The 44,055-nt window shown below is 58.7% G+C and carries 40 protein-coding genes (1 of these 40 only partly in view); 12 read left to right on the top strand and 28 right to left on the bottom strand.

Annotated elements, in window-relative coordinates:
* The 4 genes from M9827_RS27825 to M9827_RS11795 form a co-directional block, all read right to left on the bottom strand.
* Nucleotides 1–72, bottom strand: a 72-nt coding sequence (locus tag M9827_RS27825; RefSeq protein ID WP_502943455.1) for a hypothetical protein, incomplete at its 3' end; no start/stop codon positions are given.
* Nucleotides 66–1,220 (bottom strand): acyltransferase family protein, encoded by a 1,155-nt coding sequence (locus tag M9827_RS11805; protein ID WP_250605585.1) that lies wholly within the window; start codon nt 1,218–1,220, stop codon nt 66–68. The genes M9827_RS11805 and M9827_RS27825, both read right to left, overlap by 7 nt.
* Nucleotides 1,217–2,518, bottom strand: coding sequence for a glycosyltransferase (locus M9827_RS11800; protein ID WP_250605584.1), 1,302 nt, complete (start codon nt 2,516–2,518; stop codon nt 1,217–1,219). Before M9827_RS11800 ends, M9827_RS11805 begins: the two co-directional genes overlap by 4 nt.
* Nucleotides 2,512–4,089 (bottom strand): glycosyltransferase, encoded by a 1,578-nt coding sequence (locus tag M9827_RS11795; RefSeq protein WP_250605583.1) that lies wholly within the window; start codon nt 4,087–4,089, stop codon nt 2,512–2,514. Before M9827_RS11795 ends, M9827_RS11800 begins: the two co-directional genes overlap by 7 nt.
* A gap of 427 nt (nt 4,090–4,516) precedes the next feature.
* On the opposite strand from M9827_RS11795, the gene M9827_RS11790 reads away from it, so the two are divergent.
* From M9827_RS11790 to M9827_RS11755, 8 genes are read left to right on the top strand one after another with little or no spacing between them, the layout of a single operon-like run.
* The gene (locus M9827_RS11790; RefSeq protein WP_250605582.1) at nt 4,517–5,431 is read left to right on the top strand and encodes a GDP-mannose 4,6-dehydratase; all 915 of its coding nucleotides are present in this window, start codon (nt 4,517–4,519) and stop codon (nt 5,429–5,431) included.
* Nucleotides 5,428–6,399 (top strand): GDP-mannose 4,6-dehydratase, encoded by a 972-nt coding sequence (gmd, locus tag M9827_RS11785; protein WP_250605581.1) that lies wholly within the window; start codon nt 5,428–5,430, stop codon nt 6,397–6,399. Before M9827_RS11790 ends, gmd begins: the two co-directional genes overlap by 4 nt.
* A 3-nt stretch (nt 6,400–6,402) precedes the next feature.
* The gene (locus M9827_RS11780) at nt 6,403–7,845 is read left to right on the top strand and encodes a mannose-1-phosphate guanylyltransferase/mannose-6-phosphate isomerase (RefSeq protein WP_250605580.1); all 1,443 of its coding nucleotides are present in this window, start codon (nt 6,403–6,405) and stop codon (nt 7,843–7,845) included.
* Nucleotides 7,846–8,643 carry an ABC transporter permease gene (locus M9827_RS11775; protein WP_250605579.1) on the top strand — a complete coding sequence of 266 codons (798 nt, stop codon included), beginning with the start codon at nt 7,846–7,848 and terminating at the stop codon, nt 8,641–8,643. It abuts the gene before it with no gap.
* Nucleotides 8,643–9,896 (top strand): ABC transporter ATP-binding protein, encoded by a 1,254-nt coding sequence (locus tag M9827_RS11770; protein WP_250605578.1) that lies wholly within the window; start codon nt 8,643–8,645, stop codon nt 9,894–9,896. Before M9827_RS11775 ends, M9827_RS11770 begins: the two co-directional genes overlap by 1 nt.
* Nucleotides 9,893–11,260, top strand: coding sequence for a glycosyltransferase family 4 protein (locus M9827_RS11765; protein WP_250605577.1), 1,368 nt, complete (start codon nt 9,893–9,895; stop codon nt 11,258–11,260). Before M9827_RS11770 ends, M9827_RS11765 begins: the two co-directional genes overlap by 4 nt.
* Nucleotides 11,244–12,374: a glycosyltransferase family 4 protein gene (locus M9827_RS11760; RefSeq protein ID WP_250605576.1), complete on the top strand. Its 1,131-nt coding sequence runs from the start codon at nt 11,244–11,246 to the stop codon at nt 12,372–12,374. The genes M9827_RS11765 and M9827_RS11760 overlap by 17 nt, the downstream gene beginning before the upstream one ends.
* Nucleotides 12,375–13,505 (top strand): glycosyltransferase family 4 protein, encoded by a 1,131-nt coding sequence (locus M9827_RS11755; RefSeq protein WP_250605575.1) that lies wholly within the window; start codon nt 12,375–12,377, stop codon nt 13,503–13,505. It begins immediately after the preceding gene.
* Between the two features lie 62 nt (nt 13,506–13,567).
* Here M9827_RS11755 and M9827_RS11750 read toward each other — a convergent pair whose 3' ends face one another.
* The 24 genes from M9827_RS11750 to rpmH form a co-directional block, all read right to left on the bottom strand.
* Nucleotides 13,568–15,598: a pyridoxamine 5'-phosphate oxidase family protein gene (locus tag M9827_RS11750; protein ID WP_250605574.1), complete on the bottom strand. Its 2,031-nt coding sequence runs from the start codon at nt 15,596–15,598 to the stop codon at nt 13,568–13,570.
* Between the two features lie 45 nt (nt 15,599–15,643).
* The gene (locus tag M9827_RS11745) at nt 15,644–16,270 is read right to left on the bottom strand and encodes a glutathione S-transferase family protein (protein WP_250605573.1); all 627 of its coding nucleotides are present in this window, start codon (nt 16,268–16,270) and stop codon (nt 15,644–15,646) included.
* Between the two features lie 105 nt (nt 16,271–16,375).
* On the bottom strand, nt 16,376–17,302 hold the full coding sequence (locus M9827_RS11740; protein WP_250605572.1) for a LysR family transcriptional regulator: 927 nt from the start codon (nt 17,300–17,302) through the stop codon (nt 16,376–16,378).
* 75 nt (nt 17,303–17,377) lie between these two features.
* Nucleotides 17,378–19,210: a glutamine--fructose-6-phosphate transaminase (isomerizing) gene (gene glmS / locus M9827_RS11735; RefSeq protein ID WP_250605571.1), complete on the bottom strand. Its 1,833-nt coding sequence runs from the start codon at nt 19,208–19,210 to the stop codon at nt 17,378–17,380.
* A gap of 2 nt (nt 19,211–19,212) precedes the next feature.
* Entirely contained in the window at nt 19,213–19,989 is a 777-nt protein-coding gene (locus tag M9827_RS11730; RefSeq protein ID WP_064116539.1) for a DeoR/GlpR family DNA-binding transcription regulator, read from the bottom strand.
* A 163-nt stretch (nt 19,990–20,152) separates the two neighbouring features.
* A complete protein-coding gene (gene glmU, locus M9827_RS11725) occupies nt 20,153–21,520 on the bottom strand; it encodes a bifunctional UDP-N-acetylglucosamine diphosphorylase/glucosamine-1-phosphate N-acetyltransferase GlmU (RefSeq protein WP_116028604.1) in 1,368 nt (455 codons plus the stop codon).
* Between the two features lie 118 nt (nt 21,521–21,638).
* Nucleotides 21,639–22,064, bottom strand: a complete 426-nt coding sequence (locus tag M9827_RS11720) for a F0F1 ATP synthase subunit epsilon (protein ID WP_007954164.1) — start codon at nt 22,062–22,064, stop codon at nt 21,639–21,641.
* A 45-nt stretch (nt 22,065–22,109) separates the two neighbouring features.
* Entirely contained in the window at nt 22,110–23,489 is a 1,380-nt protein-coding gene (gene atpD / locus M9827_RS11715) for a F0F1 ATP synthase subunit beta (protein ID WP_016772406.1), read from the bottom strand.
* 27 nt (nt 23,490–23,516) lie between these two features.
* Entirely contained in the window at nt 23,517–24,377 is an 861-nt protein-coding gene (atpG, locus tag M9827_RS11710; protein WP_008084419.1) for a F0F1 ATP synthase subunit gamma, read from the bottom strand.
* Between the two features lie 50 nt (nt 24,378–24,427).
* The gene (gene atpA / locus M9827_RS11705; RefSeq protein WP_007911958.1) at nt 24,428–25,972 is read right to left on the bottom strand and encodes a F0F1 ATP synthase subunit alpha; all 1,545 of its coding nucleotides are present in this window, start codon (nt 25,970–25,972) and stop codon (nt 24,428–24,430) included.
* A 21-nt stretch (nt 25,973–25,993) separates the two neighbouring features.
* Entirely contained in the window at nt 25,994–26,530 is a 537-nt protein-coding gene (locus M9827_RS11700; protein ID WP_007911956.1) for a F0F1 ATP synthase subunit delta, read from the bottom strand.
* Nucleotides 26,531–26,542: 12 nt separating this feature from the next.
* Nucleotides 26,543–27,013, bottom strand: a complete 471-nt coding sequence (locus M9827_RS11695; RefSeq protein ID WP_003229781.1) for a F0F1 ATP synthase subunit B — start codon at nt 27,011–27,013, stop codon at nt 26,543–26,545.
* A 59-nt stretch (nt 27,014–27,072) separates the two neighbouring features.
* Nucleotides 27,073–27,330: a F0F1 ATP synthase subunit C gene (atpE, locus tag M9827_RS11690; protein WP_003097235.1), complete on the bottom strand. Its 258-nt coding sequence runs from the start codon at nt 27,328–27,330 to the stop codon at nt 27,073–27,075.
* A 133-nt stretch (nt 27,331–27,463) separates the two neighbouring features.
* Nucleotides 27,464–28,333 (bottom strand): F0F1 ATP synthase subunit A, encoded by an 870-nt coding sequence (atpB, locus tag M9827_RS11685; protein ID WP_007911917.1) that lies wholly within the window; start codon nt 28,331–28,333, stop codon nt 27,464–27,466.
* A 16-nt stretch (nt 28,334–28,349) separates the two neighbouring features.
* Entirely contained in the window at nt 28,350–28,757 is a 408-nt protein-coding gene (locus tag M9827_RS11680; RefSeq protein WP_003229783.1) for a F0F1 ATP synthase subunit I, read from the bottom strand.
* A gap of 148 nt (nt 28,758–28,905) precedes the next feature.
* Nucleotides 28,906–29,778 carry a ParB/RepB/Spo0J family partition protein gene (locus M9827_RS11675; RefSeq protein ID WP_250605570.1) on the bottom strand — a complete coding sequence of 291 codons (873 nt, stop codon included), beginning with the start codon at nt 29,776–29,778 and terminating at the stop codon, nt 28,906–28,908.
* Between the two features lie 9 nt (nt 29,779–29,787).
* Nucleotides 29,788–30,585, bottom strand: coding sequence for a ParA family protein (locus tag M9827_RS11670; RefSeq protein ID WP_007911909.1), 798 nt, complete (start codon nt 30,583–30,585; stop codon nt 29,788–29,790).
* 18 nt (nt 30,586–30,603) lie between these two features.
* Nucleotides 30,604–31,248, bottom strand: a complete 645-nt coding sequence (rsmG, locus tag M9827_RS11665) for a 16S rRNA (guanine(527)-N(7))-methyltransferase RsmG (RefSeq protein ID WP_250605569.1) — start codon at nt 31,246–31,248, stop codon at nt 30,604–30,606.
* Entirely contained in the window at nt 31,245–33,143 is a 1,899-nt protein-coding gene (mnmG, locus tag M9827_RS11660) for a tRNA uridine-5-carboxymethylaminomethyl(34) synthesis enzyme MnmG (RefSeq protein ID WP_250605568.1), read from the bottom strand. Before mnmG ends, rsmG begins: the two co-directional genes overlap by 4 nt.
* 551 nt (nt 33,144–33,694) lie before the next feature.
* Nucleotides 33,695–35,065, bottom strand: coding sequence for a tRNA uridine-5-carboxymethylaminomethyl(34) synthesis GTPase MnmE (gene mnmE / locus M9827_RS11655; RefSeq protein WP_250605567.1), 1,371 nt, complete (start codon nt 35,063–35,065; stop codon nt 33,695–33,697).
* A gap of 81 nt (nt 35,066–35,146) precedes the next feature.
* The gene (gene yidC / locus M9827_RS11650; protein ID WP_250605566.1) at nt 35,147–36,829 is read right to left on the bottom strand and encodes a membrane protein insertase YidC; all 1,683 of its coding nucleotides are present in this window, start codon (nt 36,827–36,829) and stop codon (nt 35,147–35,149) included.
* A gap of 2 nt (nt 36,830–36,831) precedes the next feature.
* Nucleotides 36,832–37,077, bottom strand: coding sequence for a membrane protein insertion efficiency factor YidD (gene yidD / locus M9827_RS11645; RefSeq protein WP_010465488.1), 246 nt, complete (start codon nt 37,075–37,077; stop codon nt 36,832–36,834).
* Nucleotides 37,070–37,471 (bottom strand): ribonuclease P protein component, encoded by a 402-nt coding sequence (gene rnpA / locus M9827_RS11640; RefSeq protein WP_042704971.1) that lies wholly within the window; start codon nt 37,469–37,471, stop codon nt 37,070–37,072. The genes yidD and rnpA overlap by 8 nt, the downstream gene beginning before the upstream one ends.
* Nucleotides 37,472–37,487: 16 nt before the next feature.
* Complete coding sequence (gene rpmH, locus M9827_RS11635; RefSeq protein ID WP_003213577.1) at nt 37,488–37,622, bottom strand: 50S ribosomal protein L34; 135 nt, start codon at nt 37,620–37,622, stop codon at nt 37,488–37,490.
* Between the two features lie 566 nt (nt 37,623–38,188).
* Here rpmH and dnaA point away from each other — a divergent pair.
* The 4 genes in view from dnaA to gyrB are tightly spaced (at most 39 nt apart) and all read left to right on the top strand, a layout consistent with a single transcriptional unit that may run on beyond the window.
* Nucleotides 38,189–39,715 carry a chromosomal replication initiator protein DnaA gene (gene dnaA, locus M9827_RS11630; protein WP_250605565.1) on the top strand — a complete coding sequence of 509 codons (1,527 nt, stop codon included), beginning with the start codon at nt 38,189–38,191 and terminating at the stop codon, nt 39,713–39,715.
* A gap of 39 nt (nt 39,716–39,754) precedes the next feature.
* Nucleotides 39,755–40,858, top strand: a complete 1,104-nt coding sequence (gene dnaN / locus M9827_RS11625; RefSeq protein ID WP_007911887.1) for a DNA polymerase III subunit beta — start codon at nt 39,755–39,757, stop codon at nt 40,856–40,858.
* A 14-nt stretch (nt 40,859–40,872) separates the two neighbouring features.
* A complete protein-coding gene (gene recF / locus M9827_RS11620) occupies nt 40,873–41,976 on the top strand; it encodes a DNA replication/repair protein RecF (RefSeq protein WP_038359568.1) in 1,104 nt (367 codons plus the stop codon).
* A gap of 5 nt (nt 41,977–41,981) precedes the next feature.
* Nucleotides 41,982–44,055 carry the 5' portion of a DNA topoisomerase (ATP-hydrolyzing) subunit B gene (gyrB, locus tag M9827_RS11615; RefSeq protein ID WP_007960764.1) on the top strand. It continues 344 nt past the right edge of the window, so 2,074 of the gene's 2,418 nt are visible here — the first part of the coding sequence; its start codon is at nt 41,982–41,984; the stop codon falls past the right edge of the window.

Here is a 44,055-nt window from a genome sequence, read left to right as displayed (position 1 = left end):
GACCGCCGCGACAGGCTGCGCGGCGGCCGGAGCAGGCGTGCCCGCCGTGAGTTTCTTCAAAAGGCTCAGCATGAGGTGGCTCCAGAGGATGGGATGGCGGTTCGGGACGTGCCGAGGCGTTTGACCAATGCTGCGCCACGGTTGCGCATCGGCATTTCGATAACGCGGTAATTCAGTTCGCTGAGCAGCACGATCAGGCCGAACGCGAGCAACAGGGTGACGATCGGATGCCCGGCGGGGCTGGGCAAACCGGCGTTCTGCAAACGGAAGATCAGTTCACGCACCAGTTGATAGGCCGGAATGTGGATCAGGTACATACCGTAGGAGCGACTGCCGACCCACGCCAGCACACGCTGCACAGCACCGGCAGGCATCAGGTAGTCGCGGTTGTACGAAGCGATCCACACCAGCAAGGCGCCGAGTACGGCAATCGATCCGATACGGTAAGGGGCAGAAGTGAAACGGTCGGTGGCCATGAAGCTCAACAGTGATCCGATGGCGATAAACGTCGCAATTGCGGCCCACGGTCGACGCAAGAAGGTCGGCTCCCAGCGTTGATAACCCGGCTGCGCGCTCCACATCGCCAACAACACGCCGAGTGCCAGCGCGTCTGTCCGCACGAACATCAGCAACGGCGTGCGCACGCTCAGAATCTGCACCGCCACCAGAGCCAGCAACGCCCAGACCAGACGCTGGCGAAACAGCACAATCAACAGCGGGAATAGCAGATAGAACTGCTCCTCCAGCGCCAGGCTCCAGTAGACAAAACTGCTGCCGTACTCGTAATGAAAGAAGCTGTCGGCAAAACGGAAGTTCGCGTACTGCAGCACCCCGGCCAGCGTCGCTTGCAGGTTCGCGGACAACGTCCCGAACGCGCCGGAACGGTTGAGAAAAACGCAGGCCAGCAGCATCAGCGCCAGCCACAACCAGGCCGACGGCAACAGGCGAAACGCCCGGCGCAGCCAGAAATTGCGCGTTTGCTGCCAATATTCCCGGCGAGTCGTACAGCCTTGCAGCGTCGGAATCAGGCTACGGGCGATGACAAAGCCGGAAATCGCGAAGAACAGATCGACGCCCCACCACGGCTGCGCCCAGCCATGAATCTTCTCCAGCAACGGCACCGGGTCGGTGAACAGGCTGCCCTGCAGATGGTGGAACAGCACGCCCAGCACGGCAATGGCGCGCAGGACTTCAATGTCCATGATCCGTTTGCTGCTCATGCTTGGGGAGTTTCCATGGCCATGCAGCGCTGTTCGAACAACTGTGCGAGGAATACCTGCAGACGCTGTTCAGCCACGGCCTGACTGCAGAAACCTTGCAGGCTGTTGACGGCTTGCACCGACATCTGTGCGTAACGCGCCGGGTGGTTTTTCGCCACCTCGTAACTGGCTTTATAGGCTGCACACAACGACGCCCAATTGGTCACATAACGCAACGTGCGAAAGGCCCGACGCGGGTCGTGCGGCCAGGCGGTCAGTTCGTCGGTGGACTCGATCAGAAAGGCATTGTCGGCGCTCAGGTAATCGATCATTGCCGTGGTGCGCGGCGCCACCGCCGGTTTGCCGCAGGACATGAACTCCATCAATGGCAAACACTGACCTTCGCCATACGACGTGTTGACCACGTAACGGGTGGCCTGCACCAACCGCTCATAATCCGGATCGGCAAGGTAGCCATAGATCAACACGATGCGGCAGCGGTAGGACTGGTTTTTGTACAGGTGGTGGAGGATGTCGCTGAGGGCTTCTTCGGCATCGTGGTGGGTCAGTTTCAGCACCAGCGTGGCATCTTCGACGTCGCGAAAACTCACACAGAAGGCGCTGAGCATGTCTTCCCAGTTCTTACGCCCGTCGCCAGGATTGAACACCGAGGTGTACACCACGCCGTCGAGCAACAGTTCCTGCGCGGTGACCGGCGCGGTGAAATCGATGCCGGCGCCACTGCGCAAATGGGCCGGGCCGAACGCATTCAGATCGAGCGTGCGACTGTCCGCCACCAGCCCTTTGATCGTCAGGCGCAACGGCTCCGTCGTGGTTTGCGCCTGCAACTGTGAACCGCGTGCGGCAAAGCGATCCCACACCGGCGCCGGCACCGCAATTATCGGGTAGTCATCCGTCATCGCTTCGCGCACAGCGTTCACTGTGTAACTGGAATGGGTGATCGCCGCGCCACAGGCAGCCAGCACCGTGCGCCAATCGTTGCGCGGCTCACCGGCAAACGGCTCGTTGGGGATGGTGCTGAATTCCCATGCAAACACCGGCAATGTCGGACACGCCAGGTGCACCGGGGTGCGATGTGGCGGCGAGAACGACAGAAACACACACGGCTCGCCGCGGCTCAGGCACTCCAGGTACAGCGCATCGACCTCAACCTGCGGATCGAGCACTTCCACCACCCGCCCGAGTCGTTCGAGTACCGGACGATATTCCTTGAGCACAAAGTAGTAGCTGTACTCCGAACGCCCGAGGTTCTGCGCGATGGTGTGCTGGTTGGTTTCCGAGTGAATGATGATCAGCATGAGGCGTTATCCGTCACGGTCGCGGCATCGGCAGCCCTGGGTACCAGCGCGAAAAAGTCCGCCATGCGTTTTTGCACAGGGGCGAACGCGCAGTAATCGTGCATGCGATCGATGGCGGCGATGGACATCCGCTGATAATCCTGAGGCTGGGTCCTGGCCATCCGATAGCTGTGTTCGTAGGCGTTTTTCAACGAGCCCCAGTCCGGGCGATAACGCAATGTGCGGTAGATGATGCGGGTGTCCTGCGGCCAGATCGTCAGCTCTTCGCTGGACTTGATCACGAAGGCCACCGAGTCATCGATGTAGTCTTCCATCGCCGTGTGATCGGGGGCAATCACCGGTTTGCCGCTGGACATGAACTCCATCAGTGGCAGGCACAGCCCTTCACAGCGTGAGGCGTTCACATAGAAACTCGCGGCCTGATAGAGCCTGGCATATTGCGCGTCGTCGAGGTAACCGTGCATCACCACCACCCGGCAGGCGAACGGCGTGAGTTGCGCAAGCAATGTCATCAACTCGCTGTAGTAGGAGGCCAGATCGTTCTGGGTAATCTTCAACACGAGCGTCGCGTCGGACGTTTCGCGAAACGCCCAACAGAATGCGGTAATCAGTTGATGCCAGTTCTTGCGCCCGTCCTTGGGGTTGAACACCGTGACGTACACCACACCGTCGACTGTGGTCTCGACCACCGATGTGGTGTCCGGCAAGTCCAGCGTCACCGGTTCGACTACAGGCACCGGCAGCGGCCCGCACACAGCCGGCAGACGCTGTTCGAGCCAGCCGTGCAGCGTGTCCGGCACCAGATCGCGAATGCCTTCCCAATACCAGTGATAGAGAAACTTGACCCGCGGCACCGGCTCTGCCTGCGCGTGTCCCAGATCCAGCGCCCATAGACGCAGATAATGCCGGGCAATGACGAAGCGGCGTTTGAGGGTCAGTGGCGGCGGACGTGCGGCTTCGATTTCGGCCGCCAGCGCGGCTTCCTCTTCAGGCGTGATCGGCGTCGGAATCAGCGCATCGGCGCAAAGACCGAGGGTACGGGTATCGAAAATGCAGCCTTTGATCGCCAGCGACGTGCCTGACTTGACCGGCAGACTGAGCGTCTGCTGACGAATCGCCGCGAAGTTTTCCCATAGCGGCGTGGGCAATACCAACACCGGGAAGTCTTCGCCCATGGCGCGGCGAATGGCCCGGGCGGTGTGGCTCGACAGGGTGATAACCCGCCCATGGCGAGCGAGCATCTGCGTCCAGTCCTGGCGCGGGTCGTTGTCCCATTGCTCGTCAGGAATCGAGTCGAACTCCCACGCCACCACACACACGGTCGGGCATTCGAGGTCGACCGGGGTTTTCTGCGGCGGAGTGAACGACAGGAAGAGGCTGTCTTCGCCGGCGGCAAGCCGTTGTCGATACAGCGGATCGACATCGGCGGTGGACGACACCACGTGCACATGCCCAAGACTTTCCAGCACCGGGCGATAGGCTTTGAGCACGAAGTAGTAACTGTATTCCGGACGCCCGAGACTCTGGCCGATGGAACTGTCATTGACGTCCGAGTAAAGAATGAAATTCATGGCATCCCACGATGAAGCAGCCGTCCTGGCAACCTCATGCTATGACGACCGGGCGTTGGATCAAGTCGGCAGTACCGCGACTTGTCCAGCAACCTCAGACCCGTCTTCGTTTTTGTTTTAGTGGTCAGTTTCACCCCGTTGCGCTACGCCCACGGCAGACCGGAGGAAATAGCGACGAGGGCCATTCTAAACACATCCATCCGGGATCCGGGAACCGCCCGACGGGAATAAATCGTACTAGGCTTACGAGAACTGACCGGTCACGGTATGGCCTGTTGAAATTGCCGAGCAATTGGCACAGATTGGCTACAAACAACTACAACAACTGACTTCGCCTGTCTTTTAGCCGGTTTTTCTTTCGGTCTGTCAGACCCTTCCCTGAAGCATGTGGGAAAGTGGCGCAAGTTCAAGACCAAGGGGTCGCTGTTTGAAAAAAAGTCTGTTCGTCACGGGCCTCAGTGGATTCGTGGGACAACATATTCAGTCGCGTCTAGCGTTGCCGGATTCGTCGTGGGAGCTGCTGCCTGCCGCTTCGCCCTACGACCTCTGCGATGCGCGTAGCCTCACCGATCTGTGGCCGCAACTGCCTGACGCGGTCATTCATCTGGCCGGGCAGACTTTCGTCCCCGAAGCCTTCCGCGATCCGTCACGCACACTCGAGATCAATCTGCTCGGCACGCTCAACCTGCTGCAAGCCCTCAAGGCGCGCGGCTTCGCCGGCACGTTCCTGTATGTCAGTTCCGGTGACGTCTACGGCCAGGTGAGCGAAAGCAACCTGCCGATCACCGAGCAACAACCGCCCTGCCCGCGCAATCCCTATGCAGTGAGCAAACTCTCGGCAGAGTTTCTCAGCCTGCAATGGGGCCTGAGCGAAGGCTGGCCGGTGCTGGTGGCGCGCCCGTTCAATCACATCGGCAGCGGTCAGAAAGACGGCTTTGTCATCGCCAGTGCCGCGCGCCAGATCAACCGCATCAAACAGGGCCTGCAAGCACCGCAACTGGAAGTCGGCGATATCGACGTGACGCGAGATTTTCTCGATGTCGGCGATGTTATTTCGGCCTATTTCGCGCTGCTGGAAAAAGGCACTCCCGGGCAGGTCTACAACATCTGCTCAGGCCGTGAGCAAAGCATTCGCAGCCTGATCGAGCAGCTCGGCGATCTGGCTGAAGTCGAGATGCGTCTGGTTCAAGATCCGGCACGCATGCGTCGCGCCGATCAACGGCGCGTTTGCGGCAGCCACGCAAAACTGGCCAAAGCCACCGGATGGTCGCCAGCCATCACCACACAACAATCCCTGCGGGCGATCCTGTCCGACTGGGAGACGCGAGTACGACAAGAATGACAAAAAGTGCACTCATCACAGGGATCACCGGCCAGGACGGCGCGTATCTGGCCAAGTTGTTGCTCGACAAGGGCTACAAGGTTCACGGCCTCGTCGCACGACGCAGCAGCGACTCACGCTGGCGTCTGCGCGAAATGGGTGTCGAAGCCGACATCGTCTATCTGGACGGTGACATGGCCGATGCCTGTTCGGTACAGCGTGCAGTCATCAAGTCGGCGCCCGACGAAGTCTATAACCTCGCCGCGCAAAGTTTCGTCGCCGCCTCGTGGGATCAACCGGTCACCACCGGCATCGTCGATGGCCTGGGCGTTACCCACTTGCTCGAAGCTATCCGCCAGTTCAGCCCGCACACCCGGTTTTATCAGGCCTCGACCAGCGAGATGTTCGGTCTGATCCAGGCCGAGCAGCAGGATGAAAACACGCCGTTCTACCCGCGCAGCCCTTACGGGGTGGCCAAACTTTACGGTCACTGGATCACCGTCAACTACCGCGAAAGTTTCAACCTGCACGCCAACAGCGGCATCCTCTTCAACCACGAATCGCCGCTGCGCGGCATCGAGTTCGTGACCCGCAAGGTCACCGACGCCGCCGCACGCATCAAGCAAGGCAAACAGCAGGAGCTGGCCTTGGGCAACATCGATGCGAAACGCGATTGGGGGTTTGCCGGCGATTACGTCGAAGCCATGTGGCTGATGCTGCAGCAAGACAAGCCTGACGATTTCGTGGTGGCCACGGGCGTCACCACCACCGTGCGGGAAATGTGCCGCATCGCCTTTGATCACGTCGGCCTCAACTACCGCGATTACGTGAAGATCGACCCGGCGTTCTTCCGCCCGGCCGAAGTCGAAGTGCTGCTCGGCAATCCGGCCAAGGCTCAGCGTGTGCTGGGCTGGAAGCCGAAAACCGACCTGGATACCTTGATCCGCATGATGATGGATGCGGACATGAAACGCGTCGCCAAGGAGTAGGTCATGCTGATCCCCGTGATTCTGTCCGGCGGCGCCGGCACCCGTTTGTGGCCAGTGTCCCGCGAGGGCCATCCCAAGCCATTCATGCATTTGCCCGACGGCCAGTCGCTGCTGGGCAAGACCTACCAGCGTGCGGCAGCGCTGCTGGACGGCTGGGGCGACATTGTCACGGTGACCAACCGCGAGTACTACTTCCAGAGCAAGGATCACTATTGCGCCGCTCATGTGTCGCGCCATCGCGGGCACTTTCTGCTGGAGCCGACCGGGCGCAACACGGCGCCGGCCATTGCTGCCGCCGCGTTGTCGCTGCAGGCGTTGCACGGTGACGACGCGATCATGGTGGTGATGCCCGCTGACCATTTGATCGTCAATCAGGACGCACTGAAAACCGCAGTCGAGCATGCGGTCAATCTGGCCAAAGACGGCTATCTGGTGACCTTCGGCGTGATCCCGACCGCGCCGGAAACCGGCTTCGGCTATATCGAAACCGGCGCGCCGCTGGATGCCAGAGGCGCGGCGAAGGTGCAGCGTTTCGTCGAGAAACCCGACCTGCAAACCGCTACGCACTATCTGGAAAGCGGCAACTTCCTGTGGAATTCAGGCATGTTCTGCTTCACCACCGCCACCGTCATTGCCGAACTGCAATTGCATGCGCCTGAGCTGCTGGAGCAGACCCGCACCTGCATGGCCGCCAGCGCGCCGATCGAAACCGTCGGCTGCCTGCAACAGGAACTGTCGCCGGCGCTGTTCGCTGAAATCACCGACATCTCCATCGACTACGCACTGATGGAGCGCTCGGAAAAAGTCGTGGTCGTGCCCGCCGGTTTCGACTGGAGCGACATCGGTTCGTGGGGCGCCGTGGCGGCGCTGGTGCCAGCCGACGCCGACAACAACCGCGCCAGCGGCGAGGCTATTTTCATCGACAGCCACAACAACTTCGTCCAAAGCGAAGGCCGGCTGGTGGCTACGGTGGGTGTGGATAACCTGATCGTGGTCGACACCGCCGACGCCGTACTGGTGGCCCACGCCGACCGTGCGCAGGACGTCCGCCGCGTGGCCAAGCAACTCAAGGACAAATCCCACGAAGCCTATCGGCTGCATCGTACCGTCAGCCGTCCATGGGGCACCTACACCGTGCTCGAGGAGGGCCCGCGCTTCAAGATCAAACGGATCGTGGTCAAGCCTGGGGGCAAGCTCTCGCTGCAAATGCACCATCACCGCAACGAACACTGGGTGGTGGTCGAAGGCATGGCCAAAGTCACCAACAACGGCAGCGGTACGACGCTGGTGGCCAAGAATGAATCGACCTTCATCGCCGCCGGCCACAAGCATCGCCTGGAAAACCCCGGGGTGATCGATCTGGTGATCATCGAAGTACAAAGCGGCGAATACCTGGGAGAGGACGACATCGTCCGCTTCGAAGACCAGTACGGCAGGACGGATTAAATGCTGCTTTCCCTGTTCCGCTCGCTGCTTGGCTACCGGGGTTTCATCCTCGGCAGCGTGCAGCGAGAGTTTCAAGCGCGGTACCGCAATTCTTTGTTTGGTGCCCTGTGGCCGATCTTCAATCCACTGTCGATGATCGTCGTTTACACCGTGATTTTTTCCCACATCATGCGCGCCCGTTTACCCGGGGTGGATGACAGCATGGCCTACAGCGTCTACCTCTGCGCCGGGCTGCTGGCATGGGGACTTTTCTCTGAAATCACCTTGCGCAGCCAGAACATGTTTCTGGAAAACGCCAACCTGCTGAAGAAAATCAGCTTCCCGCGCATCTGCCTGCCAGTGATTGTGCTGTGCAACGCCGGGATCAACTTCGCGATCATCATCAGCCTGTTCCTGGGCTTTCTGCTGATCACCGGACGCTGGCCAGGCATGGCGTTGCTGGCGCTGATTCCATTGATCGCCCTGCAAATGATGTTCTGCGCCGGACTGGGCATGGTGCTGGGCGTATTGAATGTGTTCTTCCGCGATGTCGGCCAGCTCTTCGGCATCTGCCTGCAATTCTGGTTCTGGCTGACGCCGATCGTTTACCCGATCACGATCCTGCCGGAATGGGTGCAGCGCCTGCTGCAACTCAACCCGCTGACCAACCTGTTCAGCAGCTATCAGAACCTGTTCCTCTACGGTCAGTGGCCGGTCTGGAGCTCGCTGCTGCCGATCTTCATCACGGGTGCGCTGTTTTGTCTGATCGGTCTGCGGCTGTTTCGCCAGCGCGTCGGCGAAATGGTGGATGAACTCTGATGGGACATATTCGCGTCACCGGCCTGAGCAAGGCCTATAAACAATACCCCAACCGCTGGAGCCGCCTGGCCGAGTGGCTGATCCCGTTTTCGCCGATCCGTCACCACCAGCACTGGGTACTGCGAGACGTCGAATTCGAAATCGCCCCCGGTGAAGCCGTGGGCATCGTCGGCGCCAACGGCGCTGGCAAAAGCACCTTGCTGAAGATGATTACCGGCACCACCCAACCCACCAGCGGCACGATCGAACTGCAAGGCCGCGTGGCCGCGCTGCTGGAACTGGGTATGGGCTTCCACCCGGATTTCACCGGGCGTCAGAACGCAATCATGGCCGGTCAACTGTTGGGGATGCAGCTCGAAGAAATCGAAGCACTGCTACCCGAGATCGAGCATTTCGCCGAAATCGGCGACGCCATCGACCACCCGGTGCGCACCTATTCCAGCGGCATGCAAATGCGTCTGGCGTTCAGCGTCGCCACGGCTCGACGCCCGGACATCCTCATCGTCGACGAGGCGCTGTCAGTGGGCGACGCCTACTTCCAGCACAAAAGCTTCGAACGCATCCGCAGCTTCCGCAAATCCGGGACCACGCTGCTGATCGTGTCCCACGACCGTTCAGCCATTCAATCGATCTGCGATTCGGCGATCCTGCTCAAGGATGGCCGCATGGCCATGTACGGCAAACCGGAACCGGTACTCGATTACTACAACGCGCTGATGGCTGAACGCGAAGGCCAGATCGTCCGCCAGGAAATGCTCGCCGGGGGCGAAGTGCAAACGGTATCAGGCACTGGCGAAGCCGCCATTCTCGGCGTGCGCCTGCTCGATGAAAACGATCGCAGCATCGATGCCGCCGAAGTCGGTCAGCCGGTGGTACTCGAAGTCAAAGTCGAAGTGCGCAAGGACATCGAACGACTGGTGCTGGGCTTTATCCTCAAGGATCGCTTGGGCCAGATGATGTACGGCATCAACACCCATCGTCTGGACAAGGCGCTGACCGACCTGCACGCCGGCGAGCGTTTCACCTATCGCTTTGCCTTCGTCATGGGGCTGGGCAAAGGTAATTATTCCGTATCGCTGAGCCTGTCGCGCCTGGACTCTCACCTCGATCGCAATTTCGAATGGCGTGACTACGGGCTGGTGTTCCACGTGATCAACAACCGTCAGGAAGATTTCGTCGGTTGTTCATGGCTTGGCGCCAAGACCACCATCACCCGCGACACGGAAGTCCGGCCTGTCGAGCGCTTGCCATGACCCGCTTGCTCGTCGAATGCACTCACGTGTTCCAGCACCCGACGGTCAACTCGGGGATTCAGCGTGTGGTGCGCAACGTCATCAAGCAACTGCCTGCAGATGCCGAAGGCGTCGAGTGCATGCCGGTGGTGGTGCTCAATGGCGAACTTTATCGTGTACTGCAACTGGCACCGTGCGATACGCCTTTTTTCAACGCGCTGGAAACCTTCGGTGGACGCCTGGAGCGCCTCGCCCACCGCTTCTGGCAATGGCATCAGCGGCGCGATGCACAATGCACCTCGAAACTGGCGCGACGGATTTTGTATGTCGGCTATCGGCTGACCCTCTTCGGCGCGTTCGGCCTGCCGACCCGCCTGATCCGACGAATCAACCGCAGGCAATTGCTCAAACGCTGTTCACCCCTGCAGCATCAGCCGGGCGATCAATTGGTGCTGCTGGACTCATCCTGGCACTCGGATTTTTTTGCCCACGTCGAGCGACTGAAACGCGACGGCGTCGGCATGATTGCGGTGATCTACGACCTGATCCCGCTGACTCACCCACAGTTTTACGACACGCGCCTGGTCGAGGTTTTCAACGAATGGTTCGACTGGATCACTCGCACGGCCGATGGCTACATGGCGATTTCTGCCACGGTGCGCGATCAGGTGCGGGAAGAATTGCAGCGCAGAATCGGTGCCGAGCAAACCAACAAGCGCTGGTTCGATTTCTTTCACTTGGGTTCCGAACTGGATCTGCACAACGACCAGGCCACGGTCGATACGCGCCTGAAGCAATTGTTCACGACCACAGACCCGATTTACCTGATGGTCAGCACCATCGAACCACGCAAGAATCACGCGTATCTGCTCGATGCCTTCGAACGCGCTTGGGCCACTGGCTCAACGGCACGGTTGTGCATCGCCGGGCGGGTCGGCTGGAAATGCGACGCCCTGCTCGCCCGAGTGCACAATCATCCTGAGCTGAACCAGCGTCTGTTCCTGTTCAACGACCTCAGTGACACCAGCCTTGAACACGCTTACGCCCACGCCAGTGCGCTGGTGTTTCCTTCATTCGTCGAAGGCTTTGGTTTGCCCTTGGTGGAAGCCATGCAGCGTGGCTTGCCGGCGATGGGCAGCGATATCGCGGTTTTCCGCGAAATCGGCGGCGAGTTCATGGCGTACTTTGATCTGCAGGATCCGCAAAGCCTTGCCGACCTGATCAATCAATTCCAGCGCAGCGGCCAGTTCCCCGCCGCTCGCGATGTCGCGGACTGGCAGTGGATCGGCTGGCGTGAAGCCAGTCTGCAACTGGCTGAACGCAGCGTGCTGAATATTGTGCAAGCGCCGGCGGCGCCAGCGAGGCAGCATGCGCATTGCTCTTAACGCACGCATTCTCCAGGCACCACGCACCGGCATCGGCCACTACGTTGCCGAACTGGTCAACGCCTTGCGCAGCGAGCCGGACGTTGACGTGACGCTGTTCCACGGCTGGGGCTGGAGCTCGGCGCTGCCGGAAGCGGCCATGCCGGGTTACTCACGCCTGACGCCACTTTTGCGGCAGATTCCCGGGGCCTATCAGGCGCGTCGCTGGCTGGAGCAGAAACGCTTCGATCAGGGGCGCGCGCAAGGTATCGACCTCTATCACGAACCGAGCCTGTGGCCGCTGGCCTTCGATGGCCCGACCGTGATCACCCTGCACGATCTGACTCACCTGCATTTCCCCGAGACCCAGCCCCCGGCACGGCTCAAGGAGATCGAGCGCCGATTGGCTCAGGGTGTGCAACAGGCGCAGGTGATTCTCACCGACTCGCAAGCCATTGCCGACGAGGCCCAAGACTATTTCGCCCTGCCAGCCGAGCGTTTTGTGGTGGCGCCACTGGGCGTTGCCGCGCGCTTTCATCCGCGCGAGGCGAGCGCCATTGACGCGGTACTCAAGGCGCACGCGGTCGAGGCGCGGGAATATTTCCTGTGTGTGGGCACGCTGGAGCCGCGCAAGAACCTGGGCCTGGCCCTGCGTGCCCATGCCCTGTTGCCGGAGGCTGTGCGCCAGCGCTTTCCGCTGTTGATCGTCGGTATGGCCGGGTGGGAGCGCGAGCAGTTCAGCGAACCCTTGCGTCAGGCGCTGGCCAGCGGGCACGTGTGCCTGCTCGGTTATCTGCCCGATGAACAGGTGGCGCAGTTATTGGCCGGTGCCCGCGCGCTGATTTTTCCGTCGTTGTATGAAGGTTTTGGTCTGCCGGTACTGGAGGCCATGGCCAGCGGCACCCCCGTAGTACTCACGCGCTCTTCGGCGATGCCGGAAGTCGCGGGCGCGGCGGGCAACTATATTGAAGCTGACGATGCAGAAGGCCTGCGTGATGCGCTGAGCCGACTGATCGACGATCAAGCGCATTGGCAGGCATGCCAAGAGGCCGGGTTGCAGCAGTCACGGCTTTTTTCCTGGGAGCGTTGTGCACAGGCCACGGCCTGTGCCTACCGTCAGGCCATGGGAGGTTGAATGCGAGTTCTTCATTTTTTCAAGACGTACCTGCCCGACTCGGTCGGCGGCATTGAGCAAGTGATCTTCCAACTCTGCGAAAGCGGCGCCCAACACGGCATCGACGGCCAGGTGCTGACGCTCAGCGCTGACCCGACACCGCCCGTGGTGAATTTGGGTCAGCACGAAGTGCACCGCGCCAAACTCGACATCCAGTTCGCCTCCACCGGTTTTTCCTGGAGTGTGTTCAAACAGTTTCGCGAGCTGGCCGCCGAGGCCGACGTGGTCAACTACCACTTCCCGTGGCCGTTCATGGACCTGGTACATTTCGCCAGCGCGACGAATAAACCGAGTGTGGTGACTTACCACTCGGACATCATTCGCCAGAAGCACCTGCTCAAACTCTATCGCCCGTTGATGAACCGCTTCCTCGCCAGCGCTGACCGCATCGTTGCCGCTTCGCCGAACTACCTGCACACCAGCGATGTGCTGCAGCAGTTCCAGGACAAGACCCGAGTGATTCCCTACGGGTTGAACAAGGCCGGTTATCCACAGCCCGATGCCGAGCGGATGAACCGCTGGCGCCAACAGCTTGGGGATAAGTTTTTCCTGTTTGTCGGGGTGATGCGTTATTACAAGGGCTTGCACATCCTTCTCGATGCGATGAAAGACGTGGACTATCCCGTGGTCATTGTCGGCGCCGGGCCGCTGGAGCGGGAGCTTCACGCTCAAGCGCAGGCTTTGGGCCTGCGCAACATTCATTTCCTCGGGCGTCTGGGTGACGAAGACAAGGTGGCGCTGCTGGAACTGAGTTACGCCATCGTCTTCCCTTCGCACCTGCGCTCGGAAGCCTTTGGCATTTCCTTGCTGGAAGGTGCGATGTACGGCAAACCGATGATTTCCAGCGAGATTGGCACTGGCACCAGTTACATCAATATCCACAACGAAACCGGTCTTGTTGTACCGCCAAGTCATCCACAGGCGTTTCGTGAAGCGATGCGCACGCTCTGGGAAGACCCGGTGCGCGCCGCCGCCATGGGTGTCAAAGCCGAAGCGCGCTATCGGCAGTTATTCACAGCCGATGAGATGGGGCGCAAGTGGACCGAGCTGTATCAGGAATTGCTGCAAGAGAAATCTCTGTCCTACGCCTGAGCGTGGGTTGAACACCGAACCCCTGTAGGAGCTGCCGAAGGCTGCTCCTACAGGGGTTCGGGTTACAGGTCTAAGACCAGTGGCTGATTGCTTTGCGCCGGGACCGCGCAGCAAATCAGCACATGCCCCGCTTCCGGAATATCCGCCGGCACCTGTGGATAATTCACCGCGCCACTGACCAGCCGGGTCTTGCAGGTACCGCACGAACCACCGCGGCAACTGAACTCGGGGCGCAATCCGCGGCTTTCCGCCAACTCCAGCAAACTGCCGCCATCAGGTTGCCAGCGCGCCTCTTTAGCCGAGCGCTCGAACACCACCGGCACCGACGTGGTTGCTGCGGGCGGTTGTTCGATTACGATCGCATCCGGATCGGCCTGACGTTTCAGGGTCGACGGGCCAAAGGTTTCCGCGTGAATCTGCGCATCGCGTACATCCAGCTCGCGCAGGGTGTCGTACAACCCTTGGGTAAAACCACCAGGGCCGCAGAGCACAAAGTCGAGCTGATCGAAATCCTCGGCTTCGAGCAGGTTCCTCAACACCGCGCCATCGATGCGCCCATGCACATCGAAGTCCTCGCCCTCTTGCAGATCGGCTTCTGGCTGGCTAAGCAAACGCAGGACTCGCACAGCATCGCCGGCGGTTTCGAGCAATCGATCCAGCTCCCGGCGAAACGGCTGATCCGCCAAACTGCGCGAACTCTGCAGCAATAACGTGGGACGAATCCCCCGCGTGCGTAAGCCCTGGTACACCACCTCGCGCAGCATCGACAGCAACGGCGTGATGCCGACCCCGGCGGCCAACAGCACCAACGGCCTGCGCTCCAGTGGCGCGACAGTGAAATGCCCTTGCGGTGCCCGCGCCTCCAGCACATCACCGATGCGAATCTGCTCATGCAGGTGCGAGGAAATCAGCCCTTCGCGCTTGACGCTGATCCGGTAAAAACCATCCGACGGCGCACTCGAAAGGCTGTAGGTGCGAATGTGCACCTCACCGTCGAGGGTGAAACGCAGTGGCAGATGCTGGCCGGCGAGAAATACCGGTAAACCGGCACCATCGGTTGGCTCCAGATAGATCGAGCGGATGTTGCGGCTCTCCGCTTCGATCCTCGCCACACGCAACGGCCGCCATTGATTACCCAGCGCCTGCGCCTGCAAACGCGCATCGGCTTCGGCCCAGTTACCGGTCAACAGACTGGTCGGCGACATGCCGTCGAAGCGCCAGCGCAACGCCAGGGCGGCCGGACGCCGCACCAGTTTCTCCACTTCAAATGTCCACAGCCGTTCCGCGCCTTGAAAGGCTTCGATCTGCGGATCATCGAGAAGGATCTCGGTACGCCCGCTGAGTTGCAGCAGATCGCCTGTGGAAAAGTCGATGAACAGCAAGCCTGCCTTGGGATTGAGCAGCAGATTGCCGAGGGTGTTGAAATGCAGGTTGCCGGCGAAGTCAGGGATGGTCAGCCGATTGCCTTCCACGCGGACGAAACCAGCCTGGCCACCCCGGTGGGAAACATCCACCGCACGCTGGCCGTCGACATCCACATAACTGGCGACAAAAAACGTATCGGCGCCCGTGATCAGCGCGACGGCTGCGTCATCGAGGCCGTGCAGATGCTCGGCCGGGCGTGTCTGCGGATCCGTCAGCGGCACCCGCTGAAACTGGCGCAGTTGGATGTATTGCGGGCAGTTGCCGAAGGCCTGATCCACGCTCACGTCAAAACCATCAGCGCTCAGATTGCCGACATGGCCGTTGAGGCGATTGCGCCGGCGGGTGTGCAATTCGATGCCGAGTAAACCGATCGGCTCGCCGTCACGCAGTTGCGCCGGGTCATCGGCAGCGACCTGAGTGGCGAAATGCAGATGCTCGGGATCCGGCGAATGGGCAAACCCCGGCGCGCCTTCGAGCACACTGGCCCACGGCCGCCCATCTGCATCAACTGCGCCGTACAACATGAAGGGTAATTGCTGATAGAACTCACGGTGCTGATCCGGCATCCAGGTGCGAATCACCTTGCGCCCGAAGGCTTCCATGCGTTCGGCAACGCCGACATGGGCCTGCAATTGCTGTTCGCCAGCGTGCCACGGTGAACGTTCCATCACGACCTCTCCCCTGCACCGACGGCACAGTGTGGATTGCGAAAATCAGGCAGTGGTTTGCAGACCGGCAACCGTGCGTGGCATGCCGACGAAACCAGGCAAGGCTTCAACCCGGGCCAGCCAGGCGCGGACGTTGCCGTAGTCGTCCAGCGACACGTTGCCTTCCGGTGCATGGGCGATGTAACTGTAGGCAGAAACGTCGGCAATGCTCGGCTCGTCGCCGGCCAGATACGGCGTTTTGCCCAACTCGATGTCCATCACCTTGAGCAGGTTGTGCGCCCGGGTAATTGCTTCTTCAGCATTCAACTGTGCGCCAAACACCGTGACCAATCGTGCCGCAGCAGGTCCGAAGGCAATCGGCCCGGCAGCGGCGGACAACCAGCGCTGCACCCGAGCCGCACCGACCGGATCGGTTGGCAACCAACGACCGTGGCCGTATTTCTGCGCCAGGTACACCAGAATCGCGTTGGAATCGGCCAGCACCACGCCGCCGTCATCAATGGCCGGCACTTGGCCAAAACTGTTGATCGCCAGATACGCCGGCTGCTTGTGCTCACCCTTGGCCAGATCGACGAAGATCAGCTCGGTCGGCAATTGCAGCAGGGACAACATCAGCTCGACACGGTGGGCGTGGCCGGAACGTGGGAAGTTGTAGAGTTTGATCGCTTGCATGGTCGACTCCGCTGAAAAGGGGCGCCGCTGCGGGGATGAGAGCGCCGATGGAGGCCATCTTGCGCCGATCGCGAAAACAACAGAATCACCAGCAAGTGCAATCGATTATTTCATCTCATGCAATAACGCAGCATCTTTAAGCGCTGGGTGCTCACGTAAAGCCTTGGCGGTGAAATCGACGAAACTGCGGATTCGCGCCGGCGCCTTGCGCCCACCTTGGTACACCACGTGGATCGGTAATGGCGGCAGTTCGAATTCGGCGAGAACGATATCCAACTCGCCGGTGGCGATTTTGCTGGCGACTTGGTAAGACAGCACCCGGGTCAAACCCAACCCCATGCAGGCTGCGGTAATCGCTGCCTGATTGGCGGTAACAATCAGCCGCGGCTCTGGACGCACGCTGAGCGGTTCGCCAGCGTCGAGAAACGGCCAACTGCGTTGCTGGCCAATTGCTGAAGTCGCCACCACTGGCGCGCCCGCCAACGCGTGGGGATGACCCGGTCGGCCATACTTGGCAAAGTAGTCCGGCGAGCCACAAATGACCCGACGCACCTCACCCACGCGAACAGCATGCTGACTGCTGTCCGGTAGATCACCGATGCGCACCGCCACATCGATGCCCTCTTCGACCATGTTGACGATCCGATCGACCAGCACCGCGTTGATCGTGACGTCCGGATACTGCGCGAGATAACGCGCCATCAGCGGCGTCACAAACAAATCACCGAACAACACCGGTGCCGTCACCGTCAGTTGCCCACGCGGCTCGGCATGACTGCCCGCCGCCGAGTCCTCGGCCTCCTGCACCTCAGCGAGAATCCGCCGACAATCCTCCAGATAACGCTGCCCGGCTTCGCTCAAATGCACACTGCGCGTGGTGCGAATCAGCAATTGCGTGCCGATGCGCAACTCCAGCGCCGCCACCGCCCTCGTGACACTGGCCGCCGACAGACCCAGACGCCGTGCGGCCGCAGAGAAGCCTTGCTCTTGGGCGACGGTGGTGAAGATGTGCATTTCTTGGAAGCGATCCATGGTGCCTCTCGAGTCAGATACAAAAATCGCAGCCGAAGCTGCGATTTTTTTGTGCCGATATCAGCTGTGGATAACTTATTCCACCGTCACCGACTTCGCCAGGTTACGCGGCTGATCGACGTCCGTGCCTTTGAGCACCGCCACATAGTACGAAAGCAACTGCAGTGGGATTGTGTAAAGGATCGGCGAGAGGATGTCGTGGATATGTGGCATCTGCACCACGTGGGTGCCTTCGCCGTTGGTCATCCCGGCTTTTTCATCGGCGAACACGATCAGTTCACCGCCACGGGCGCGGACTTCCTGCAGGTTGGATTTGAGCTTTTCCAGCAGTTCGTTGTTCGGTGCGACGGTCACCACCGGCATGTCGTTATCCACAAGCGCCAGCGGGCCGTGTTTCAGCTCACCGGCAGGGTAGGCTTCGGCGTGGATGTAAGAGATTTCCTTGAGTTTCAGGGCACCTTCCATCGCCACCGGGAATTGCGCACCACGACCGAGGAACAGGGTGTGGTTTTTCTCGGCGAACAGCTCGGCGATTTTTTCCACGGTGCTGTCCATGGCCAGCGCTTCGCCGAGACGGCTGGGCAGGCGACGCAGCTCTTCAACCAGACGCGCTTCAACACCCTCGGCCAACGTGCCGCGCACTTGACCCAGCGACAGGGTCAGCAGCAACAGACCGACCAATTGCGTGGTGAAAGCTTTGGTCGAGGCAACACCGATTTCGCGGCCGGCCTGGGTCAGCAGGGTCAGGTCGGATTCGCGCACCAACGAACTGATGCCGACGTTGCAGATGGCCAGGCTGGCGAGGAAACCCAGCTCCTTGGCATTACGCAGCGCCGCGAGGGTGTCGGCGGTTTCGCCGGACTGCGAGATAGTCACAAACAGGGTGTCCGGCTGCACCACCACTTTGCGGTAGCGGAATTCGCTGGCAACTTCGACCTGGCACGGGATACCGGCCAGTTCTTCGAGCCAGTAACGGGCGACCATGCCGGCGTGATAACTGGTACCACAGGCGACGATCTGCACGTTGCGGACTTTGGTAAACAGTTCGGCCGCTTGTGGGCCAAACGCTTGCACCAGCACCTGATCGTTGCTCAGGCGACCTTCGAGGGTGCGCTGAACTACCGCTGGCTGCTCGTGGATTTCCTTGAGCATGTAGTGGCGAAACTCGCCCTTGTCGGCCGCTTCCGCGCCATCGCTGTACTGCACAGTCTGGCGCTCGACGGCGTTGCCGTTGACGTCCCAGATCTGCACGGTATCGCGGCGAATTTCGGCGATATCGCCCTCTTCCAGGTACATGAAACGGTCGGTGACCTGACGCAGGGCCAATTGGTCGGAGGCGAGGAAGTTCTCGCCCAGACCCAAACCGATCACCAACGGGCTGCCACTGCGCGCAGCAACCAGACGATCCGGTTGTTTGGCGTTGATCACCGCCAGACCATAAGCACCGTGCAGTTCTTTGACGGTGGCTTTCAACGCGACGGTCAGGTCCGGCTGGTCTTTGAGTTTGTGGCTGAGCAGGTGGGCGATGACTTCGGTGTCGGTGTCGGAGGTGAACACGTAACCCAGCGCTTTCAGTTGTTCACGCAGGGCTTCGTGGTTTTCGATGATGCCGTTGTGCACCACGGCGATATCGCCGGAGAAATGCGGGTGGGCGTTACGTTCGCACGGTGCGCCGTGGGTGGCCCAACGGGTGTGCGCGATGCCGAGACGGCCAACCAGCGGGTGTTCGGCCAGCGCCGCTTCGAGTTCGCTGACCTTGCCCGGGCGACGCATGCGCTCGAGGGTTTCGTCGTTGGTGAAAACCGCGACACCGGCGCTGTCATAGCCGCGGTATTCAAGGCGCTTGAGGCCTTCGAGCAGGATGGCGGTGATATTACGTTCAGCAACTGCGCCGACAATTCCACACATGCTTATTTCTCCTGACTGACAGCCGCGCAAATCACGGTGATACCGCGGGCCTGAATCTGATCGCGTGCATCGATAGGCAGGCGATCATCGGTAATGAGGGTATGAACGCTGCTCCACGGCAGCTCCAGATTGGGAATCTTGCGGCCGATCTTGTCGGCCTCGACCATGACGATGACTTCCCGCGCGACCTCGGCCATGACCCGGCTCAAACCGAGCAACTCGTTGAAGGTGGTCGTGCCGCGCACCAGATCGATGCCGTCGGCACCAATGAACAACTGGTCAAAGTCGTAAGAGCGTAGTACCTGCTCGGCAACCTGGCCCTGGAAGGATTCCGAATGCGGATCCCAGGTACCGCCGGTCATCAACAGCACCGGTTCGTGCTCGAGTTCGCTCAAGGCGTTGGCGACGTGCAGGGAATTGGTCATCACCACCAGACCGGGCTGTTGGCCAAGCTCCGGAATCATTGCAGCGGTGGTGCTGCCGCTGTCGATGATGATTCGCGCGTGTTCACGGATACGTTTCACCGCCGCGCGGGCAATCGCCTGTTTGTATTTGGAAACGCTCTGGGCAGTCTCCGCGACCAGTTCCTGCGGCATGGTGATCGCCCCGCCGTAGCGGCGCAGTAACAAGCCGTGGCTTTCCAGCGCGGCCAGATCCTTGCGAATCGTAACTTCGGAGGTTTCGAAGCGCTTGGCCAATTCATCCACACTGACTTCACCCTGCTCGTTGAGCAAGGCGAGGATGTTGTGGCGGCGTTGCGGCGTATTGCGTTTCGACATGGCGACTTAAGTTTCGTTTCGAAAGATAACGGAAGTAATCAAAACCTATCGGCTCTAAATCGTCAAGCACTCGCTCAAAAAAAATCGCAACCCCTAACAGTCTCCCCGTAGGAGCTGCCGAAGGCTGCGATCTGTTGATCTTTAAAAAGCCGCTGTGGATAACTCAGCTCTTCTTGATCTTCTCCGGCCGCTTCCAGCCATCGATATTTCTCTGCCGCGCTCGGCCCACGGCCAACTGCGCGTTATCCACATTCTGCGTAATGGTCGAACCGGCCGCCGTGGTCGCACCGGCAGAGATATCCACAGGCGCGACCAACGAATTATTGGAGCCGATGAACACATCTGCACCCAACACGGTTTTCCACTTGTTGGCGCCGTCGTAGTTGCAAGTAATGGTGCCCGCGCCGATGTTGGTACGCGCTCCGATCTCGGCATCACCCAGATAAGTCAGGTGTCCCGCCTTGGCGCCTTCGCCCATGTGGGCATTTTTCAGCTCAACGAAGTTACCCACATGCGCGCGTGCTTCAAGCACGGTGCCTGGACGCAGACGTGCGAACGGGCCGGCATCACTGCCCTCGCCCAGAACGGCACCTTCGATATGACTGTTGGCTTTGATCACCACACCTTTGCGCAGGGTGCTGTCCTTGATCACGCAGTTCGGGCCGATCACCACGTCGTCTTCGATGACAACGTTGCCCTCGAGGATCACATTGATGTCGATCAGCACGTCGCGACCGACGGTCACTTCACCACGCACGTCGAAGCGCGCCGGGTCGCGCAGGGTTACGCCTTGTGCCATCAACCGACGGCCCGCGCGCAACTGGTAGTGACGCTCCAGCTCGGACAGTTGCTTGCGATCGTTGGCGCCCTGCACTTCCATCGGGTCGTGCGGTTGTTCGGTGGCGACAACCAGACCATCACTGACTGCCATCTCGATCACGTCGGTCAGGTAGTACTCGCCCTGCGCGTTGTTATTCGACAGGCGACTCATCCAGTCGGCCAGACGATTGGCCGGAACAGCGAGGATACCGGTGTTGCCTTCAGTGATCGCGCGTTGCGCTTCGCTGGCATCTTTATGTTCAACGATGGCAGCGACCTTGCCGTCAGCGTCACGCACGATACGGCCGTAACCGGTCGGGTCGTCCAGCTCAACGGTCAACAGCCCCATCTGTCCCGGTACTACGTGCTTGAGCAAACGTTGCAGGGTTTCGACTTCGATCAGCGGCACGTCACCGTAGAGGATCAGCACAGTATCGGCAGTAATGAACGGCACCGCTTGGGCAGTGGCGTGGCCGGTGCCAAGTTGCTTGTCCTGCAGGACGAAATTCAGATCATCAGCGGCCAGACGCTCACGCACCACATCGGCACCGTGGCCGATGACCACATGAATGCGCTGCGGATCAAGTTGCCGGGCGCTGTGGATAACATGACCCAGCATGGAGTTGCCGGCAATCGGATGCAGCACTTTCGGCAGTGCCGAACGCATACGAGTGCCTTGACCGGCCGCGAGGATAACGATTTCAAGAGACATGACTGGCTACCAATCCTGGGTGGTCAGCAACTGCGACCGGGTTTCGGAAATTCGGAAAAGAAAAAAGGGTAGCCGAGGCCACCCTTTTTTATCAATCGCACAACAAGCGGCTGACGGATTAACCGCCAAACTTCTTGCGGATCTGCTGGACGGTGCGCAGCTGGGCTGCAGCCTCGGCCAGACGTGCGGACGCAGCTCCGTAGTCGAAATCTGCGCTCTTCTCGTGCAGAGCAGCTTCGGCAGCCTTGAGGGCTGCCTGGGCTTGAGCTTCATCCAGGTCGGCGGCGCGTTGCACGGTATCGGCAAGCACCTTGACCATGTTCGGCTGAACCTCGAGGAAACCACCGGAGATGTAGAACACCTCGGCTTCCCCGCCTTGCTTGATCAGGCGGATCGGACCTGGCTTCAGATTAGTGATCAGCGGCGCGTGACCCAGAGCGATACCAAGATCACCCAGTGCACCGTGCGCAATCACCATCTCGACCAGGCCGGAAAAGATTTCTCCTTCCGCGCTGACGATATCGCAATGGACTGTCATAGCCATCTGATTGCCTCAACCTAAATGAGCGCCCGTTGCCGGGCGCCGGGATTACAGTTTCTTGGCTTTCTCGATCGCTTCTTCGATGCCGCCAACCATGTAGAACGCTTGTTCTGGCAGGTGGTCGTAGTCACCGTTGAGGATGCCTTTGAAGCCAGCAATGGTGTCTTTCAGGGAAACGTATTTACCCGAAGCACCGGTGAAGACTTCAGCCACGAAGAACGGCTGCGACAAGAAGCGCTGGATCTTACGAGCACGGTTTACCAACTGCTTGTCGGCTTCCGACAGCTCGTCCATACCCAGGATCGCGATGATGTCCTTCAGCTCTTTGTAACGTTGCAGAACGTACTGAACGCCGCGAGCGGTGTCGTAGTGGTCCTGGCCGATTACGTTCGGGTCCAGCTGGCGCGAAGTCGAATCCAGTGGATCTACCGCTGGGTAGATACCCAGGGAGGCGATGTCACGGGACAGAACGACGGTGGCGTCCAAGTGGGCGAAGGTGGTCGCTGGCGACGGGTCGGTCAAGTCATCCGCAGGTACGTATACCGCTTGGATCGAAGTGATCGAACCTTCCTTGGTCGAAGTGATACGTTCTTGCAGAACGCCCATCTCTTCAGCCAGGGTAGGCTGGTAACCTACTGCAGAAGGCATACGGCCCAGCAGTGCGGATACTTCAGTACCGGCCAGGGTGTAACGGTAGATGTTGTCGACGAACAGCAGAACGTCGTTACCTTCGTCACGGAACTTCTCGGCCATGGTCAGGCCGGTCAGAGCTACGCGCAGACGGTTTCCCGGCGGCTCGTTCATCTGACCGTAAACCAGTGCCACTTTGTCCAGAACGTTGGAGTCCTTCATCTCGTGGTAGAAGTCGTTACCCTCACGAGTACGCTCACCCACACCGGCGAACACGGAATAACCGCTGTGCTCGATGGCGATGTTACGGATCAGTTCCATCATGTTTACGGTTTTGCCTACACCGGCACCACCGAACAGACCGACTTTACCGCCCTTGGCGAACGGGCAAACCAGGTCGATAACCTTGATGCCGGTTTCCAGCAGGTCGTTGCCGCCTGCTTGCTCAGCGAACGAAGGTGCTGCGCGGTGAATGCCCCAGCGCTCTTCGGTGTCGATCGGGCCAGCTTCGTCGATCGGGTTGCCGAGGACGTCCATGATCCGGCCCAGGGTCGCTTTACCGACCGGTACGGAGATGGCTGCGCCAGAGTCGGTAACTTCCAGACCGCGCTTCAAGCCCTCGGTGGAACCCATCGCAATGGTGCGAACCACGCCGTCGCCCAGCTGCTGCTGAACTTCCAGGGTGGTTGCGGCCGCGCTTTGTACAGTCAGCGCGTTGTAGATGCTCGGTACGCTGTCGCGTGGAAATTCCACGTCGATAACGGCGCCGATGATTTGAACGATACGTCCGCTACTCATAGCTGGATCCTCTGAATATTTGAACCGTTAAACCGCGGCAGCGCCGCCGACGATTTCCGAGATCTCTTGGGTGATCGCAGCCTGACGCGCCTTGTTGTAGATCAGCTGCAAATCGCTGATCAAATCACCGGCGTTGTCGGTAGCGTTCTTCATCGCGATCATCCGCGCAGCTTGTTCAGCCGCGTTGTTCTCGACCACCGCCTGGTAGACCTGCGACTCAACGTAGCGGACCATCAAGCCGTCAAGCAGCTCTTTGGCATCCGGTTCGTAGAGATAGTCCCAGTGGTGCTTGAGATCCTGATCCGGGGTGGCCACCAGTGGAATCAACTGCTCCACGGTAGGCTGTTGCGTCATGGTGTTGATGAACTTGTTGGACACCACGGACAGGCGGTCAATACGGCCGTCCAGGTAGGCATCCAGCATCACCTTGACGCTGCCGATCAGATCATTGATCGACGGCTCTTCACCCAGGTGGCTGATAGCTGCAACGACGTTACCGCCGAAGTTGCGGAAAAAGGCCGCACCCTTACTACCAACAACACACAGATCAATCTCGACGCCGTTTTCGCGGTTTACCGCCATGTCCTTGACCAGGGCCTTGAACAGGTTGGTGTTCAAGCCGCCGCACAAACCACGGTCACTGCTCACAACGACATAGCCGACACGCTTGATGGCGCGGTCGATCATGAACGGGTGGCGGTATTCCGGGTTGGCGTTGGCCAGATGCCCAATTACCTGGCGGATACGCTCCGCATAAGGACGGCTAGCAGCCATGCGCATTTGTGCCTTGCGCATTTTGCTGACCGCCACTTTTTCCATGGCGCTGGTAATCTTTTGCGTGCTTTTGATGCTCGCAATCTTACTGCGAATCTCTTTTGCGCCTGCCATGTAACACCTATCAGGTTAGCAAGCGGGAGCCTCGCGGCTCCCGCTGCGGCTTACCAGGTTTGGGTGGCCTTGAACTTCTCGATACCGGCTTTCATGCCAGCGTCGATTTCGTCATTGAAGTCACCTTTAACGTTGATCTTGGCCATCAAATCGGCGTGATCGCGGTTGAAGAAAGCAATCAGCGCTTGTTCGAAGCTGCCGATCTTGGCGATTTCAATGTCAGTCAGGAACCCACGCTCAGCGGCATACAGCGACAGCGCCATGTCAGCGATCGACATTGGTGCGTATTGCTTCTGCTTCATCAGCTCGGTAACGCGCTGACCATGCTCAAGTTGCTTACGGGTCGCTTCGTCCAGGTCAGAAGCGAACTGGGCGAATGCCGCCAGTTCACGGTACTGAGCCAGAGCGGTACGGATACCACCGGACAGCTTCTTGATGATCTTGGTCTGAGCGGCACCACCCACACGGGATACCGAAACACCGGCGTTCACTGCAGGGCGGATGCCCGAGTTGAACATGGCCGATTCCAGGAAGATCTGACCGTCGGTGATGGAAATCACGTTGGTCGGAACGAACGCGGAAACGTCGCCAGCCTGGGTTTCGATGATCGGCAGTGCGGTCAGGGAACCGGTTTTGCCGGTCACTGCGCCGTTGGTGAACTTCTCTACGTATTCTTCCGAAACGCGGGATGCGCGCTCCAGCAGACGGGAGTGGAGATAGAACACGTCGCCTGGGTAAGCTTCACGGCCTGGTGGACGGCGCAGCAGCAGGGAAATCTGGCGGTAAGCCACTGCTTGCTTGGACAGATCGTCATAAACGATCAGCGCGTCTTCACCGCGGTCGCGGAAGAATTCACCCATGGTGCAACCGGAGTACGGTGCCAGGAATTGCAGCGCAGGAGATTCCGAAGCACTGGCAGCCACGATGATCGTGTTGGCCAGGGCGCCGTTTTCTTCCAGCTTGCGAACCACGTTGGCGATGGTCGATTGTTTCTGACCGATTGCAACGTAGACGCAGAAAATGCCGCTGTCTTTCTGGTTGATGATCGCGTCGATCGCCAGAGCGGTTTTACCGATCTGACGGTCACCGATGATCAGCTCACGCTGGCCACGGCCGACAGGAATCATGGCATCGACAGCCTTGTAACCAGTCTGTACAGGCTGGTCTACCGACTTACGCCAGATCACGCCCGGTGCAACTTTCTCGACCGCGTCGGTCAAGGTGTTGCCCAGTGGACCTTTGCCGTCAACAGGGTTACCCAGTGCATCGACTACGCGACCCAGCAGTTCCTTACCAACCGGAACTTCGAGGATGCGGCCGGTGCACTTGGCGCTCATGCCTTCAGCCAGAGACTGGTAAGCGCCCAGTACAACGGCACCTACAGAGTCTTGCTCCAGGTTGAGGGCCATACCGTAGACGCCGCCCGGAAACTCGATCATCTCGCCGTACATAACGTCGGCCAGACCGTGAATCCGCACGATACCGTCAGATACGCTGACGACAGTGCCTTCGTTACGGGCTTGGGAGGTCACATCGAGCTTGTCGATGCGGCCCTTGATAATTTCACTTATTTCGGAAGGATTGAGTTGCTGCATTGCTCTGCTGCCCCTTCAAACTCAAGATTTCAATGCTTCGGCAAGTTTCGCGATTTTGCCGCGAATCGAGCCATCGATAACCAGGTCGCCGGCGCGGATAACGACACCACCTATAAGGGCAGCATCCTCCGCAACTTGCAGGCGCACTTCCCGGTTGAGTCGTGCACTGAGAACCTTGGCGAGTTTGTCTTGCTGTTCTTGGTTCAATGCAAAAGCACTGGTCACTTCAACGTCTACCGACTTCTCTTGTTCGGCCTTGTACAGGTCGAAAAGAGCGGCAATCTCCGGCAGAAGCGGGAGACGGTCGTTTTCGGCAACGACATTGATGAAGTTTTGTGCCTTGGCATCAAACTTGTCGCCGCACACGTCAATAAACGTGGCGGCCTTTTCTGCGCTCGTCAGTCGCGGGGCCTTGAGCACGCGCTGCATGGTGTCGTCTTGCGACACCGCTGCAGCCAGGCCGAGCATGGCTGACCAATTGGCCAGTTGCTGGTGGGCCTGAGCGTGCTCGAAGGCCGCCTTAGCGTAAGGTCGGGCCAACGTGGTCAGTTCTGCCATGATCGCCCTCGCTTAGATTTCAGCAGCCAGTTGGTTAACCAGCTCTGCGTGCGCGTTTTGATCGATTGTGGCACCCAGGATCTTCTCGGCGCCGCCGACAGCCAGCAAGCCCACTTGGGCACGCAGCTTGTCTTTGACACTGTTCAGTTCCTGTTCGATCTCGGCTTGAGCCTGAACCTTCACACGGTCAGCATCGACACGGGCCTTTTCAACGGCCTCTTCGACAATCTGGTTACCGCGTTTCTTGGCTTGCTCGATGATTTCAGCTGCCTGAGCTTTCGCTTCGCGCAGTTGCTGACCCGCTTTTTCTTGGGCCAACTCCAGGTCGCGAGCTGCACGGCTGGCAGCGTCCAGACCATCAGCGATCTTCTTTTGACGTTCGTGCAGAGCAGCGATGACCGGAGGCCATACGTACTTCATGCAGAACAGTACAAAAATCAGGAACGCAACGGACTGGCCAATCAGGGTCGCATTAATGTTCACGCCAACACCTCGCAGTTACGTTGTCCATCACACCAAATTACTCGGAAGAATCCGGGTAATTAGCCAGCGATCTGACCAACGAACGGGTTCGCAAAGGTGAAGAACAGAGCGATACCAACACCGATCATGGTTACGGCGTCGAGCAGACCGGCAACGATGAACATTTTAACTTGCAGCATTGGAACCATTTCTGGCTGACGCGCTGCGCCTTCCAGGAACTTGCCGCCCAGCAGGCCGAAACCAATTGCGGTACCCAGTGCGCCCAGGCCGATCAACAGTGCAACAGCGATAGCGGTTAGACCAACTACAGTTTCCATCTTTCCTCCCGACTTTTACGTCGTATGGTTTAGGTTTTTTAGATTAAAGCGGTAAAACAAATCGTTTCAGGTGCCCTGTGAAGAGCCCCTTCCCGTTTGACCGGGAAGGACATCAGACTAGTCGAGACTGGCCTTAATGGTTTTCTTCGTGCGCCATCGACAGGTAGACGATGGTCAGCATCATGAAGATGAACGCCTGCAGCGTGATGATCAGGATGTGGAACACAGCCCACGCCCACTGCAGAACAACGCCCAGGCCGCTCAGCCAGAGCAGGCCGCTGCCGAACATCACAGCGATCAGAATGAACACCAGCTCGCCGGCATACATGTTGCCGAACAGACGCAGAGCCAGAGAGATCGGCTTGGCGATCAGGGTCACGAATTCCAGCAGGAAGTTCACCGGGATCAGCAGGGCTTGAACGAAGATGTTCTTGCTGCCGAACGGGTGCAGGGTCAGTTCGCCGATGAAGCCGCCGAAGCCCTTGACCTTGATGCTATAGAAAATGATCAGTGCGAAAACCGAGAACGCCATGCCCAGGGTCGCGTTCGGGTCGGTAGTCGACACGGCGCGGAACGGGATGTGGTGGTCGCCGGAGATCAGGATGGCCAACTGAGGAATCCAGTCGACCGGTACCAGGTCGACGGCGTTCATCAGGAACACCCAGACGAAGATGGTCAGTGCCAACGGTGCAATCACCGGGCTACGGCCATGGAAGCTGTCTTTCACGCTGCCATCGACGAATTCGACCAATACTTCAACGAAGTTCTGCAAAGCACCCGGCTGACCCGAAGTCGCTTTCTTTGCCGCCATGCGGAAAAGAAGAACGAAAATCAGACCCAACGCGACCGACCAGCCGAGAGTATCGACGTGGAAAGCCCAGAAGCCCATTTCTTTGGCTTCTGCTGCGGTATGGGCAAAGCCCCAGCCGCCGTTAGGTAGCTGACCGAAGGTCAGGTTCTGCAAGTGGTGCTGGATATAGCCCGAAGCGGTTGTTTCTGCCATGGTTGCCTCAAACGCCCTAAGGTCTCGAAAGTCTTGTTCTCATCAGCAGGGGAGCGAACCAGCTGACCGACTGAGTCAGCACGAACGCGCCGAATACAGCTATCGGCGCCAGTGGCTTCACACCTGCAAACACCAGTGCAAAGAGCACTGCCGTCAAAATCAGTTTGCCTGCCTCGCCGGCATAAAAAGACCGGACGATGGACTGGGCTGCTCGGGCGCCGGAAAACCGAAATGCCTTGTGAGCAAAATAAACATTGGGCAGCAAGGCTATCAGGCCTCCGCAAAGTCCCGAGTATCCGGCAACGACTCCGTGCCATTGCCAGAGCGCCAAAGCGGCAATGAGCAAAATGACAAATTGAGCCATCAACACCGGAAAAACCGCCAGGCGATGGAACGGCAGGCGGTTTGGCTTGCGGGTTTCCATCACGTTTGCTCTCCAATGGTCGGCTGCCAGAATTCAATAACTTGGCATAATTTGTGCCGACAAAATGCGCGCAGAGTATAGGGGCGGTTCTGCCCCTATTCAACTGTCAGGTAGTGATTTCCGACTGCGCGCTACATGAGGAAATGTTTCAGCGGATGTGTGCGAGCACACCTTGAAGCTCATCGAGGGAGTTGTAACCGATCACCAACTGACCCTTTCCCTTCTTCCCGTGGCGAATCTGCACCGCAGAGCCTAGGCGCTCGGCCAGACGCTGTTCGAGGCGAGCGATATCCGGGTCGGGTTTGGCCGCTTCCACAGGCTCCGGCTTACCACTCAACCACTGACGAACCAGTGCCTCAGTTTGGCGCACGGTCAGGCCGCGTGCGACAACATGTCGCGCCCCCTCAACCTGCTGATTGTCCGGCAGACCGAGCAAGGCACGGGCATGACCCATTTCCAGGTCGCCGTGAGACAGCATGGTTTTGATGACTTCCGGCAGTGCAATAAGCCGCAACAGGTTAGCCACAGTGACGCGGGACTTACCCACAGCCTCGGCAACTTGCTGCTGAGTCAGCTGGAATTCCTGCTGCAGACGCTGCAGGGCAACCGCTTCTTCGATCGGATTGAGATCTTCGCGCTGGATGTTCTCGATCAGCGCAATGGCGATCGCGGTTTCATCCGGCACATCGCGCACCATCGCCGGGATGGTTTCCTGCCCGGCCTGCTGACTCGCACGCCAGCGGCGTTCACCGGCAATGATCTCAAAGCGGCCGCCGCCAATCGGGCGAACCACGATTGGCTGCATCACGCCTTGCGCCTTGATCGACGCCGCCAGTTCTTCCAGCGCCTGCGGATCCATATCCCGACGCGGCTGGTATTTGCCGCGCTGGAGCAGGTCCAGCGGCAGGTGTTGCAGCTCGCGGGTGTCAGCCTGCGCGGCTTGTTCTTCCAGCGCGCTGACGGTCGGACCACTCAGCAGTGCATCCAGTCCACGTCCGAGACCTCGTTTCTTGACGGCCATGGGGATTCCTTAAGTTGCCTGAGCGGCGGCGATGCGTGAATTTTTGCGCTGCCGACGAACCATCTCGCCCGCCAGGGCCAGGTAGGCCAGGGCGCCGCGCGATTGCTTGTCGTAAGCCAGCGCCGGCATGCCGTAGCTGGGTGCTTCGGCCAGGCGGATATTACGTGGGATCACCGTGTCGTAGAGCTGCTCGCCGAAGTGTTCCTTGAGCTGCGCCGAAACATCGTTCATCAGGCTCAGGCGCGGGTCATACATGGTCCGCAGGAGGCCTTCGACTTTCAGGTTCGGATTCAGCAGTTCAGCGATTCGCTTGATGTTATCCACAAGGTCGCTCAAGCCTTCGAGCGCAAAGTACTCGCACTGCATGGGGATAATTACCCCATCTGCGGCCACCAAAGCGTTCAGCGTAAGCATCGACAGCGACGGCGGGCAGTCGATCAGAATGTAATCGTAGTTCTCACGGATCGGCGCCAGCGCGCTGCGCAGACGACTTTCCTTCATCTGCATTTCCAGCAGCACTACTTCCGCAGCCGTCAGGTCGCGGTTAGCTGGCAGCAGTTGATAACCGCCATGCTCGGAGTAGTGCATGGCCTGGGCCAGATCGCATTCACCGATCAGCAGGTCATAGACCGAGTTTTCCAGGCCGTGTTTATCCACACCGCTACCCATGGTGGCGTTGCCCTGTGGATCGAGATCGATCAACAGCACCCGGCGCTTGGTCGCGACCAGCGATGCTGCGAGGTTGATGCAGGTGGTGGTCTTGCCCACACCACCCTTCTGGTTCGCTATCGCGAATACCTTAGCCATTCTTGCTTGTGTTCCCAATCATGCCGTGCGGCGCAGTATCAGCAGATGGCGTTGGCCTTGGCAACCGGGTACGGCCAGGGCGTGTTCGCTATCGAGTTTGAAGTCTGCCGGTAATGCTACCAGCTCATCGGCCGGATGAACGCCCTTCATTGCCAGCCAGCGTGTATCGGCATCGCCGAGGTGGCGAGTCCAGTTGGTGAAGTTTTCCATGCTGCTGAACGCCCGGGAAATGATCCCGTTGAACGGCTGGGCAGGCTGGAACGCTTCGACACGACTGTGGATAACTTGCAGGTTATCCAGTTTGAGTTCGAGTTTGACCTGAGTCAGGAAGCGGGTTTTCTTGCCGTTACTGTCCAGACAGGTCACTTGCGCGTCCGGATACAGGATCGCCAACGGGATCCCCGGCATGCCGCCGCCGCTACCGACGTCGAGCCAGCGACCGTTTTCGATAAACGACATCACGCTCAGACTATCGAGCAAGTGCCGCGAAACCATATCGTCCGGATCGCGCACGGCGGTCAGGTTGTAGGCCTGGTTCCATTTGATCAACAGGGCCAGATAACCCAGCAGCAATTCGCGCTGGGTTTCAGTGAGGTTGACACCGAGCTCGCGGGCTCCTGTGGATAACTCTTCGGCGTGTTGCGAAGTGACCTTAGAACTCAAGCGCTTTGCTCCAACTGACGGCCCGCGCCGCGTTTTTTCAAATGAATCATCAACAGCGAAATCGCTGCCGGGGTCACGCCCGGGATCCGCGAAGCCTGGCCAAGCGTCTCTGGACGAGTCGCGCCGAGCTTGCTCTGGATCTCCTTGGACAGACCGGAAATGTTGGTGTAATCGATGTCCACAGGCAATTTCGTGTTTTCACTGGCGCGCAGACGGGCGATTTCGTCCTGTTGACGGTCGATGTAACCGGCGTATTTGGTCTTGATTTCAACCTGCTCGGCGACTTGTGGATCTTCGGCGCCGTTGCCGGTCACTTCGACCAGACCAGCGTAGTCGATTTCCGGACGACTCAAGAGGTTGAGCAAGTTGTATTCGTGGGTCAGCGGCGTGCCGAATTTATCGGCAATCGCGTCGCCTTGCGGCGTGTTCGGGCGAACCCAAGTGCTTTTCAGGCGCTGTTCTTCGAGTTCGATGCTTTCGCGCTTCTTGCAGAACGCCGCCCAGCGCGCGTCATCGACCAGACCGAGCTCGCGACCTTTTTCGGTCAGGCGCAGGTCGGCGTTGTCTTCACGCAGGATCAGGCGGTACTCGGCACGGGAAGTGAACATGCGGTACGGCTCTTGGGTGCCGAGGGTGATCAGGTCGTCGACCAACACGCCGATGTACGCTTCATCGCGACGCGGGCACCAGGCTTCTTTGCCCTTGGCGCGCAGTGCCGCGTTGGCCCCGGCAAGCAAACCCTGGGCGCCGGCTTCTTCATAACCGGTGGTGCCGTTGATTTGTCCGGCGAAGAAAAGGCCGCCGATGACTTTGGTTTCGAGGCTGTACTTCAGGTCACGCGGATCGAAGTAGTCATACTCGATCGCATAACCCGGACGCACGATGTGCGCGTTTTCCATACCGCGAATCGATTGCACGATCTGCAATTGCACGTCGAACGGCAAGCTTGTGGATATCCCGTTCGGATACAGCTCATGGGTGGTCAAACCTTCCGGTTCGATGAACACCTGATGGCTTTCCTTGTCGGCAAAGCGGTGAATCTTGTCTTCGATCGACGGGCAATAGCGCGGGCCGATGCCCTCAATCTCGCCGGCAGCGGAATACATCGGCGAACGGTCGAGGTTCGCCGCGATGATTTCGTGGGTGCGGGCGTTTGTGTGAGTAATCCAGCAACTGACCTGGCGTGGATGCTGTTCTTTGTTGCCCATGAACGACATCACCGGGATCGGCGTATCGCCGGGTTGCTCGGTCATGACCGAGAAATCCACTGACTTGCCGTCGATACGCGGCGGCGTACCGGTTTTCAGCCGACCGACACGCAGTGGCAGCTCACGCAGACGGTGAGCCAGTGCGATCGAGGGCGGATCACCGGCGCGGCCGCCGGAAAAATTCTGCAAACCGATGTGGATAAGTCCGCCAAGGAACGTACCGGTGGTCAACACCACGGAATCAGCGAAGAAGCGCAGACCCATTTGCGTGACAACACCACGGACTTGTTCCTGCTCGACGATCAGGTCATCAGCAGCTTGTTGAAATATCCACAGGTTCGGCTGGTTTTCGAGGATTTCGCGGACAGCGGCTTTGTAGAGAATGCGGTCAGCTTGCGCACGGGTTGCACGCACGGCCGGGCCTTTACGGCTGTTCAACACGCGAAACTGGATGCCGCCCAAATCGGTAGCTATGGCCATCGCGCCGCCGAGGGCGTCGATTTCCTTGACCAGATGGCTTTTGCCAATGCCTCCGATGGCCGGGTTGCAACTCATGGCGCCGAGGGTTTCCACGTTATGCGTCAGCAACAGGGTTTTTGCCCCCATACGTGCTGATGCCAGTGCTGCCTCGGTACCGGCATGACCGCCGCCGATGACGATCACTTCAAAACGGGAAGGGAAATCCACCACGCACCTCGTGCCTGCTTAAGTAGGTCATTCAGGAAATAGTTTGAGATCAGGTTTCTGAACCTGGTCGACAAGTATAGGGACTTCGCCCTTCCTAAAGAACCCTTTGCACAAAATTTAACCAGCTGTGGAGAACTCGAGGTTAAAAGAATAAAAAAGAGAGAAATTTATAAAACCTTTGTTTTTATGTTTATTCTTACTGAGCGACCTTTCTGTGGATAGATTGCTATAGGCCTTTATATTCAATGTGTACAGAGTTTCAAAACCCTGTGCTAATGTGCCAATGAGGCCCTTGGATAACCGGTGTAAGCCTGTGGATGAAAGGGGTGGTTATCCACAGAGGGGGTTATATCCAGTTTTGAAGCCCTGTTATCAACTGACCTTAGTGGCAGTTATTCACAGGGCTTAATCCACAGAAAATTCATAATCGGATGAATTCCGGGCACGAAAATACCGCTCGAACTGGAGAATCAGTCGGGCACTGAGGCTGATATTTAGAAAGAAGAAACAAAAACGGGCCACGAACGGGCCCGTTTGAATGCATCGGCGGGTTACTTACCGATGCAGAAGCTGGAAAAGATCCGCCCCAGCAGATCATCGGAGCTGAAGGCCCCGGTGATTTCACCCAGAGAGTGCTGGGCTTGGCGCAGATCTTCGGCCAGAAGCTCACCAGCCCCCGCCAAAGTCAGCTGTGCGCGACCATGTTCCAGCGCCGCACTGGCGTGGCGCAAGGCTTCCAGATGGCGGCGGCGAGCACTGAAACTGCTTTCAGAGGTCTGCTCGTACCCCATGCAGGCCTTGAGATGGTCACGCAGTAGTTCCAGTCCTTCACCTGCAGATTTGGCGCTCAGGCTGATGGTCACGTGGCCGTCATCGCTGACTTCCAGGGCAATGGCCTCGCCCGTAAGATCAGCTTTATTACGAATCAGAGTGACCTTCGCCGGATCGGGGCGTACTTCAAGAAATTCCGGCCATAAGGCGAACGGGTCCAACGCTTCTGGCGCCGTCGCATCGACGACCAGCAACACGCGATCCGCTTCACCGATGGCCTTCAGTGCCCGCTCGACGCCGATCTTTTCTACCTGATCATCGGTGTCGCGCAGACCGGCAGTGTCCACAACATGCAACGGCATACCGTCGATGTGGATATGTTCGCGCAGGATATCCCGCGTGGTGCCGGCAATCTCGGTGACGATGGCGGCTTCCCGACCGGCCAAAGCATTCAACAGGCTGGATTTGCCGGCATTCGGACGACCGGCAATTACCACGGTCATGCCATCACGCAGCAAGGCACCCTGCCCGGCCTCGCGCAGTACTGTGGATAACTCATCGCGCACTTTATCGAGCATGCTCAATACATGGCCGTCGGCGAGGAAGTCGATTTCTTCTTCCGGGAAGTCGATCGCGGCTTCGACGTAGATGCGCAGACCGATCAGTTGTTCGGTCAGGTTATGCACACGTTGGGAAAACGCGCCCTGCAATGAACGCAGGGCATTGCGCGCAGCCTGTGCAGAACTGGCCTCGATCAAATCGGCAATCGCCTCGGCCTGGGCCAGGTCGAGTTTGTCATTGAGGAAGGCACGTTCACTGAATTCCCCCGGACGGGCCAAGCGACAGCCCAATTCCAGGCAACGCTTGAGCAGCATATCCAGCACGATCGGGCCGCCGTGGCCCTGCAGTTCCAGCACGTCTTCGCCGGTGAACGAGTTTGGCCCCGGGAAATACAGCGCCAGACCTTCATCAAGCACTTGCTGGTCGTCACTGAAAAACGGCCCGTAATGGGCGTAACGCGGTTTCAGTTCACGGCCGCTGATGGCTTGCGCTGCAACACTGGCCAACGGCCCGGAAATACGGACGATGCCCACCCCGCCGCGACCTTGAGCGGTGGCGACGGCGGCAATGGTTTCACGAGGTGTGCTCATAAACCGGAATCCAGACAAAAGTGGCAGATAGCAAAACGCCCCACTAGGGGGCGTTTTGAGTGGTGTTATCCACAGTGCAAGTTACGCCTCGGCTTTTTTCGTCGCCGCTTCGATCTTACGCGTGATGTACCACTGTTGTGCAATCGACAGGCAGTTGTTCACAACCCAGTACAGAACCAGACCTGCTGGGAACCACAGGAAGAAGAAGGTGAAGATGATTGGCATCATTTTCATGACCTTCGCCTGCATCGGATCCGGCGGAGTCGGGTTCAGCTGCTGCTGGATGAACATGGTTGCGCCCATGATGATCGGCAGAATGAAGAACGGATCCTTGATCGACAGGTCAGTGATCCACAGCATGAACGGCGCCTGGCGCATTTCCACGCTTTCCAGCAGAACCCAGTACAGCGAAAGGAAAACCGGCATCTGCACGAGGATCGGCAAGCAGCCGCCCAGTGGATTGATCTTCTCTTTCTTGTACAGCTCCATCATGGCTTGCGACATTTTCTGCCGGTCATCGCCATGTTGCTCTTTCAGAGCAGCCAGTTTCGGCGCAACGGCACGCATGCGCGCCATCGATTTGTAGCTGGCAGCCGACAGAGGGAAGAAAAGACCCTTGATCAGCATGGTCAGGAAGATGATCGACCAGCCCCAGTTACCGACAATGGCGTGGATGTGTTGCAGCAGCCAGAAAATTGGCTGGGCAATGAACCACAGAATGCCGTAGTCGACAGTCAGTTCCAGACCTGGGGACAACTCTTTCAGCACAGCCTGGCTTTTCGGACCGGCGTACAGCACAGCGCTGGTTTCAACTTTGGCACCCGGAGCAGCGGTCAATGTAGGACCGGTGTAACCGATGATGTAGTTGCCTTTGCTGTCTTTACGGGTCTGGACGATGTTGTTTTCGCCCTTGGCCGGAATCCACGCGGTCACGAAGTAGTGTTGCAGCCAGGCTACCCAGCCACCGGTGACGGTTTCTTTGAGCTGTGCCTTGTCCATGTCCTTCATGGACACTTTCTTGTACGGCTCCGAACTTGTCCACAGGGCGGCGCCCAGGTAGGTCGCGGTGCCCGTCGCGGTGGTGGACGAAGGATCAGCGCTAGCATCGCGCTTCAACTGCGCGAACATCGCGCCATTCCAGGGCTGAGCGCTCTGGTTATCCACAATGTAGGAAACGGCTACGTCATACAGGCCGCGTTTCAGAGTGAAACGCTTGATGTAATTGACGCCGTCCTTGCTGAACTTCAGGTCGACGACCAGTTGATCCTGACCGTCAGCCAGTTGATAAGTCTTCTTCTCCGAGGAGTAAACCGGACGACCGGCCGGGTTTGCATCCGGGCCGTTGGTGCCAATCAGGCCGCTTTGTGCCAGATAAACACGTTCGCCGCCGTTATCGAACAGCTGGAACGGTACATCAGGACGATCCTGACGACGTGGATACAAAGGCAAGGTCAGTTGAGCAACATCGCCACCCTGTGGATCGATCGCGAGATCGAGCACGTCGGTTTTGATCTGGATCAGATCCTTGCTGGCGGCTACCGGAGTTTCGGCAGGTGCGCTGGTATCGCTAGCGGCACGCGGAATATCGTCACTGGCGGCAGCATTATTGCCAGTGGCGGTGTCCGGCAAACCGGATGTAGTCGTACTGGAAGCAACATTCTGAGTCGGCAGGGCAGCCTGGCCATAGTCCTGGTTCCATTTAAGAACCATAACGTAGGACACGATTGCCAGGGCGACGATCAGGATCGTGCGTTTGATATCCATGATTACTCGGCCATCGAAGAAGAACGGGAGGTAGGGATAGGTGGAACCGGGTCATAACCACCGGGATTCCACGGATGACAGCGACCTAAACGACGAAAGGTCAGCCAGCCACCGCGCAGAAGGCCATGATTTTCGATGGCTTCATACGCGTAGCAGGAACAACTGGGGTAGAAACGACAGTGGCTGGCCATCAAAGGACTAATGGCATAGCGATAAAACTGGATCGGAACGAGGGCCAGTTTACGCATCTGGACTGTCTACCCCTACAGTTTCGGTTTTGACTTCTGGAACTGGCTTGCTGCGTGCCAGACGCTTCCAGAGCTTGCCGAAATGCTGAATCAATTCGGGGTTTTCTACATCGCCCAGACCTTTGCGCGCGACGATAACGATGTCCCAGCCGACCAGTGAATCCTGGTGCAGACGGAACGATTCGCGCATCAAACGTTTGAGGCGATTGCGCTCAACGGAGAGCTTTACGCTCTTTTTCCCGATAACCAGCCCGAGACGGGGGTGATCAAGATCGTTGTTGCGTGCAAGGAGCAGGAGATTTTTCCCCGGAACCTTGCCGGTAGGGGAGTCAAAGACTGCCTTGAAATGCCGGGGAGTAAGCAGACGCTTTTCCCGACTGAAGTCCTGACTCACCTCCAGTACCGGATTATCAAACTGCCAGACGCGCACGACCTTTGGCGCGACGACGCGACAGGACTGCGCGGCCGTTCTTGGTAGCCATGCGAGCACGGAAACCGTGGGTACGAGCGCGTTTGATAGTGCTTGGTTGGAAAGTACGTTTCATGTCGTGTTACCTGGTTCGTCCACAACGGGCCGGAATGGCCCCCGTTTTAAGAGACCGGGGATTCTAGAGAAAGCAAGCCTTCAGGTCAATTTCCAACCAACGTTTCCTTATAAATAGATCTCGAGGCTGTATCTGACTGAACGGCTGTCTGCCAAACATAAAAATAAAGAAGGGAATTATTTAAAGCTTTTCTGTAAAGCTTGTAAAAGCTAGGCCCGCCTTCTTCTGTGGATAAGTGGCATCACGCCTTATATGGCCTGATGTACAGAGAATGACAACTACAGTGGAAAACCGTGTTCAGCCTGTGCTGCGCTATCGGATAACCTGTGTGTGGAAAGGCGTGTTATCCACAGGCAGGTTATCCACCGAGTTCAAGCCCCAGTTGTCCAGTGCCCTTAGAGGCGGTTATCCACAGAGCTTATTCACACACCGTTGGTCGCCTTTTTTCGATTTAACGCATTGATAAATCATGGTCACCGGGCAACCTGCATGTGGATAAGTGGACGGCTCGCCGCTACAATGGCCGCTTGTTTTTGCCTCACCGGCTTTCAACTTAGGGGATATCCGTGTCAGTGGAACTTTGGCAGCAGTGCGTGGAGCTTTTGCGCGAGGAGCTGCCTGCCCAACAATTCAACACCTGGATCCGTCCACTACAGGTCGAAGCCGAAGGCGACGAGTTGCGCGTCTACGCACCGAACCGTTTTGTGCTGGACTGGGTCAACGAAAAGTACCTGGGCCGTGTCCTTGAACTGCTGGATGAGCATGGCAACGGCATGGCGCCGGCGCTCTCCTTATTAATAGGCAGCAAACGCAGTTCGGCTCCGCGTGCGGCACCGAATGCTCCGCTCGCCGCCGCGCAGGTTTCCCAGGCCCAGGCAAATGCCGCGCCTGTCAGCACGCCGGCACCCACGCAGACGCCTGCGCCGGCGGCCAAGCGCTCGACGCAGAAAAGCCCGGAAGTCAGCGATGAACCGTCTCGCGACAGTTTCGATCCGATGTCCGGTGCCGCTTCGCAGCAAGCCCCGGTTCGCGCCGAACAACGCACCGTGCAGGTCGAGGGTGCGCTCAAGCACACCAGTTACCTGAACCGCACCTTCACCTTCGAAAACTTCGTTGAAGGTAAATCCAACCAGCTTGCCCGCGCAGCGGCCTGGCAAGTAGCGGACAACCCCAAGCACGGCTACAACCCACTGTTCCTTTATGGTGGCGTCGGCCTGGGTAAAACCCACTTGATGCACGCGGTGGGTAACCATCTATTAAAGAAGAACCCGAATGCCAAGGTCGTGTACCTGCATTCCGAGCGCTTCGTGGCGGACATGGTCAAGGCGCTGCAACTGAACGCGATCAACGAGTTCAAGCGTTTCTATCGTTCGGTGGATGCTTTGCTCATCGACGATATTCAGTTCTTCGCCCGCAAAGAGCGCTCGCAGGAAGAGTTCTTCCACACCTTCAACGCCCTGCTTGAAGGTGGCCAGCAGGTCATTCTCACCAGTGACCGCTATCCGAAAGAAATCGAAGGCCTTGAAGAACGCCTCAAATCCCGCTTCGGCTGGGGCCTGACGGTTGCCGTCGAGCCGCCTGAACTGGAAACCCGCGTGGCGATCTTGATGAAGAAGGCCGATCAGGCCAAAGTCGAGTTGCCGCATGACGCCGCGTTCTTCATTGCCCAGCGCATTCGCTCCAACGTCCGTGAACTGGAAGGCGCGCTGAAACGCGTGATCGCCCATTCGCACTTCATGGGCCGCGACATCACCATCGAGCTGATTCGCGAATCCTTGAAAGACCTGTTGGCGCTGCAGGACAAACTGGTCTCTGTGGATAACATTCAGCGCACCGTCGCCGAGTACTACAAGATCAAGATCTCGGATCTGCTGTCCAAGCGCCGTTCGCGCTCGGTGGCTCGTCCGCGTCAGGTGGCCATGGCCTTGTCCAAGGAGCTGACCAACCACAGCCTGCCGGAAATCGGCGATGTGTTTGGCGGCCGCGACCACACGACCGTGTTGCACGCCTGCCGCAAGATCAACGAACTTAAGGAATCCGACGCGGACATCCGCGAGGACTACAAGAACCTGCTGCGTACACTGACCACTTGATGAACACCAGCGCAGCTTATTAAGGCAAGGGACTAGACCATGCATTTCACCATTCAACGCGAAGCCCTGTTGAAACCCCTGCAACTGGTCGCAGGCGTCGTCGAGCGCCGACAGACCTTGCCGGTACTCTCCAACGTGCTGCTGGTTGTCGAAGGCCAGCAACTGTCGCTGACCGGTACCGACCTCGAAGTCGAACTGGTCGGTCGTGTGCAACTTGAAGAGCCGGCTGAAACAGGGTCCATCACCGTGCCTGCGCGCAAGCTGATGGATATCTGCAAAAGCCTGCCCAACGACGCGCTGATCGACATCAAGGTCGACGAGCAGAAGCTCGTAGTGAAGGCTGGGCGTAGCCGCTTCACCCTGTCGACTCTGCCAGCCAACGATTTTCCGACCGTTGAAGAAGGTCCGGGCTCGCTGACTTGCAGCCTTGAGCAAAGCAAGCTGCGTCGCCTGATCGAACGCACCAGCTTCGCCATGGCTCAGCAGGACGTGCGTTATTACCTCAACGGCATGCTGCTGGAAGTGTCCGAAGGCATCATCCGCGCCGTGGCCACCGACGGCCACCGTCTGGCCATGTGCTCGATGAAAGCCGATATCGGCCAGCCGGATCGCCATCAGGTGATCGTGCCGCGCAAGGGTATCCTTGAACTGGCCCGCCTGCTCACCGAGCCGGATGGCAACGTCAGCATCGTGTTGGGTCAGCACCACATCCGTGCGACCACTGGCGAGTTCACCTTCACCTCGAAACTGGTCGACGGCAAGTTCCCGGACTACGAGCGTGTTCTGCCGAAGGGCGGCGACAAACTGGTGCTGGGCGATCGTCAGGCCTTGCGTGAAGCGTTCAGCCGTACCGCGATTCTGTCCAACGAGAAGTACCGCGGTATCCGTCTGCAGCTGGCTAGCGGTCAGCTGAAGATCCAGGCCAATAACCCGGAGCAGGAAGAGGCGGAAGAGGAAGTGGGCGTTGAATACAACGGCGGCTCCCTGGAGATCGGCTTCAACGTGAGCTACTTGCTCGACGTGCTGGGCGTGATGACCACCGAGCAGGTTCGTCTGATCCTGTCCGACTCCAACAGCAGTGCGCTGGTGCAAGAGTCCGACAACGACGATTCGGCTTACGTTGTCATGCCGATGCGTCTGTAATCAGCTGACTCTGGATGTCCTTAAGTCGTGTTTCGGTCACCGCGGTGCGTAATCTGCACCCGGTGACCTTCTCCCCCTCCCCCCGCATCAACATTCTTTACGGCGCCAACGGCAGCGGCAAAACCAGTGTTCTGGAAGCCATTCATCTGCTGGGGCTTGCCCGTTCGTTTCGCAGCACGCGGCTATTACCCGTCATTCAGTACGAACAGCTCGCCTGTACCGTTTTTGGTCAGGTTGAACTGGCTGAAGGCGGACACAGTGCGCTGGGGATTTCCCGAGACCGTCAGGGCGAGTTCCAGATCCGCATCGACGGCCAGAACGCCCGCAGTGCTGCGCAGCTCGCGGAGATCCTGCCCCTGCAGTTGATTAACCCGGACAGCTTCCGCCTGCTTGAAGGTGCGCCGAAGATTCGTCGTCAGTTTCTCGATTGGGGCGTGTTCCACGTCGAGCCGCGCTTCATGGCCACTTGGCAGCGTTTGCAGAAGGCCTTGCGCCAGAGAAACTCCTGGCTGCGGCATGGTACACTTGACGCCGTTTCGCAAGCGGTTTGGGACAGGGAACTGTGCCAGGCCAGCGCTGAAATCGATGAATACCGCCGCGCTTACATCAAAGCCTTGAAACCAGTCTTTGAACAAACCTTGAGCGAACTGGTTGAGCTCGAAGGTTTGACGCTCAGCTATTACCGAGGCTGGGACAAAGACCGGGAATTGAGCGCCGTACTGGCCGGTTCCGTGCAACGGGACCAGCAAATGGGCCATACCCAGGCCGGGCCGCAACGAGCTGATTTGCGTCTTAGATTGGGCGCACACAACGCCGCGGACATTTTGTCCCGGGGTCAGCAGAAGTTGGTGGTCTGTGCATTACGGATTGCTCAAGGGCACCTGGTCAGCCAGGCCCGCCGCGGTCAGTGTATTTATCTGGTGGATGACCTGCCGTCCGAGTTGGACGAGGGCCACCGTCGCGCGCTGTGCCGCTTGTTGGAAGACTTACGCTGCCAGGTGTTCATCACCTGTGTAGATCACGAATTATTGAGGGAAGGCTGGCAGACGGAAACGCCAGTCGCTCTGTTCCACGTGGAACAGGGCCGTATCACCCAGACCCACGACCATCGGGAGTGAAGGCATTGAGCGAAGAAAATACGTACGACTCAACGAGCATTAAAGTGCTGAAAGGCCTGGATGCCGTACGCAAACGTCCCGGTATGTACATTGGTGACACCGACGATGGCAGCGGTCTGCACCACATGGTGTTCGAGGTGGTCGACAACTCGATCGACGAAGCCCTTGCTGGCCACTGCGACGACATCAGCATCATCATCCACCCGGATGAGTCCATCACCGTTAAAGACAACGGCCGTGGCATCCCGGTAGACGTGCACAAAGAGGAAGGCGTTTCCGCCGCCGAGGTCATCATGACCGTCCTCCACGCTGGCGGTAAGTTCGACGATAACTCCTACAAAGTATCCGGCGGTCTGCACGGTGTAGGTGTGTCGGTAGTGAACGCTCTTTCCGAAGAGCTGGTACTGACCGTTCGCCGCAGCGGCAAGATCTGGGAACAGACCTACGTCCACGGCGTACCTCAGGCGCCGATGGCCATCGTTGGCGATAGCGAAACCACCGGTACCCAGATCCACTTCAAGGCTTCCAGCGAAACCTTCAAGAATATTCACTTCAGCTGGGACATCCTGGCCAAGCGCATTCGTGAACTGTCCTTCCTAAACTCCGGTGTCGGCATCGTCCTCAAGGATGAGCGCAGCGGCAAGGAAGAGCTGTTCAAGTACGAAGGCGGCCTGCGTGCGTTCGTTGAATACCTGAACACCAACAAGACTGCGGTCAACCAGGTGTTCCACTTCAACATCCAGCGTGAAGACGGCATCGGCGTGGAAATCGCCCTGCAATGGAACGACAGCTTCAACGAGAACCTGTTGTGCTTCACCAACAACATTCCGCAGCGTGACGGTGGCACCCACCTGGTGGGCTTCCGTTCCGCTCTGACGCGTAACCTGAACAACTACATCGAGCAGGAAGGTCTGGCGAAGAAGCACAAAGTCGCCACCACCGGTGACGATGCCCGTGAAGGCCTGACCGCGATCATTTCGGTGAAAGTACCGGATCCGAAGTTCAGCTCGCAGACCAAAGACAAGCTGGTGTCTTCCGAAGTGAAGACTGCGGTCGAGCAGGAGATGGGCAAGTACTTCTCCGACTTCCTCCTGGAAAACCCGAACGAAGCCAAGCTGGTCGTCGGCAAGATGATCGACGCTGCCCGTGCCCGTGAAGCGGCGCGTAAAGCCCGTGAGATGACCCGCCGCAAAGGCGCGCTGGACATCGCCGGCCTGCCGGGCAAGCTCGCTGACTGCCAGGAAAAAGACCCGGCACTGTCCGAACTGTATCTCGTGGAAGGTGACTCCGCGGGCGGCTCTGCCAAGCAGGGACGTAACCGCAAGACCCAGGCAATCCTGCCGTTGAAGGGCAAGATCCTCAACGTCGAGAAAGCACGCTTCGACAAGATGATCTCTTCCCAGGAAGTGGGCACCTTGATCACCGCGCTGGGCTGCGGTATCGGTCGCGAAGAGTACAACATCGACAAGTTGCGCTATCACAACATCATCATCATGACCGATGCTGACGTCGACGGTTCGCACATCCGTACCCTGCTGCTGACCTTCTTCTTCCGTCAGTTGCCTGAGCTGATCGAGCGCGGCTACATCTACATCGCCCAGCCGCCGCTGTACAAGGTCAAGAAAGGCAAGCAAGAGCAATACATCAAAGACGACGACGCCATGGAAGAGTACATGACGCAGTCGGCCCTGGAGGATGCGAGCCTGCACCTGAACGAAGAAGCCCCGGGTATTTCCGGTGAAGCGCTTGAGCGTCTGGTGAACGACTTCCGCATGGTGATGAAGACCCTCAAGCGTCTGTCGCGCCTGTACCCGCAGGAGCTGACCGAGCACTTCATCTACCTGCCAGCCGTGAGTCTGGAAATGCTTGGCGATCACGCCAAGATGCAGGACTGGCTGGCCCAGTACGAAGTCCGTCTGCGCACCGTCGAGAAGTCGGGTCTGGTCTACAAGGCCAGCCTGCGTGAAGACCGTGAACGTGGTGTGTGGCTGCCAGAGGTCGAACTGATCTCCCACGGCTTGTCGAACTACGTCACCTTCAACCGCGACTTCTTCGGCAGCAACGACTACAAAACCGTCG

Origin of the sequence: Pseudomonas sp. AKS31, from assembly GCF_023634765.1 — a bacterium.
Lineage (GTDB): Bacteria > Pseudomonadota > Gammaproteobacteria > Pseudomonadales > Pseudomonadaceae > Aquipseudomonas.
The sequence above is the reverse complement of the archived record's forward strand: the minus strand, read 5'-3'. Positions and strand labels throughout refer to the sequence as shown.

What these genes read in the sequence shown, in the direction of transcription:
- rpmH (WP_003213577.1), bottom strand. Translation starts at nt 37,622, where the DNA reads ATGAAACGTACTTTCCAACCAAGCACTATCAAACGCGCTCGTACCCAC.
- atpB (WP_007911917.1), bottom strand. Translation starts at nt 28,333, where the DNA reads ATGGCAGAAACAACCGCTTCGGGCTATATCCAGCACCACTTGCAGAAC.
- M9827_RS11805 (WP_250605585.1), bottom strand. Translation starts at nt 1,220, where the DNA reads ATGAGCAGCAAACGGATCATGGACATTGAAGTCCTGCGCGCCATTGCC.
- M9827_RS11780 (WP_250605580.1), top strand. Translation starts at nt 6,403, where the DNA reads ATGCTGATCCCCGTGATTCTGTCCGGCGGCGCCGGCACCCGTTTGTGG.
- M9827_RS11730 (WP_064116539.1), bottom strand. Translation starts at nt 19,989, where the DNA reads ATGTCGAAACGCAATACGCCGCAACGCCGCCACAACATCCTCGCCTTG.
- M9827_RS11770 (WP_250605578.1), top strand. Translation starts at nt 8,643, where the DNA reads ATGGGACATATTCGCGTCACCGGCCTGAGCAAGGCCTATAAACAATAC.
- glmS (WP_250605571.1), bottom strand. Translation starts at nt 19,210, where the DNA reads ATGTGTGGAATTGTCGGCGCAGTTGCTGAACGTAATATCACCGCCATC.
- M9827_RS11800 (WP_250605584.1), bottom strand. Translation starts at nt 2,518, where the DNA reads ATGCTGATCATCATTCACTCGGAAACCAACCAGCACACCATCGCGCAG.
- M9827_RS11670 (WP_007911909.1), bottom strand. Translation starts at nt 30,585, where the DNA reads ATGGCTAAGGTATTCGCGATAGCGAACCAGAAGGGTGGTGTGGGCAAG.
- yidC (WP_250605566.1), bottom strand. Translation starts at nt 36,829, where the DNA reads ATGGATATCAAACGCACGATCCTGATCGTCGCCCTGGCAATCGTGTCC.
- M9827_RS11700 (WP_007911956.1), bottom strand. Translation starts at nt 26,530, where the DNA reads ATGGCAGAACTGACCACGTTGGCCCGACCTTACGCTAAGGCGGCCTTC.
- M9827_RS11745 (WP_250605573.1), bottom strand. Translation starts at nt 16,270, where the DNA reads ATGCAAGCGATCAAACTCTACAACTTCCCACGTTCCGGCCACGCCCAC.
- atpA (WP_007911958.1), bottom strand. Translation starts at nt 25,972, where the DNA reads ATGCAGCAACTCAATCCTTCCGAAATAAGTGAAATTATCAAGGGCCGC.
- M9827_RS11720 (WP_007954164.1), bottom strand. Translation starts at nt 22,064, where the DNA reads ATGGCTATGACAGTCCATTGCGATATCGTCAGCGCGGAAGGAGAAATC.
- gmd (WP_250605581.1), top strand. Translation starts at nt 5,428, where the DNA reads ATGACAAAAAGTGCACTCATCACAGGGATCACCGGCCAGGACGGCGCG.
- atpG (WP_008084419.1), bottom strand. Translation starts at nt 24,377, where the DNA reads ATGGCAGGCGCAAAAGAGATTCGCAGTAAGATTGCGAGCATCAAAAGC.
- yidD (WP_010465488.1), bottom strand. Translation starts at nt 37,077, where the DNA reads ATGCGTAAACTGGCCCTCGTTCCGATCCAGTTTTATCGCTATGCCATT.
- M9827_RS11755 (WP_250605575.1), top strand. Translation starts at nt 12,375, where the DNA reads ATGCGAGTTCTTCATTTTTTCAAGACGTACCTGCCCGACTCGGTCGGC.
- M9827_RS11795 (WP_250605583.1), bottom strand. Translation starts at nt 4,089, where the DNA reads ATGAATTTCATTCTTTACTCGGACGTCAATGACAGTTCCATCGGCCAG.
- recF (WP_038359568.1), top strand. Translation starts at nt 40,873, where the DNA reads ATGTCCTTAAGTCGTGTTTCGGTCACCGCGGTGCGTAATCTGCACCCG.
- atpD (WP_016772406.1), bottom strand. Translation starts at nt 23,489, where the DNA reads ATGAGTAGCGGACGTATCGTTCAAATCATCGGCGCCGTTATCGACGTG.
- M9827_RS11775 (WP_250605579.1), top strand. Translation starts at nt 7,846, where the DNA reads ATGCTGCTTTCCCTGTTCCGCTCGCTGCTTGGCTACCGGGGTTTCATC.
- M9827_RS11740 (WP_250605572.1), bottom strand. Translation starts at nt 17,302, where the DNA reads ATGGATCGCTTCCAAGAAATGCACATCTTCACCACCGTCGCCCAAGAG.
- M9827_RS11750 (WP_250605574.1), bottom strand. Translation starts at nt 15,598, where the DNA reads ATGGAACGTTCACCGTGGCACGCTGGCGAACAGCAATTGCAGGCCCAT.
- glmU (WP_116028604.1), bottom strand. Translation starts at nt 21,520, where the DNA reads ATGTCTCTTGAAATCGTTATCCTCGCGGCCGGTCAAGGCACTCGTATG.
- dnaN (WP_007911887.1), top strand. Translation starts at nt 39,755, where the DNA reads ATGCATTTCACCATTCAACGCGAAGCCCTGTTGAAACCCCTGCAACTG.
- M9827_RS11760 (WP_250605576.1), top strand. Translation starts at nt 11,244, where the DNA reads ATGCGCATTGCTCTTAACGCACGCATTCTCCAGGCACCACGCACCGGC.
- mnmE (WP_250605567.1), bottom strand. Translation starts at nt 35,065, where the DNA reads ATGAGCACACCTCGTGAAACCATTGCCGCCGTCGCCACCGCTCAAGGT.
- M9827_RS11765 (WP_250605577.1), top strand. Translation starts at nt 9,893, where the DNA reads ATGACCCGCTTGCTCGTCGAATGCACTCACGTGTTCCAGCACCCGACG.
- M9827_RS11675 (WP_250605570.1), bottom strand. Translation starts at nt 29,778, where the DNA reads ATGGCCGTCAAGAAACGAGGTCTCGGACGTGGACTGGATGCACTGCTG.
- M9827_RS11680 (WP_003229783.1), bottom strand. Translation starts at nt 28,757, where the DNA reads ATGGAAACCCGCAAGCCAAACCGCCTGCCGTTCCATCGCCTGGCGGTT.
- atpE (WP_003097235.1), bottom strand. Translation starts at nt 27,330, where the DNA reads ATGGAAACTGTAGTTGGTCTAACCGCTATCGCTGTTGCACTGTTGATC.